This is a genomic window from Bordetella flabilis (genome assembly GCF_001676725.1).
In the GTDB taxonomy this organism is placed as follows: Bacteria; Pseudomonadota; Gammaproteobacteria; order Burkholderiales; family Burkholderiaceae_B; genus Bordetella_C; species Bordetella_C flabilis.
Genome location: NZ_CP016172.1, coordinates 1,085,131 through 1,142,801, shown reverse-complemented (window position 1 = coordinate 1,142,801; position 57,671 = coordinate 1,085,131). Strand labels below are relative to the sequence as shown.

The window sequence follows — 57,671 nt, the reverse complement described above, 5'->3', positions numbered from 1 at the left end:
ATCGAGCGCCCCGTCGTGGTCTTGCCGCAGCCCGACTCGCCCACGAGCGCCAGCGTCTCGCCCGGGTGCAGGTCGAAGCTGACCTTCTCCACGGCATGGACCCGGCGCTTGACGCGTGCCAGGATGCCGGCGCGCACGTCGAAACGGGTGACCAGGTCCCGCACCCGCAGGATAGGGTGTTTGCCGGGCGCCATGCCGGAAGGCGGGGCCGATGCTGCTGCTTCCGGTTCCGGTTCCGCTGTCGCTTGCGCTGCCGCTGCGGACGCGGGTCGAGCCACGTGCTCGGGTGCGGGCTCGGGCTCGGGCTCGGATGCGGACACGGGTGCCGATGCTGGTTCGGATGCCGGCTCCGCCTCCACCAGGTCGAAGCGCGCCGGCGCGTCCGTGCCGCGCATCGCGCCCAGCTTGGGCGCGGCGGCCATCAGCGCCCGGGTATAGGGTTCGCGCGGCCGCGCGAACAGCGCGACGGCGTCGTTGGTCTCGATGGCCCGTCCATGCCGCATCACCATGACGCGATCGGCCACCTCGGCCACCACGCCCATGTCGTGCGTAATGAAGATCACGCCCATGTCCATGTCCCGCTGCAGCGCGCGGATAAGCTCCAGGATCTGCGCCTGGATGGTGACGTCCAGCGCCGTGGTCGGCTCGTCGGCGATCAGCAGGGCGGGTTTGCAGGACAGCGCCATGGCGATCATCACGCGCTGCCGCATGCCCCCGGACAATTCATGCGGATAGCGGCGCAGCGCCGCCGCGGCGTCCGGTATCCGCACCCGGTCCAGGATGCGGCATGCCTCGGCCTGGGCCGAGCGCGCATCGCCCGGCTGGTGCAAACGGATGGCCTCGACGATCTGGGCGCCGATCGTCATCACGGGATTGAGCGAGGTCATCGGCTCCTGGAACACCATGCCCACGTCGGCGCCCCGCATGGCGCGCATCTGCTCCGGCCCTGCCCTGACCAGATCGACGCGCGCGCCGTCGGGCCGGTGGAACACCATGCTGCCCTGCGTGATGCGGCCGCCGCCGAACTCCACCAGCCGCATGATGGCCAGCGACGTCACCGACTTGCCCGAGCCCGACTCGCCCACGATGGCGAGCGTTTCGCCGCGGTCCACATGCAGGCTGATCTCCCGCACCGCCTGCACCGAGCGGGCGCCATGGCCGAAGGTCACGCTGAGGCCGGTCACATCGAGCACGCGTCGGCCGGCGGATGGGGCCTGCTGGTCCATGCGTCAGATCCTCCCCGCCATGCGCGGATCGATGGCATCGCGCAGGCCGTCGCCCAGCATATTGACGGCCAGTATCGTGATGGACAGGAAGACCGCCGGAAAGGCGATCAGGTAGGGCTTGATCTGCCAGAGGGCGCGGCCCTCCGCCATGATGTTGCCCCACGACGGAATCGCCGGCGGCACGCCGGCGCCGATAAAGGACAGGCCGGCCTCGGCAAGGATGGCCACGCCGCAGATATAGGTCGCCTGCACCGTCAGGGGCGCGATGGTGTTGGGCAGGATATGGCGCAGCACGATGCGCAGCTTGCCCGCGCCGGCCGCCACGGCGGATTCCACATAAGGCTGCTCGCGCAGCGACAGCACCAGGCCGCGCACCAGGCGCACCACGCGCGGCACCTCGGCCACGGTGATGGCGATGATGACTATGTGCAGGGACGCGCGCGTCAGCGAGATCAGCGCGATCGCCAGCAGGATGGTCGGTATCGACATGAAGCCGTCCATGATGCGCATGGCGACCGCGTCGACCCAGCGCAGGAAGCCGGCCGCCAGGCCGATCGCCACGCCGATCACCGTGGACAGGATGGCGACGGAGAAGCCCACGATCAGCGATACGCGCGCCCCGTAGATGACGCGCGAATACACGTCGCGGCCCAGCAGGTCCGTGCCGAACCAGAAGCGCGCGCTGGGCGGCCGCGTGCGGTTCACGGGCGACAGCGCGGTGGGATCCACGGTGCCGAGCCAGGGCGCCAGCAAGGCCACGAAGGCCAGCAACAATAGAAGCGCGCCGCCGATCGCGATGGTGGGATGCGCGCGCAGCGCCTTCAGCAAGGCCCGCATCAGTATTTGATCCTTGGGTCGAAGACGCGATAGAGCAGGTCCACCGCCAGGTTGATCAGCACGTACATGAAACTGAACAACAGGATGACGCCCTGGATGACGGGGTAATCGCGGCGCAGGATCGCGTCTACCGTAAGGCGGCCGAGTCCGGGGATGGAGAACACCGTTTCGGTGATGACGGTGCCGCTGATCAGCAGCGCCACCCCGCTGCCGACCACGGTGAGTATGGGCACGGCCGCGTTCTTAAGCGCATGCCGGAACAATAGCGCGCGGTCGTGCACGCCCTTGGCGCGCGCCGTCCGCACATAGTCCTGCGACAGCGTTTCCAGCAGCGTGGCGCGGGTAATGCGGGTGATCAGGGCGATATAGACGCTGCCCAGCGCCAGGGCCGGCAGCACCAGCGTGTGCAGGGACGCCCCCACGCCGCGCGCGAAGGGCACATAGCCCTGCACCGGGAACCAGCGCAGTTGCAGGCCCAGTACCCAGGCCAGCAGATAACCCACGACGAAGGACGGAACGGAAAATCCCAGCACGGCGCTGACCATGATGCCGCGGTCCTGCCAGGCATTGTGCCGCCACGCCGCCAGCGCGCCCAGGGGCACGGCCACCAGTACCGACAGGATCAGCGTCATCACCATCAGGCTGAAGGTCGGCGCGAGCCGCTGCCCGATCATGTAGCTGACGGGCTGGCTGGTGAAGAGCGAGGTCCCCAGGTCGCCATGCAGCACCGCCCATATCCAATGGCCGAAGCGCAGCAGGAAGGGCTGGTCCAGTCCGAGGGTGGCCCGGATGCGGGCGATGTCCTGGGCGGTGGCATCCTCGCCCGCCAGCAGCGCCGCGGGATCGCCAGGCGCCAGATCGAGCAGGCCGAACACGAACAGCGCGACGAACAGCATGACGGGCAAGGTCGCGAGCAGGCGGCGCAGGATGTACGAGAACATCGGACCTCGTCGATAAGCGTCACAACAGTGGACCCCGGGCGCGATGCCTCATGCTGACTGGCATGACGCGTACAGGCCCTGGCGCGGCGCACAAATTCTATGGGTCGGCCCGTGCGCGCAACAATTTCAATATTGTCGAGAAGCCGTTGCCCAAATTAGAACGCGCCGGAAGGCCAATGAACACGCGGCTTTCGGCGGACCCCGTAGTCGCCCTGATGGGGATATCCCCAGCATGATCGATACCGGCGCGCGGCGCCCGATGCGGCGCTTCGGCCTAGCCCGCGCGGACCAAGGCCGCGTCCGGCGGCGCGGTGACGAGGCCGCCACGGAAATCCAGTGGCGGCTGCGCGCGCAATCGCTGCAGGTCCGGCAAGGGCCGGCCCAGATCGGGAATCCGCGCCCAAGCCCATTCCAGCGATTTGCAGGCTTCGAGCAGCGCCAGGTCCTGGCGGAATCCGCCGATCACCTGCATGCCGAAAGGCATGCCCGCGTGGTCGCGCCCGCAAGGCATGGACAACGCCGGATTGGTCATCAGGGTAACGACATAGGTCAGAGCCAGCCAGCGGTAGTAGTTTTCCAGCGGCTTGCCGTTGATCCGGTCCAGCGCCAGTTGCGTCCACGCGAAGGGCGTCACGGGCGTGGTGGGCGAGAGGATGATGTCGTAGTCCTGGAACAGGGACTGGAACGACTTGAACATGCGGGTCTGGTCCAGGTGCGCGGCGGTATGGTCGGCCAGCGTCATCGAGGCGCCCATCTCGTAGTTGGCGCGCGGGTTGGGGCCGAGATTCGCCGGGTCCCGTTCGTAGGCATCGCGATAACGGGCCACATAGTTGGCGGCGCGGATCACGTCGAAGCAGCGGTCGGCGGCCGCCAGGTCCGGCTGCACGGGCGCGCAGCTTTTGAACAGATGCCGCATTGACTCGATGCGGGACAGGAATACCCGCCGGATATCGTCGTCGACATCGCAGACACCGAAGTCCACGGTGTAGCCGACACGCAGGCTGGCGAGATCGCGTTGCCGCAACCGGGCGAAGGCCGTGGCGTCCACGTCGTACGAAAGCGGGTCGTTGTCGGAACGCCCCGCGATCGCGGACAGATGCAGGCCCACATCGTCCATGCAGCGTCCCATGGGCCCGACGACGGAGATGGGCGTCCATCCCAGCGCTCGCCGCTCGACCGGCACCAGGCCGGGTGAAGGCCGGAAACCGACGACGCCGCACTTGGCCGCCGGGATGCGCAGCGATCCGCCGGTGTCCGAGCCGGTGCAGAGCGGCAGCATGTCGGTGGCCAGTGCCACCGCGGAACCGCCGGAGGAGCCCCCGCAATTCAGGCGCGGATCGAAGGGGTTGCCGGTGGCGCCCCACACGGGATTGCGCGTGTTGGCGCCCGCGCCCAGTTCGGGGACATTGGTCTTGCCGACCACGATGGCGCCCGCAGCCCGCATGCGCGCCACCATCAGGTTGTCGGCCGCCGGCACATGGTTGCGATACATGGGCGATCCATAGGTGGTGAGCAGGCCCTCGGTCTCTTCCAGGTCTTTTACGCCGAACGGCAGCCCATGAAGGACGCCAAGCGGGTCGCCGCGCAATACGGCGGCTTCGGCGGCGCGGGCTTCCTGCCTCGCGCGGTCGAAGCAGGTCGCGGTGACCGCGTTGAGATACGGGTTGATGGCCTCGATGCGCGCCAGGCAGGCCTGCAACAATTCGACGGGCGAGATCGCCTTGGCGCCGATGGCGTGGCGCAGTTCGAGGGCGGACCAGGAAGTCAGGGGTTGGGGCATGGATCGCACGGACGGTGGGCGACGACCGATTCTGGAAGTCGATGCGGAGACTGTCCATTAGAGTTTTTCGCAACAGGCCTTCTGTTAATTGGAAAGCCATGCCCGCCCACCGGGGCTTCCGATGCTCGCCGCCTGTTCCGTCCCCTCCCGATCGGCAGCACCATGCCGGCGGAGGCAAATACAGCATATAGGCAGTATGACGATCGCTGGGTCGCCTCAGCGCGAGGCCGCGCCCTGTCCTTGTCGCTTCCCTTTGCCCCTGGCAATCCTCCCCATCGTGGAAGTGCGGTGCGGGCCTACTTCGAAAACTTGTTGCCGGACAGCAAAGACATCCGTGAACGGGTGGCGCGCAGATACCGGGCCGATTCCACCGATGCCTTCGACTTGCTGGCTCAGGTGGGGCGCGATTGCGCGGGCGCGCTCCAGCTCCTGCCCGAGGGCATGGCACCGGAGGACGCCACATCGGTCCAGGCGACCCCCTGGGCGAGGCCGACGTGGCCGGATTGCTGCGCGCGGCGCTTGCACCCGGCCCTATGGCCGGCGCCGCGCATGCCGGGACGAAAGACTTGCGCATTTCCATCGCCGGCGCGCAGGAGAAAACGGCACTTTTGCGCTACGAAGGGCGGTGGTGCCGCCCACATGGCGTGACGCCGACCACCCACATTTTCAAGCTACCCATGGGGCGGGTAGGCAACATGCAGTTGGACCTCGCCGAGTCCGTGGAGAACGAGTGGCTCTGCGCAGAAATTCTGCGCGCCCACGGCCTGCCCGTGGCCGAGTGCGAACCGCTGCAGTTCGAAGACATGAAGGTGCTGTCGGTGACGCGCTTCGACCGCGCCTGGTTTACCAACGACAAAAAGCGCACGTGGCTGGTCCGGCTGCCACAGGAAGACATGTGCCAGGCCACAGGCACGCCACCGCACCTGAAGTACGAGGCCGACGGAGGGCCTGGCATGGGCCGCGTCATGGGTTTGCTCGATACCTCCATGCAAGCCGAGCGTGATAAGCGCCTCTTTTTCCAGGCGCAATTGCTCTTGTGGATGTTGTGGGCACCCGATGGCCATGCCAAGAACTTCAGCGTGTTCCTGCGGCCTGGCGGTGGCTATGGGCTCACACCCTTGTATGGCGTGTTGTCCGCGCTACCGTTCCTGGGCGAGGGACCCGGCAAGCTGTCTCCCTTCAGGGCGAAGATGGCCATGGCCGTGCGGTCGAAAAACGCGCATTGGCTCATGCGCGAGATCGGGCGGCGGCACTGGCTGATCGCCGGCGAGCGCCATGGCGTCGTCACGCCCGATGGACGCGGCGCCCGTTTCGTGGTCGACGATCTGGTGGCGCGCACGCCGGAAGTCGTACACGCGGTCCGCGCCAGGCTGCCGCAAGGGTTTCCCTAGCCGCTGGCCGAGCGCATCCTGGAAGGACTGCAGGCTTCGGCCGACAAGCTCGCCGACTGAGCGCAAAGGGTCATGGTGCGTCCTCCGGCCTCCGCGCGCATCCGTGACATTCCGCGGATCCTCGGACGGCATCAGCCAACTTCGGCCAGTTTCAGGCGGCGGCCTTCCCGTTGCGGCGCCACCCAGCGCGTCAAGCGGCCCAGGATGCCTCGGCCCACACCCGCGCCTCGGCCTTGCGGGCCGACAGCGAAAGGCCCAGGCGACGGCTTTCCGTCAGCGCCTGGCGCCAGCAGGCGACCGCGCGTGCGCCGTCGCCCTGCTTGTCCCAGGCATCGCCCAGCAGGCACAGGTATTCGCCGCGCAGGAACTCCGTACCGAACATTTCCATAATGGCGCCCGCGCGCTCCAACGCGCCCATGGCCGCGTCGGCATGGTCCCAGGCCAGGTGCGCCTGGGCCAGCAGCAATTCCATGGTGGAGCGCAACACCGGCATGCCCTCGGCACATGCCCGGACCGCGCTTTCGATATCGGCGACGGCCGTCGCGTCGCCGCCGCGCGCGCGGGCCCAGCCCGCCCAGCCCTGCGCGAGTTCGTTCCACAACAGGAAATCCGTCTTGCCGGCCACCGGCGCGAGGCGTTGCGCCACTTCCTGTGTCGCGTCCTCGTCCCCGCGCAACCAGTGCACCTTCGTCAGGATGCTCAGGCAAAGCACCCGGGTGGCGAGGTGATCCAGCCGCTCGGCGCTTTCGACACCCGCGCGCGCGCTCGCCAGTCCTTCCTGTTCGCGGCCCTGCAAGGTCAACGCAAGCCCCAGCATCGTCCTGGCAAGGCTCACCCCATCGGCCCCGCAGCAGGCATAGCGCAGGCTATGGTGCGGCTGCCCGCCCAGCGTCTGGATGCACAACCGCATCCAGCGCTCCGCGTTCACCGCGTCGCCCATCCACAGCCGCGTATAGCCGTAGGCGTATTGCGCCCAGCCCAGGTGCAGGCCTTCGGCCGCCTGTGCCGCATCGCGATGCATACGGTCGGCCAGTTGCAGGCTGTCCGCATGCGGACGCGTGCAGAACGCCACCATCCAGTCGCCCCACTGCTGCTGGAATTCCGTGTGCGGACCATCGCCGCTGTCGCGCAATTCCGCCGTGCGCGCGTAGGCGCGGGATGTCTCCGGCGCGCCGCCGCCCTTGAGCGCCGTGAACAGCGCACCGCGCAGCAACTGGCACTCCAGTTCGGCCTTGCGGCGGGCGTCCGGGTCCTCGATCAAGGCCAGCGCGCCCAGGGCGCGCTCGGACAGCGCCTGCGCCTCGCCGATCGCCGATTGCGCCAGGGCGTCGCGCATGGCCAGGCACCACCAGCGCGCCGCTTCCGGCCGGCCGGCCTGGTCCAGGTGCAAGGCGATATAGGCGGGTTCCGGTCCCTTCGCGCGCGGATCCATGTCCAGCAGGTACTGCGCAACCTGTTCATGCTGCCGGCGCCGTTCGCCGGGATTCAACGTCGTATAGATGGCCGCACGGATCAATTCATGGCGGAAACTCGCCGGCACGCCGTCATCGATCAGGCCGCGCCGGTGCAGTTCGCCGAGCAGGCGCGGAATATCGCGGCTGCTCAGGCCACCGGCTGCGGCGGCCCGTGCCAGCAGCGCGTCGTCCAGACGGCCGGCGACGGCGGCGAACTGCGCCAGCCGGCGCGCCGCCGGGTCCAGCGCCGACAGGCGCGAGGCGATCAGGTCGGCGACGACGGGCGTCACGCCGATGTCCCCGCCCAGCGCCACCTGGCGCACCATTTCTTCGGCGTACAAGGGGATGCCTTCGGCGCCGCTGACGATCTGGCTGCGCAGCCTGGGCGCCAGGCGCTGCCCGCGCGAGCGATGCACCACCAGTTCGGCCATGGCCTGTCGGTCCAGCGGCTTGAGCACCAGGTCGTGCGCCTGCCAGGTGCGCGAGAATTCCTCGCGCGCGGTCGTCAGCACCATCATGGGAGCCGCCTGCATCCGGCCCATCAGGGCCTGGATCAGCGCCAGGCTGGACTGGTCGGCCCAATGCAGGTCCTCCCAGATCAACAGCCGTGGCCGTCCCGGTTCGTCACGATGCGCCAGGATGGCGGCGAGCACCTCCACCAGCTGTCCGCGCGAGGCATCGCCCGGCACGGGCTCCCCGGGACCGCCCCGGCCGCTTTCCGGGAACAGCACCCGCCGCAGCCCGTCCCGCACGGAGGCATCGAGGCCGACGCGCTTGCAGAGAATGTCCACCGAACGTGAGCGCAGATCGCCCGCGGGGGCGTCGCTGATGTCGGTCGCGCCCCATTCCAGCGACAGGCGTCGCAACAGGTACTCGCGCACGGGATGGAACGGCGTGTCGCCATGTCCTTCGTGGCAGGCGAGCAGGCACACTTCGCCGCCGGTGCGGCGCACGTACTCCGCCATGACGCCGGCCAGCAGCGATTTGCCGATGCCCGGCTCGCCGCGCATCATCATCGCGGTGGGCGGATGGGCGGGCGGCAGCCGCGCCCACATGCGCACCAGGCTGTCGAATTCACGGACGCGCCCGAACATGCGGTGCACGCCCTGTCCTTCCAGCGGCGCTTCCAGGAGACACAGGTCGCGGCCATAGCGTTTCTCGCTGCGCACCCCGAACTGATCCGCCAGGCGATCGCGCACGGCGGCGCTCACCAGCACCTCGCCCGCCTCGGCGAGATAGCCCAGGCGCATGGCCTCCTGCGTGACCAGGGCTCCCGCGTCGGGCCGCTCGTCGGATTCGATCAGGGCGATGTCCGCGTGCAGGCCCATGCCCACCCGCACCCCCGGCGGCAGGGCCACATTACGGAAAGCGCAGGCCAGGCGCGCCCCGGCGTGGGTCGGCCGTTCGGTCAGCGAGGGATAGCCGAACACGATGGCCAGGTTGCTGGCCATGCCGCGCAGGACATGGCAGCCTTCCTTGCGCGCGAGATCCAGCAGATGCTTGCGCGCCATCTGCAGGCCGTGCAGGGTCTGCTCGGGATGCATGCCCGCGTCGTCCGGGGACAGGATCACCGCCAGCACCGCCAGCGGCCGGTATTGCCGCTCCCCGGGCAGCTCTGGAGGCGGCGGCTCGATCACGGCCATGCCGTCCTGCACCAGTTCGCGCGTTTCCTCGGAGGGCTCCGAGTCGTAGCGTTCCCGCATCACGGCAACGCAATCGTCGTAGGCCAGCAATGCAGCCTCGCGGTTGCCGCTGTCGCGCAGCAGGCGGATCAACTGGCGGTGCGCCCCCTCATCGTCGGGATGGGCCTGCACCCAGGATTTGGCGTGCTCCAGCGCGTCCGCATGGCGGCCCTGCTCGATCTGGCGGCTGAGCAGCGCCTTGCGGCATTCGGATATCTCGCGCTCGATGCGGGATTGCCAACTGGTACGCCAGCTGATGAAGGCGGGGCTTTCAGGCAATTCGGTGTATTCGAGCAGGCGACCGCGGTCGTAGGAGAGGCGCTCCTCCAGGCTCAAGGCTTCGTACCCCGGGCCACCGGTCAGGGCCAGCACATCCACCATGATGGCGCGCGGGTTGAGCGCCAGCGTGTTGTTGCTGGACAGCCACACGTCCGGCACGCGCTCGAAAAGCCGCCGCAGCACGAACAGGGCATGCCGCAGATTGGCGCGGCCGTCGCGCAGCTCGTCCGGCCACAGCATGTCCGCCAGTTCGGCGCGGGTGTACGGCTTGCCCTGGGCCAGCGCCAGCAGCGCCAGCAGCAGCCTCGGCTTGTTATAGGTGATGGCGCGCGTGCTCTGGACATCGCCCACGGCGACGTCGAATTCGCCCAGCAGACGGAGTTGCACGGGTCGCAGGAGGCTGGGATGCATGGCGGCCTGGGGCGGAACGAAGCGCCGCGCGGTCAGCGCGGGTCCCCGCCAAGCGTCGTGGACGTCAACATTGCAGTGCCCTTCCCCCTGATGAACTGTTTCCCGACCCGTTTCGAGGTGCTGCGATGCGATCCTCTTTGTACCTGTCGGCCGTTTAATCCGCGTTTAATCCATTTCACAGTGTAACGATTGTATGCCTGTTTGCTTCAACGGTGTGTTAACGCCGTCCGTCTAGGATGCGTTCCATCAACCGTTTGCCCGAGGCGGCAGCGGCGGCAGGCATCCCACCCAGGCCACACCGTGTATCAGACGGTATCGCAGGGGTGGATACAAAGGTGAAACACTGTGTCAACACCAAGCTTCGACCGTGATGTGGGGAATCGCCCCATCCGCGCCGACCACCCCGCCGGCGAGAGCCCGCGCGATGGCGACGCCTTCACGGCGTTGAAGGCGCAGATCGACCTGCTCACCGACATCCATGCCAGCGCCGCCGTCGACTGGAACGCGGTCGTCAACCTGTCGGTCCAGATCCTGGGCCACGAAGGCAAGGACCTCGCCGCCGGCACCTGGCTGGTGGCCGGCCTGCTCGAAACCGCGCGCCTGCCGGGACTGGCCGACGGCATTCATGTGCTGCGCGAGCTGGTCGACACCTATTGGGAAGATATGTCGCCGCCGGCCGCCCGGCTGCGGGGCCGGCGCAACCAGATGCAATGGCTGCTCGATCACCTGAGCGACCGCCTGCAAGCCAACCGCGACGGCTATCCCGCGCTGCCGGCCGCCACGCACGCGGCCATGCTGGAGGACTGGGAAGCCCTGGACAGCGCATGGCAGGGTCACGATGACGAGGCGCCCGCCTTCTATGGCCTGCGCTCGACGCTGCGCGCCCTGCCGGTGGAGGCTCCGCCGACTGCCGCGGCCGAGTCCGCCCAGGGAGATGCAGCCCCGCCTTCCGGCGCGGCGCCTTCCAGCGCGGCGCCCGCCGGCAATACCGCGCAGGCTGCCGCCGGTGGCGCCATGGTTGCCGCGGCTCCGCGCCCGGCCGTAACCGTGGCGCCGGCCGCGGGCGCCGATCCCGAAGCGGCGGCCGATGCCGCCCTGGCCGGCCTGCGCCCGTTGATCGACTGGTATCTGCAGACCCAGCCCACCTTGCCCCTGCTGTTCCGGCTGAACCGGGTGTGCGCCTGGGCCACGCTGGATCGCCTGCCCCCGGTGCAGGGCGGCACGACGCTGCTGATGCCCCCGCCCTTGCAGATTGCCGGCGGCTTCCAGCAGATCGCCCAGACCGGCGAGCCGCAGGCCGTGGTGCAGTTCGCCGAATCCCACCTCATCGCGCATCGCTACTGGCTGGACCTGAACCGCGCCAGCCACGCCGCGCTGACCCGCATGGGGGCCACCGAGGCCGCCGCCACCGTCGCGTTCGAAACCGGCCGCCTGGCCGCGCGCCTGCCGGGCATGGCCGAACTGAAATTCAGCGACGGCCAGCCTTTCGCCGACAACGAAACCCGCGCCTGGCTGGAAAGCCTGGCGGGCAGCGATTCCGGTCCGGTCGGCAACGCCAGGGAAGGCGACGACCTGGCGGCCCTGTCCTCCGCGGCGGAAGCCGACGCCGTGGCCGGCAAGCTGGACGAAGCGCTGGAGCGGCTGCAACAGGCATCGCGCCGCGCAGAGGGCCTGCGCGCGCGCTTCCGCCTGCGGCTGGCGCAGTGCGCGCTGCTGCACCGCTTCGACGGCCGCGCCGATATCCGGCCCTTGCTCACCCCCTTGATTGAAGAACTCGACGCCCACCGTCTGCCGCTATGGGAACCGGAACTCGCCCGGCAAACCCTGGCGCTGGCGGCGGCCGTCGAACTGCGATACGGCGCCGATGACGCCGGGCCCTCCAACACGCTGCTGGCCAGGCTGGCCAGCGTGGATTGCCGGGCCGCCTGGCAACTTTCGCAGTCAACCGCCGCTGCCTGACCCACCGGAACCTAGGAGAGAAACATGGCCAATGAAGGATCAGTAGCCCCCAAGGAACGCGTCAATATCGTCTACAAGCCGGCCACGGGCGATGCCCAGGAGCAGGTCGAGCTGCCGCTCAAGCAGCTCGTGCTGGGCGACTTCACGCTCCAGCAGTCGGACACCCCCCTGGACGAGCGCAAGCCCATCCAGGTCGACAAGGACAACTTCAACGACGTATTGAAGGCCCAGAACCTGAACCTGACGCTGTCGGTTCCCAACCGCCTGGCCGAAGGCGAGTCCGACGAAGCCATGGCCGTGTCGCTGAAGTTCGAGAACATCCGCGATTTCGAACCGGACGCCATCGTCGGCCAGGTGCCGGAACTGCGCCAGTTGATCGAATTGCGCGAGGCGCTCAAGGCCTTGAAGGGTCCCCTGGGCAACCTGCCCGAATTCCGCAAGAAATTGCAGATGCTGATCCAGGACGAAGGCGCCCGCGAACGGCTGCTGGGCGAACTGGGCGTACAGGCGGCCGACGATGCGTCGGACAAAAAGGAGTAAACGATGAGCCAGGAATCCCCGCAGCAACAGGGAGCCGCGCAGGGCGCGGCGCAGGAAGGCGGTTCGCTGATCGATCAACTGATCGAATCGACGCGGGTCAAGCCGGGCGATGAAGCCTATTCGATCACGCGGCAGGGCCTGGAAGCCTTCGTCGCCGAACTGCTGGAGCCGAGCCGCTCGCAACAGAAGGTCAGCCAGGGCCTGATCGACGAGATGATCGCCGGCCTGGACCGCAAGCTGTGCCGGCAGGTCGACGCGATCATGCACAACGAGCAGTTCCAGAAACTGGAATCGTCGTGGCGCTCGCTGAAGTTCCTGATCGACCGCACGGATTTCCGCGAAAACAACCGCATCGAGATCCTGAACGTCTCCAAGGAAGCGCTGCTGGAGGACTTCGAGGACGCCTCGGACATCACCCGCTCGGGCCTGTACAAGGCGGTCTACACCGCGGAATACGGCCAGTTCGGCGGCGAGCCGTTCGGCACCATCGTGGGCAATTATTCGTTCAACCCCGGCGGGCAGGACATCAAGCTGCTGCAATCGATCGCCAGCGTGGCCGCCATGGCGCACACGCCGTTCATCGCCGCCGCCGGCCCGCAGTTCTTCGGCATGGATTCGTTTTCCGACCTGCCGAACCTGAAGGACCTGTCCGCCGTCTTCGAAGGGCCGCAGTACACCAAGTGGAACGCTTTCCGCCAGACGGAAGACGCGCGCTTCGTGGGCCTGACGTTGCCGAACTTCCTGCTGCGCGTGCCCTACGGCGACGATACCGTGCCGAGCAAGAAGTTCCGCTACAACGAGGACGTGACGGGCGGGAACAAGGAATTCCTGTGGGGCAACGCCGCCTTCGCCTTCGCCAGCCGGCTGGCCGACAGCTTCGCGCAGTACCGCTGGTGCGCCAACATCATCGGCCCGCAGGGCGGCGGCACGGTGGGCGACCTGCCCATCTACAACTACGAGGCCATGGGCGAAACGCAGACGAAGATCCCCACCGAGGTGCTGATCTCCGAACGCCGCGAATTCGAACTGGCCGAGCAGGGTTTCATCGCCCTGACGATGCGCAAGAACACCGACAACGCCGCGTTCTTTTCGGCCAACTCGGTGCAGAAGCCCAAGTTCTTCGGCAACAACAAGGAAGGCAAGGACGCGGAGCTGAACTACAAGCTCGGCACCCAGCTGCCCTACATCTTCATCGTCAGCCGCCTGGCCCACTACATCAAGGTGATCCAGCGCGAAAACATCGGGACCTGGAAGGAACGCACCGACCTGGAATCCGAGCTGAACAACTGGATCCGCCAGTACGTGGCGGATATGGACAACCCGGCGCCGGGCGTGCGTAGCCGCCGTCCGCTGCGCCAGGCGGAAATTACCGTTTCGGATGTGGAAGGCGACCCGGGATGGTATCGCGTCGGCCTGAAAGTTCGCCCGCACTTCAAGTACATGGGCGCTTCTTTCACGCTTTCGTTGGTGGGCAAGCTCGAAAAGAGCTGACCCGATGACTCACCGGGACTGGCGTGCCGGCTGCCACCGGCACGCCGCCGGTTTCACGTGCAATTGCATCTAGCGTCAACAACTGCAAGGAGAAATTTACCATGGCCATGCCGTGCTACCTGACCCTCGAAGGTCAAAACCAAGGCAAGATCGAAGGTTCCTGCGAAATCACCGGCCACACCGGCAAGATCCTCATCCAGGCGGTCGATCACACGATCGAGATCCCCAAGAACCCGCAAAGCGGCCTGCCGTCCGGCAAGCGCCAGCACCTGGGCCTGACCCTGGTCAAGGAAATCGACAAGTCCTCGCCCAAGATCTACCAGGCGCTGTGCTCCGGCGAACAGATGAAGACCGTCACGCTGGAGTTCTACCGCATCAGCCCCAAGGGCACCGAGGAAAAGTACTACACGATCCAGCTGGAAAACGCCGTCATCGTAGGGACCCGCCTGTGGGTGCCCAACTGCCTGCAACCCGACAACCGTCAACTGGGCCACATGGAAGATGTCGCCATGACCTACGAGAAGATCGTCTGGACGTGGGTGCCGGATGGCATCGAAGCCGAGGATTCCTGGCTCGCGCCGAAGTCCTGATAGCCCCCGGGCCGCTCCAGGCCGCGGCGGCGGTCCCATGCCGGGACTGCCCCGCGGCCGCCGGAGCCCCCTTACATCCTGCGGGCGGGCGCACGCGCCCGCCTCATCGAAGCCATGCGAGAACACCGTCTGCTTGAACGCATCGCCAGTCTGGGATCGGACGTCGAGCGCTCGCATATCACGCGTGCCGAGATCCTGGTCGACTCGATACTGGAACACCTGCGGCGCATCCTGAACACGCGCCAGGGCAGCGTCCCGATCGATCCGTCGTTCGGCGTGCCGGATTTCACCAACCTGGCCGGGTCATTCAGCAGCGGCACCACCGGCCAGATGATCGAGGATATGAGCCGCATGATCCAGCGCTACGAGCCGCGCCTGCGGCAGCCGCAGATCACTTTTACGGCGGTGCAGGACGAAGTACTGTCGCTGGCGTTCGCGATCAGCGGTTTCATCGCGGTGGACGATCGCGAAATACCCGTGCGGCTGACGTCGCACGTGGCGTCCAACGGCAAGGTTTCGCTCCGGAGGCAATAAGGGCATGTTGAACCGCTATTACGAACAGGAACTGGGCTATCTGCGCACGCTCGCGGCCGAATTCGCCGCCAGCAACCCCGCGCTTGCGCCGCTCCTGGGCGCCGATAGCGCCAGCGATCCCGACGTCGAGCGCCTGCTGGAAGGCGTGGCCTTCATGACGGGGCTGATCCGCCACCGCCTGGACGACGATTTCCCCGAGTTCATCCAGAACCTGGCGCAACTGCTGTTTCCGCACATGCTGCGGCCGCTGCCCTGCATGACCATCATGCGCTACGAGCCGCGCTCGACGCTGGAGGACTCGGTCACCATACCGGCCGGCACCGAGTTCGCGTCCGTCCCGGTGGACGGCCAGCGCACGATCTTCCGCGCCTCCTTTCCGGTCACGCTGGAGCCGGTCGAACTGAAGTCCGTGCAGTGGGAAGGCGGCGGCACGAAGCCGCGTTCGCTGCGCCTGCAATTCAACATGGTCGGCCCCACGGCGGCCGATTGGAAAAGCGACCGGCTGCGCGTGTTCCTGGGCGATGCGCCCGCGGACGCCGCGCGCCTGTACCTGCTGCTGCAGCGCTATGTCAGCGAAGTGCGCATCAGCGCCGAGGGCGGCCCCATCACGGTGCTGCCGCCCGCCAGCATCGAGCCCGCGGGCCTGCGGCCCGACCTCGAGCTGCTGCCCTGGCCAGCCGGCGCGCATCCCGCCTGGCGCGTGCTGCACGAATACTTCGCCCTGCCGGAAAAACTGCTGTTCCTGGACCTGACCGGCCTGTCTTCCTGGACCGCGCGCGGCAAGGCCACCGGCTTTTCCATCCAGATCATGTTCGACCAGGTGCCCGGCTGGGCGCCGTCCGTGGGCGCGTCCAGCTTCATCCTGAACGCGACGCCGGCGGCCAACCTGTTCGCCCAGGATGCGCATCCGATCCGCGTGGATCACCTGCAGCCGGACTACCGCATCCATCCGGTGTCGCGCGGCAACAAGCCGATCGAACGCATTTTCTCGGTGGACGGCGTGCGCGCCCGTGCCGCCGACGGCACCGAACGCGACTACCATCCGTTCTCGGCTTTCCGCGGCGGCGACGATGCCTCGTACAACATCAGCATCCGCGCCTCGGCCCTGCATCGCGGCTACGACCACTACCTGAGCCTGCCCTACGCCGAGGGCGGCACGCCGCAGCCGCAGACGCTGTCCACGCGGCTGACCTGCACGCATGGCGACCTGCCGGAAGGCCTGCGCCTGGGCGACATCTGCGAGCCGACCGACAACTCGCCGCCGCGCGTGGGCTTTCGCAACATCCATGGCGTGACGCCGCACTGCCCGCCCATGGTGGACAGCGCCCTGCTGTGGCGCGTGCTGTCGCACCTGAACGCCAACCATCTTGCGCTGGCCTCCGAGGGGCAGTTGCGCGACCTGCTGTCGCTGTACATCCCGCCGCGCCAGGTGGACGCGCAGCGCAACGCCGCGGCGCGGCGCAGCATCGAATCCATTACGCGCGTCACGGTGGACCCGGCGCGGCGCATCGTGCGCGGCATGCCGGTGCAAGGCAGCGAAGTGCGCATCGAATGCCGGGGCGACCATTTCCCCGGGCCGGGCAGCCTGTTCCTGTTCGGCACCGTGCTGGACGAATTCCTGGCCGGCACCACCGCCCTCAACACCTTCAGTGCGCTGACGCTGGTGGATACCGTCAACGGAGAGACCTTGACATGGCCCGCGAAGATCGGCCGTTTCCGCCTCCTGTAGCGGATCCGTCCACGGATCCGCTGCTGGCCGAAGGCCACCGCTACGCCTTCTTCCAGGCGCTGCGGCTGCTGCGCCTGCGCAACGCGGACGAGGACGTCTTCCACCGCGAGGTGCGCGTGCGCCCGGCCGTGTCGCTGTCCTTCCCCGACCGCGACATCGAAACCATCGAGCGCGACGCCGCGGGCAAGTACCGCATCACCGCGAACTTCTTCGGGCTGTACGGTGTCACGTCGCCGCTGCCGACCTTCTATACCGAAGACCTGATCGACGAACAGTTACAGGGCAACTCGACGGCACGGGACTTCCTGGACATCCTGCATGCGGCGCTCTATCCGCTGCTGTTTCGCGCCTGGGAAAAGAACCGCCTGTGGCTGGCCGTCGCCGAGCGCCGCGACCAGACGCGGCTGGACCAGCTGTTTTCCCTGGTCGGGCTGGGCGGCAACCGCGGCACGCGCTGGCAGGCCGCGCGGGCCCTGCTGCCGCACGCCGGCAACTTCAACCAGTTCCCGCGCTCGGCCCTGGGCCTGCAGTCGCTGGTGTCCGGCCTGCTGGACAACCTGCCGGTGGAGGTCGAACCCTGCGTCACCGAAACCGTCTTCATTCCCCGGCCGGCACGCTGCGTACTGGGCGAGCAGGCCTGCCGCCTGGGCGAGGACGCCCTGCTGGGCAGCCTCATCGATGAACGCGCGGGCGGCCTGCTGGTGCATGTCGGTCCCATTCCGGCGGCGCGGCTGGCGGAGATGCTGCCCGGCACGGCCCGGCACGCGGAGCTGGTCGACGCCATCGCGCTGTACCTGAAGACGCCCCTGCGCTGCGCGCTGGCCTTGCATGTGCGTCCCGAGCAGCGGCCCGGCGCCCGCCTGGGCGAAGGGTGGCACCAGCTCGGCCTGAACACCTGGCTGCCGGAATCCACGCCAGGCGATACCGGCGCGCCGTGGCCGCGCTACGACGAAGTATTCCTGCCGATCGAAACCGATTCATCACGGATAACCGAAGGGGCTTTGCAATGATGCTGGTGGAACTCAAACCGTTGTTCGCGCGCCTGAACCCGGCGTGTTCGGCCGCGCTGGAAGGCGCCGCCGGCCTGACGCTGGCACGCAACCATTACGAGATCGCGGTGGAGCACATGCTGCGCCGGCTGGTCGAAGAGCCCGGCGGCGACGTGCAGCGCATCCTGGCCCACTTCGATGTCGATCCGCTGCGCCTGGGCGCCCAGCTGGACGAAAGCCTGGCCCAGCTGAAGAACGGCAATCCCGGCCGCCCGGTGTTCTCCAGCCTGCTCACCGAGTGGGTGCAGGAATCCTGGCTGACCGCGTCCATCACGCTGGGCGAAAGCCGCGTGCGCAGCGGCGCGATGCTGCTGGCCCTGGTATCGCGCCTGAGCTACTACGGCGCGGGCACTCGCTACGCCGAGACCCTGCGCGCCGTCTCGCGCGAAAAGCTCGGAGCCGAATTCGATGCCATCGTGGACGGCTCGAACGAGGCCAGCACGCAGATCGCCGACGGCGCCGGCGCGGGCGGCGCGGCGGGCAAGGCCTCCGCCGCGGGCGAAGCCGCCATCGGGCGCTTTTGCGAGGACTTCACCGCCAAGGCGGCGGCCGGCAAGGTGGACCCCGTATTCGGCCGCGACAGCGAGATCCGCCAGATGATCGACATCCTGGCGCGCCGGCGCAAGAACAACCCGATCTGCGTCGGCGAACCGGGCGTGGGCAAGACGGCCGTGGTCGAAGGCCTGGCGCTGCGCATCGTCAATGGCGATGTGCCGGACTTCCTGCGCGACACGCGCCTGCTGGGACTGGACATGGGCCTGCTGGAAGCGGGCGCCAGCGTCAAGGGCGAATTCGAGAACCGCCTGCGCGGCGTCATCGACGAGATCAAGGGCGCGGCGCGGCCGACTATCCTGTTCATCGACGAAGCCCACATGCTGATCGGCGCCGGCGGGCAGAGCGGCGGTTCCGACGCCGCCAACCTGCTCAAGCCCGCGCTGGCGCGCGGCGAGCTGCGCACCATCGCCGCCACCACGTGGAGCGAATACAAGAAGTACTTCGAAAAAGACCCCGCCCTGGCGCGCCGCTTCCAGGTGGTGAAGCTGGACGAGCCCGATGTGCCCACGGCGGTGCAGATCCTGCGCGGGCTGAAGGACCGCTACGAGGCCGCGCATGGGGTCACCGTGCGCGATGACGCCATCGTCGCCGCGGCCGAGCTGTCCGACCGCTACATCATCGGCCGCCTGCTGCCGGACAAGGCCGTGGACCTGCTGGACACGGCGGCCGCGCGCGTGCGCATCGGCCTGGGCATCAAGCCGGCCGAGCTGGAAAACCTGGAAAGCCGCCTGGCCGGGCTGGAGCGGGAACGCGAGGCCCTGGAGCGCGACGTGCGCTTCGAGCCAGGCAGCCATAGCGAGCGGCTGGACGCCATCGTGTCCGAGCGCGCGGAGCTGGAAGCGCAGCGCGACGCGCTGCACGCCCGCTGGACCGCCGAAAAGGAAGCCGCGCTGGCCGTACTGGACCTGCGCAAGCAGTTGGCGCAGGCCGGCGTAGCCGCCAGCGCCAACCCCGCCGCAGCGGGCGGCGATGCGCAAGCCGGCACGTCTTCGTCCGGCGATGCGCAGGACCAGGCGGCCGGGTCCGATGAAGGCCGCGGCGCGGGCGCCGCATCCGCGCCCGCATCGGCCGACACGCAAGGCGCCGGCTCCGGCAACGGCGCCGCGACCGCCGCCCCTGCCGACACCGCCGAGCTGAACGCGCGCCTGGACGAAGCCCGCGCCCATCTGAAAACGCTGCAGGGCCGCGAGCCGCTGGTCTTCATCGAAACCGATCCCGACGCGGTCGCGCGGGTGGTGTCCGACTGGACCGGCGTGCCGCTGGGCAAGATGCAGCGCGACGCGGTCAGCGGCGTGCTGACGCTGGCCGAACACATCAAGGAACGCATCCGCGGGCAGGACCATGCCGTGGACCAGATCGTTGCCACGGTGAAGGCGGCCCAGTCCGGCCTGCGCGATCCGCAGCAGCCGATGGGCGTGTTCCTGCTGGTCGGCCCTTCGGGCGTGGGCAAGACGGAAACCGCGCTGGCCATCGCCGACCAGTTGTTCGGCGGCGACCAGGCCCTGGTGTCCGTCAATATGAGCGAGTTCCAGGAGAAGCACACCGTCAGCCGCCTGGTCGGCTCGCCCCCCGGCTACGTCGGCTACGGCGAAGGCGGCGTGCTGACCGAAGCGGTGCGCAAGCGCCCCTATTCGGTCGTCCTGCTGGACGAAGTGGAAAAGGCCCACCTGGACGTGGTCAACCTGTTCTACCAGGTCTTCGACAAGGGCACCCTGGCCGACGGCGAAGGCCGCGTGATCGATTTCAGCAATACGGTGGTGTTCCTGACCAGCAACCTGGCCACCGAAGAAATCACGCGGCTGGCGCAGGATGGCCGTCCCGATCCCGACACGCTGGCCCAGGCCATCCACCCGGTGCTGGCCAAGCACTTCAAGCCCGCCCTGCTGGCGCGCATGACGGTGGTCCCGTACTACACCCTGCCGCCCTCGGAGCTGGCCGGCATCGTCAACCTGAAGCTGGGCAAGCTGCAGCAGCGCCTGGCGGCCGCCAACCGCATCCAGCTGACCTTCGCGCCGACGGTGGCCGACACGATCGCAGCGCGCTGCACGGAAGTCGATAGCGGAGCGCGCAACATCGACTTCATCCTGCGCAAGAGCCTGACGCCGGTGCTGTCGGACGCGGTGCTGTCCGCCATGGCCGAAGGCCGCACGCTCAGCGCCCTGCATGTCGACACCGCCGCCGATGGCGGCTGGACGATCACGCCGACGGAGGCGGCCAACTGATGGCTAATCCCTACGACTACACCTTCGACTGCGCGTCGCTGGACGCGCTGCTGCCGGTTTCGACCGCGCCCGCCGCCCGTGTCATCGTGACGCACTGGCAGGGCACCGAGGGCGTGTCGAGGCTATACCAGTTCGCCATCACCTTCGCGGTAACGCAGGGCGATCTCGCGCTGGAGAAGCTGCTGGACCAGCCGGCCACGCTGACGGCGCGCGCGCCCGACGGCACGCTGCGGCAGTGGCACGGCATCGTGACGCAGGGCGCCGACCAGGGCCGCGACGACACGCATCACTACTACCAGGTGCTGCTGGAGCCGCGCATGGCGCGCCTGCGCGATATGCACTGGTCCGACATCTACCTGAATCGCGACCTGGCCGACCTGATCAAGCAGTTGCTGGCCTACGCCGGCATGACGGAACCGTACAGCAGCGACAGCGCGCCCTACGACTACCGCATCGCCGCCACGCAGCTGACGCAAACCCAGGCCGACTTCACCTGCCAGTTCGAGGAAAGCTGCCTGGATTTCCTGCTGCGGAAGCTGGAACACTACGGCGTCTACTTCTGGTTCGAACAGGGCGCGTCGCAGGAATCCGTGGTCTTCGCCAACGGCGTGGCGCAGCAACCCGCGCAAGCCGACACGGCGGTGTACTACCCCAAGGGCATGATCGATCCGGACGCCAGCCAGATCGCCATCATGCGGCTGAACCGCCGCGTCGGCCTGCCGCCCAAGCGCGTCGTGCTGCACGACACGCCGGAGCACTCGAACACGACCGTGGCCTTGTCCGGCCAGGCCAACCTGCCGCTGCCGCCGTCGACGCGCGCTGTCGGCGAATACCACAGCGCCGCGGACCACTTCGTGAAGGTCCAGGACAACAGCAGCGTGTCCGGCGACACGCTGGCCGCATGGCGGGCGCAGGAACTGGCGTGCAGGCGCCTGCGCGTGGAAGGCGAAGCACGCACGCCGGGTATCCGCCCGGCGCGCTTCCTGACCGTTTCCGAATACCTGAGCGGCGTGAACCCGCGCCAGTTCTACGTCATCGAAGTCACGCACGAAGGCACCCAGGCCGTCGAGACCGCGCCGCAGACCGATATCGACGCGTATCGCGCGGACTTCGTCGCCCTGCCGCGCTACCTGGATCCCGACGACACGACATCGGATCCCTTGCAGTTTCGTCCGCCGCGCGTCACGCCGGTGCCGCAGGTGGACCGGCTGGTCAACGGCTTCATCGACGTGGGCACGCCCGGAACGCCGCAGCTCTTCGCCCAGCCGGACGCCAACGGCGCCTACAAGGTGCGCTTCATGTTCGCCCGGCAACGATACGACGGCGACCAGAACTCGGCCTTCGTGCGCATGGCCACGCCCTACGCCGGCGGCGCGCCCATGGACCAGGTGTCCAATGCCGGCATGCATTTCCCCTTGCGTGAGGGCACCGAGGTACTGATCGCCTTCCTGAACGGCGATCCCGACCGCCCGGTGATCGTGTCCGCGCTGCCCAACACCGAGGCGCCCAGCGTCGTCAATGCCGGGAATTCCGCGCAGCATGTGATAGGCACGCCCGGCGGCAACACCATGGTGCTGGCCGATGCCCCGCCCGGAGGCAGCAAGGCCGCGCAGGCCATACGGCTCTACAGCCCGACGGAAAAATCATCGCTGAACCTGGGCAAGTCCGATGAGCCCGGCGTGGACGACGGCTTCCACATGAAGACCGACCTGCACGGCGAGCTGTATGCCGGCAGCAGCATGCTGATCGAAGTGCCCGGCCACTACCGCGTGGCCGCGGGCTCGGATAGCGACGACAAACTGGCGAACTTCCTCGGATCGGAAGCGCAGGACCTGCCCTCGGGCATCACCGCGGGCCAGAGCGGCGGCATCGTCATCGAGAACTTCCTGGGCATGAAGATCGAAAGCGTCGAGGCGATAACCGTGGGCCACTTCTTCGGCGCCAAGGCGGAGATGTGCGAAGCCGCGGTATTCGAATCGACGCTGGGCTTCAAGCTGGCGGTGGAAGGGGTGGCGGCCAAGGAAATCAACCTGCTGGAAAAGAGCATCGTCCGCGATGCGGCCAACTACACCAACGCGAACACCTCGTGGATCGCCCTCAAATGGAACGGCGTCGCCGCCGAGAAGTCCGACGAAGCCGGCCAGATGACCGCCACGGCGCTGGAAAGCTACAAGGTGTTCTCGCCCAGCGTCTGGATGGGCTCGGTACCGGCCTCCCTGCAGCTCCAACCCGCCGGCGTGATCCTGTCCGGCGCCACGACCACCATCGACGGCTCCGGCGAATGCACCGTAAGCAGCTCCATATCGACTTCGCTGTCGGGCAGCACCGCCGCCATCAGCCTGACGGCCGCGGGCGCCGAGATCGAGGGCAGCACGGTGACGGTGGAGGGCTCGGGCTCGGTGGCGGTGACCAGCCTGGGCGACATCACCGTCAGCGGAACCGTCGTCATGCTGGGATAAGGACATGGCTGATACCTACATGACCACGATTTACGACTACACCTTCAGCTGCGCCGCGCTGGATGCGCTGCTGCCGCCGTCCCTCGGGCCGGCCTCCCCGGTCATCGTCACGCGCTGGCAGGGCACGGAAGGCGTGTCGCGGCTGTACCGCTACACCATCACCATCGCGGTGACGCAGGGCGACCTGGCCCTGGAGAAATTGCTGAATCAACCGGCCACGCTCGCGGCATGGGCGCCCGACGGCGCGCGCCGCCAGTGGCATGGCATCGTGACCCAAGGCGCCGAGCAAGGCCGCGACGACACGCATCACTATTATCAACTGGTGCTCGAGCCGCGCATGGCGCGCCTGCGCAACCTGCGCTGGTCGGATATCTACCTGAAGCGCGACCTGGCGGACCTGATCAAGCAACTGCTGGGCCATGCCGGCCTGACCGAACCCTATAGCAGCGACAACGCGCCCTACGACTACCGCATCGCCGCCACGCAGTTGTCGCAGACGCAGACCGACTTCACCTGCCAGTTCGAGGAAACCTGCCTGGATTTCCTGATGCGCAAGCTGGAGCACTACGGCGTCTACTTCTGGTTCGAACAGGGCGCGTCGCAGGAATCCGTGGTCTTCGCCAATGGCGTGGAGCAACAGCCCACGCAGGCCGACACGGCGGTGTATTACCCCAAGGGCACCATCGATCCGGACGCCGGCCAGATCGCCATCATGCAGCTGAACCGCAGCGTCGGCCTGCCGGCCAGCCTGGTGATGCTGCATGACACGCCGGAGCATCCCAACACCACCCTGACATTGTCCGCGCAGGCCAACGTGCCCACGCCAGGCGACATGCCGGCCCTGGGCGAGTTCCACAGCGCCGCGGACCACTTCGAGCAACTGGATGGCAGCGCCAGCGTTTCCGGCAGCGCCCTGGCCACCTGGCGCGCGCAGGAGATCGCCTGCGCCAGCCAGCGCGTGCAAGGCCAGGCGCGCACGCCGGGCCTGCGTGCCGGCCGCTTCCTGGACGTGTCCGAATACCTGCGCGGCGTCAGCCCGCGCCAGTACTACGTCATCGAAGTCACCCACGAAGGCACGCAGGCGGTGGAGACCGCGCCGCAGACCGACCTGGACAGCTACCGCGCCACGTTCGTGGCCTTGCCGCGCTGGCTGGATGGCGACAGCAATTCGGCGCCCTTGCAGTTCCGCGCGGCGCGCACCACGCCGATACCGCGCATCAGCCAGTTGATCAACGGCTTCGTGGACATAGGCACGCCCGGCTCGCCCAAGCGCTTCGCGCAGCCGGACGCCAACGGCTGCTACAAGGTGCGCTTCCTGTTTGCGCGCCAGCGCTACGACGGCGAGCAGAACTCCGCCTTCCTGCGGCTGGCCACGCCCTACGCCGGCGGGACGTCTTCGGCGGGGCTGTCGGACGCGGGCATGCACTTCCCGTTGCGCGAAGGCACCGAGGTCCTGATCGCCTTCCTCAACGGCAACCCGGACCGGCCGGTGATCGTATCGGCCCTGCCCAACACCGAAGCGCCCAGCGTGGTCAACGCGGAGAATTCCGCGCAGCACGTGCTGGGCACGCCGGGCGGCAACACCATGGTGCTGGCCGACGCCCAGCCCGGTGGAGACGGCGCCCCCGCCATCCGGCTTTACAGTCCCACCGAAAATACCTCGCTCAACCTCGGCAAGTCCGACGAGTCCGGCGTGGACGACGGCTTCCACATCAAGACGGACCTGCACGGCGAGCTGTATGCCGGCAGCAGCATGCTGATCGAGGTGCCCGGCCACTATCGCGTGGCCGCGGGCACGGACAGCAACGAAAGCCAGGCGAATTTCCTCGGCTCGGAAGTGGAGGGCCTGCCCTCGGGCGTCACCATCGGCCAGAGCGGCGGCATCGTCATCGAGAATTTCCTGGGGGTGAAGATCGAAAGCGTCGAGGCGGTGTGCGTCGAGCACTTCTTTGGCGCGAAGGCGGAGATGTCCGAAGCCGCCGTATTCGAATCGACGCTGGGCTTCAAGCTGGGGATTGAATGCGTGGGCGCCAAGGAGATCAACCTGCTGGAAAAAAACATCGTGCGGGATGCGGCCAGCTATAGCAATGCGCTGACCTCGTGGGTCGTCGGCAAGTGGAACGGCATCGCCGCCGAGAAAACCGAGGAGGTCGGCGAGATGACGGTGACGGTGCTGGAGAACTATGACCTCCTCACCCCCAGCGCCTTCCTGGGCGGCCCGACCGCCTGCATGCGACTGGGCCCCGCCGGCGTCAGCGTGATCGGCGAGTCCCTGTACATGGAGGCAGTTACCACCGCCAATATGATTTCCACCGCTTCGACGACCATCACCGTCAGCGACACCTTCCTGAACATGACGCCCGCCACCGCCATGCTGGAAAGCGACGCGATCTCGCTGAACGCGACGGGCGACGTCGACATCCTGGCTGTGGGCGACATCATCGTCAGCGCCCCCCTCATCACCCTGGGCTGAGACGATGCGCATCCACAAACCCGCCGACGCGATGCTGCTGCTGGGACGCCAGTCCCGCGGCGGCCAGCCGTCCCTGACCGTAACGGTGGCGTACTGCTGCAATGCCGACGGCACGCGGTTGTCCGAACAGGACGCCTGGGCCTGGCTGGCCGCGCAGTTCGCCGACGACCCCTTCGACCTGGCGCAGAAGAAATCGCGCGGCGGCTACGGCGTGGCCGGCGATGCCTGCGCGCCCGCCGGCAGCCAGGTGACGGGCCTGACCGTGCGCGCCGGCGTCGGGACGCTGCAGAAATCCATCCTGGTGCTGGGCGATCGCTACTGGACGCGCGGCCTGACCGGCTGGCAGGCCAGCGCGCCGCAGCCTTACGCGCGCATGCCCATCGGGCCGGCACGCGCCTACGGCGGCAAGGGCTACGCCCGCAACCCGCTGGGCAAGGGCTATTGCGCCGACCCCGATCGCGCCGATGGGGTGGCGCTGCCCAACGTGGAACGGCCCGAGGCGCCGGTGCTGCGGCCCTCCGATACGCCCGCGCCCGCCCTGCTCGGCCCCCTGCCCCAGGGCAGCCCGGACCAGGCGCGCTGGCTCGGCACGCTGGACAAGCGCTGGCAGCGCGATCGCCTGCCCTGGCTGCCGGACGACACCGACCCGCGCTGGTTCGACCGCTTCGAACAGGACCAGTGCCGGGAAGGCTATTGGCGCGGCGATGAAGCCTGGTTCGCCGAGAACATGCATCCGCAGCAGCCGGTGCTGCGCGGCACGCTGCCCGGCCTGCGGCCGCGCGTGCTGGTGCGCGGCGAGGCCGCGCCGGAACGGCGCGCCGAACTGCCGCTGGACCTGGATACGGTGTGGCTGTTCCCGAACCAGGGGCGCGTGCTCGTTATGTACCGCGGAGAGGCGGCCGTGCGGCGCGAGGATGCCGAAGACATGCTGGGCGTGGCCGTGTTCACGGAGACCCTGGTCGAGCCGGCGCAGTCCACCGAACACTGGGCCGCCGTGTGGCGGCAAGCCGACGAGGCGCGCGAACAGCAGGCGCAGCCGGCACAGCCCGTGACGCCGGTGCCGGACGCCGCGGCGCAATCGGCCAGGATCGAGGCCGCCATGGCGGCGGCCGCCCAGGCCGGCGCCGCGCACAAGGCCGCCGTCGCCAAGACCATCGCCGACACGCGCGCGGCGGCCATTGCGGAGGCCGACCAGGCCATGCAGGCCTACGGCTTCACCCCCTTGTCCACCCGCCTGGCGCAGGCCGGCGGCGCGCCGGCCGGCAGCGCCGTTCCCCTCCCTGTGTGGCCGAAGGACCCCGTCGCCTTCAAGGCCGCCGTCCAACAGTACGTCGCCGATGCCCTGGCCAAGGCCGAAGCCGAAGTGCGGGCCGAATGGAAGAAATACGGGTCCGACTACGATGCGGCGGTCGCCCGTGCGAAGGCGCAGCCGCCCATGTCGCAGAACCCGGCGGACCTGATCGCCAACCTGAAACTGCCTCCCGAAAAGAAAGCCGAGCTGATGAAGCGCTACCAGGCCTTCGAGGCCAAGATGGCCGGCGTGCAGGCCAAGGCGGAAGAGATTTCCAGGCAGGCCGAGCAATTGCGCGCGCAGGGACAGGAACCGGCGCCGCGTCCGCTGCCCGATGGCACCCTGCCGCCGGGCCCGCGCACGCCGCTCGATCGCGACGCCTTGCTGGCCCGCCATGCGGCCGGCACCCCGGGCGGATGGTGCGAACTGCAGGGACTGGACCTGTCCGGCGCCGACTTGAGCGGCCTGGACCTGTCCCGGTCCGTGCTGCGCGCCTGCGTGCTGCGCGGGGCGAACCTGGACGGCGCGAACTTCACCGAATGCCAGGTCGAAGACTGCGACTTCAGCGACGCCCGCCTGGGCAAGGCCCGCTTCGTGCGCGCCCGGCTGGCCGGCTGCCAGGCCGCCAAGGCCGCCATGCCCGCCGCGGATTTCTCCGAGGCGCGCCTGGAAAAGACGGTGTTCGCCCAGGCCGATCTGACCGGCAGCCGCTGGACCACCGCGCAGTTGAAGGCCTGCGATTTCGAGCACGCCGTGCTGCGCGAGGCGCAGGCCTGCGACGCGCGCTTCAAGGACTGCCGCTTCGCGGCGGCGGATGCCGCGCAGGCCCGGTTCGACAAGGCCATGTTCGATAAATGCACGCTGCAGGACGCCAGCCTGGACGGCGCCGTCCTGCAGGGCGCCACCCTGATGACCTGCCAGGCCGCCGGGGCGCGCTTCGAAGGCGCGCGCATGGCGCGGCTGCGCACGCTCAAGGGCACCGACCTGCGCCAGGCGATCCTGAACCGCGCGGATCTGGACAAGGCCGTCCTGCAGGATACCGACCTGGGCCGCGCCAAGCTGCGCGAAACGCATATGGACCGCGGTTTCATCAAGAATTGCGACCTGTCGGGCACCGACGCCTGGCACCTGGTGGCGCGCGACTGCCAGTTCAGCGGCGGCCGCATCGAGCAGGCCAGCTGGCGCGGCGCGAACCTGATGAAGGCGCGCATGAACGAGGTGGTGCTGCACGATGTCGACCTGACGGGCGCCAACCTGCACGCCGCCGACACCCGCACAGCCACGGTGCAGGGGCTGCAACTGGAGCAGGCGCTGCTGACCCGCTGCCGGCTGCTGGAGGACTACGCTCGTGAGTGACGCCGCGCAGAACGTCCACCCGCTGGTGCAAGCGCTGCGCGCCGGCGATTCCGTGCCGGCGGACGCGCTGGCCGGCGCCGACCTGCGCCATGCCGACCTGTCGGGCCTGCGGCTGGCCAACCTGGACGCCCGCGGGGCGCAACTGGAAGGCGCCGACCTGAGCCGGACCATCTGGGCGCGCTGCCGCCTGGACGACGTCAGCATGAAGGGCGCCGTGCTGGAAGGCGCGTCCTTCACCGCCTGCCACGGCAACGCCGTGTCGATGCGCGAGGCCAACCTGACCAAGGTCTGGATGAAGGACTGCGTCTGGCAGGATGGCGATTTCCACCTGGCCCGGCTGACCCGGCTGGCCGCGACGAACACCGCCTTCCCGGGCGCCCGGCTGAAGACCGCCAAGCTGGACAAGACCTGGCTGTCGCAATGCGATCTATCGGGCCTGGACCTGTCCGGCGCGGCCTGGCAGCAATCCCATCTGCCCGACACCAGGCTGGCCGGCACCTCGCTGGCCGGCGCCGTCCTGGCGCAGTGCTCCTTCAACCGGGCCCACGCGCCGGAGGCCGACTTCAGCGGCGTGACCGCGCCCAGCGTTTCGTTCTACAGCGCGGTGCTGCAGAACGCCCGCTTCGACGGCGCGGTGCTCGATGGCGCCATCTTCGACGAGGCCCGGCTGGACCGCGCCAGCTTCGCCCGCGCCTCGCTGCAGGGCGCGCGCTTCTACGCCGCCAGTTCGGTTGGGATATCCTTCGGCGCCACCAAGCTGGTCGACGCCGACCTTTCCCACCTGCGCGCCGCGCACGCCGACTTCGCGCGTGCCGACATGACCGGCGCACGCCTGCACGCCGTCGAACTGCCGGATGCCTCGTGGCGGGAAACCGTGCTGGAAAACGTGCGCTACGACGACCCCGAACTCCGTGCCGCCGAACTGTGGCGGCCTCCTGTCTAACCCTGTGATCGGACTTGCCATGAACCGTCCCACCTCTGCGCTTCGATCCGACCCCGGCCCCGATACGGGACCGGCCGCCGCCGTTCCGGGCGCCCGCCTCTACCACGCCAGGCTCGTCATGCGCGACGGCCAGCGCTACGCCGCCCTGACCGACGAAGGCGCATCCTGGGTCAGCCCGGCCGCCGGCTGCCTGCTGCAGCCGGAAGTCGGCGACCTGGCCCTGCTCAGCCTGGCAGGCGGGCAAGGCTACATCCTGACCGTGCTCGAACGCGGCACGCCCGAAGCGGTCGCCCACATCGAGCTGCCCGGCAGCCTGCGGCTGAGCCTGCCCCAAGGCACGCTGGAATTGCAGGCGGCGCAGGGCGTGGCGCTGGACGCCGGCGCGGCGCTGTCGCTGTCGGCGCAGCAGGCCAGCGCCACCTTCACGCAGGCCGAGGTCTCCTGCGACCACCTGCGCGTGGCGGGACAAGCCCTGCACAGCCGCTGGGACACCCGCACCGACGTCAGCGGAACGCGCATGGACATCGCCACGCACAGCGAAACCCATGCCGCCGAAAGCATACGGCGCATCGCGGGACACGAGGACGTGAGCGCGGGGTCGTTGCGCCAGAGCGTGGCGGACGACTGGTCCGTGCAGGCCGGCAGCGCCGACCTCAAGGCGCGCGACCGCGTGGCGGTCGACGCCGGCACCGTGCAGATCGGATGAAAGGGAGCCCACCATGTTCCTGCTGAATACCGGCGGCGCGATGGCCGTCGCCACTGTCCCCGACGTGTGCCTGACACCGGCCGCGCCTTCGCCCATTCCGGTGCCCTATCCGAATATCGCCACCAGCGACATGGCGAACCCCGGCACCATCGCCGAAACCGTGCTGATCTGCGGCATGCCGGCCCTGAACCAGGCGTCCATCATCCAGCTCAGCAACGGCGACCAGGGCGGCACCGCCGGCGGCGGCGTGGCCTGCGGCGAGATCATGGGCGAAGCGGCCTTCGTCACCGGCAGCGTCACCGTCATGGTGGCCGGCCCGCCGGCGGTCGGGCTGACGTCCATGACCACGCAGAACACCAACAACACCATCGGCCTGTCCGCTTCGCCCAGCCAGGTCGTCGTGATGTTTCTCAGTTGAGGATGGTCCCCATGCATTTCTTCCGCACCCTGATCCCGCGCCTGCTGCCCGCCATGCTGTGCGGCGTCGCGCTGTCTTCGTGCAGTTCCCTGAACAGCATGATGGGCGGCAATTCCGAAACCGATGCGCTGAAGGCCATGAAATGGACCTATGCCGCCGACGGCGTGCAGGTCGCCATCACCGCCGATCCGCAGTTGAACCAGTCGACGGGACAGCCGCACACGCTGGCCCTGACCGTGGTGCAGATGGAAGACCCCAGCGTGTTCGCGCCGTACGCCGCCAACTCCGCCCGGATGTCGGCCCTGCTGCTGGCCGACAGCCCCCCGCAGGGTCTGCTGTCGCTGGACCGCATCTTCGTATCGCCCGGCGAAAACCGCACCGTCACGCTGCCCCGTGTCGAAAAGGCCAAGTACGTGGGCCTGGTCACGGGCTACTACCACCTGGATCCCATCCGCAGCGCGCGCCTCTACCAGATCGGCGTGGAAGTCGATTCCAGCGGCATCGTGGTCAAGACCCGCAACGCCTCGCCGGAACCGCTGAAGATCGACCTGCGCCTGGGCGCGGACGGTATCCAGGAAGCGCCCGGCACCCGTACCCCGCCCGTCGAGCCGGTCCGTCCCAAGGGCGGCCTGGTCTCGACGCCGCTGCCGCAGTCGAGCCCGGCGGCGCCCGCCAAACAATGAACCGGTTTCCCCAAGCATGAGCACTTACCTGAAACAACCGCTGTTCTGGCACCAGGGCCTGTTCCTGCAGCCGCATCATTTCCAATACCAGGACGCCTGGACGGAACGCCTGCTGGCGCGCCACGTCGAACTGACCACGCCATGGTGCTGGGGTTTCGGCGCGCTGCAGATCAACGAAACCGCCCTGGCCGCGCGCCAGGTCGTGGTGGACCACCTGGCGCTGCGCTGGCCCGACGGCACCCTGGCCGAAGTGCCGGGCAACGCCCGCATCGAGTCGCGCCGCTTCGAACTGGCCGATTTCTCGCAAGGCGCCCGCACGCTGTATGTGGGCCTGCGCCGCCACGTCGAGGACCAGGTCAATGTGCAGAAGTACGAGAACCTGGACGACGCCGCGCAGGCCGATGCGCGCCTGGTGGTCCCGGCCGATCCGCAGCAGGTGGCCGACCGCTACGCCAGCGGACCGCCGGGCCGCGTCACGCTGATGAGCTATGTGCTACGGCTGTTCTGGGAAGAGGAACTGGCCAGCCTGGGCGACTACGACGTCATGCCGGTGGCGCGCCTGGAGCAGGACGGCGAGGTCGTGCGCCTGGTGCCGCGCTTCGTGCCGCCCTGCCTGAACCTGGCGGCCTCGACGCCCCTGCAGCACATGCTGATGGAACTGCGCGACGAAGTCATCGGCCGCGCGCGCCAGCTGGAAGTCTTCAAGCAGCCGGTGGCCAACCGCTCCGGCGAGGACGGGCAGTTCGGCCCCGTGCTGGCGCTGTCGGTGCTGAACCGCTACGGGCCGCAGATCACGCATCTGGTCGAGGCCGTGCAGACCCACCCATGGACCGTCTATGGCGTGTTGCGCCAGCTGGCCGGCGAGCTCAGCACCTTCTCCGAATACTGCGACCTGCTGGGCGAAACCCGCGACAACCAGCAACTGGTCGCGCCGTACAAGCACACCGATATCGGCCCCGTCTTCGGCGGCGTGATCGACCTGATCCGCCGGCTGTTGAACGAGATCACCATCGGCCCCGAAATGCTGGTGCATTTCGAGCAGGACGGCGCCTCGGGCAACCTGTATCGGGCGGACATGCCGGCGGCCTTCTTCGGGCCTCGCCACCGCTACTACCTGATGGCGCGCAGCGGCCTGGACCCGAAGGCGCTGTCCGAAAACATGACGCTGGAAGCGAAGCTGGGCACGCCCGACCAGATCGAAACCCTGGTGACGCGCTCGCTGCCCGGCATCGAAGTCATTCCCCTGCAGACCCTGCCACTGGGCATGCCGCGTCGCGCGGGCAGCGCCTATTTCCGTATCGAGAGCCTGTCGGACCACTGGGACGCCGTGGTGCGCGACGGGCGGCTGTCGCTGTTCCTGCCGGATGCGCCGGGCGACCTGCGGCTGGAACTGATCGTGATCAAAGGATAGAACCGTGCGGCTTAGCAATATCTGGATTTCCTCCATGGAGCTGGCCCGCGCCAACATCGGCGGCACGGGCGCGGTGGCCAACCCCGACGCGGCCGCCGTGGCGGCGCAGCTCAAGGCATCCCTGGACGCGGCGGTCGGGCGCGCGCAGGCGCAGGGCTATACCAGCGCCGAGACGCAGGCCAGCCTGTTCGCCGTGGTGGCCTGGATAGACGAACTGGCCATGTCGCGCGAATGGCCGGGCGGCCCGGCCTGGCGGCTGTCGCCCTTGCAGCGCCATTACTTCTCCACCACACGCGCCGGCGCGGAGTTCTTCGAGAAGCTGGAAGCGCTGCCCGAGGACGCCATCGAGGTGCGCGAGGTCTACGGGCTGGCCCTGCTGGCCGGCTTCGCCGGCCGCTATACGCACCGGCCGCCCGCCGAACTGGCGCAATACCGCGCGGCCGTGCTCGAGCGCATCGCCGAGGAGCGCCGCATGGCGCCGCTGGACCCCAGCCTGCCGCTGTTTCCGCAGGCCGGCGGGCGCGGCCCCCGGACGGCGCGCTACCGGCGCGGCATGGCGCCTTCGCTGGCCACCTTCATCCTGGTCGTGCTGCCGCTGTGCCTGCTGCTGGGCCTGTACCTGTTCCTGGACTATCGCGTTGCAACGGAGGCGGCGCAGGTCACCGCCCCCGCCGCCGCACGATCCTGATTGAAATGCTTACGCTGCTGCTTGCGCGATGATCAAAAAACTTCTTTACCTGATTGTGTGGTTGCTGGGCCTGCTGCTGCTGGCCCTCGGCTGCTGGATATTCGGGCTGTACCTGGACTGGCCCTTGTGGCGTTCCGCGCTGCTGTTCGTCGGCATCCTGGTGGGCGCGTGGCTGCTGTGGTGGCTGCGCGGCCAGTGGCTGGCCTGGCGGCTGCGGCGCCGGCTGGCGCGTCCCGTCGGCAGCACCGCGGTCAGCACGGAGCGACTGGACAAGGACTGGCGCGCGGGCCTGGCGGCGATCCGGCAGTCGCGCCTGTCGCGCTTCGGTTCGCCTTTGTATGTGCTGCCCTGGTACATGATCCTCGGCCCCCGCGACGCCGGCAGGGCCGAACTGCTGCGCCGCGTGGCGGGCACCGCCCCGGTACAGGGCCGCAGCGACGAGCCGCCCGTGCTGCAATGGTGGCTGCTGCGCAATGGCATCGTGCTGGATCCCACCGACGCCATGGGCGAAGAGCACCAGGCGCCCGATTCCGCCAACTGGCGGCGCCTGCTGCATTGGCTGATGCGCACGCGCCGGCGCGAGCCGCTGAACGGCCTCATCCTGGCCTTCGATGCCGGGTGGCTGGCCAACACCCCCGACGTCGAACTGAACGAAACCGGCCAGGGCCTGCGCAAGCGCCTGGACGAACTCACCCGCATCTATGACGCGCGCGTGCCGGTCTATGTGGTCCTGACGGGCTGCCAGGCCGTGCCGGGCTTCGCCGACTGGGCGTCCGCGCTGGGGCCGGACATCAACCGCCATGCGATGGGCTATGTGAATCCGACGCCCAACGCGGGCGTCGGCCAGTTCATCAGCGATGCGTTCAACAGCATCGTGCACCGCATGTTCGACCTGCGAGTGCTGCAAGGCGTGCGCATGCCTCCCGCGCCGGAGGCCTTCGCCCTGCCCGAACGGCTGGCGCCGCTGGCCAAGCAACTCGCCAAGGTGCTGCGGCAAGCCTTCCAGACCACGCCCTACGCCGAAACACCGCTGATGCGCGGCCTGTTCCTGACCGGGCAGCCGCCGAGCAGCGACCGCACGCAGGCCGCCTGGTTCAGTCCCGGCCTGTTCCACCAGGCGCTGCCCGGGCAGCGGCACGCCTGGCAACCGATGGAACGCTGGCGCCACTGGCGCCGCCTGTTGCGCCATGCCGCGGTGGTGGCGTGGCTGGGCGCCTGCGTGGGCGTGGGCGCCTTCCTGGTGCATTCCAGCCGCATCGCCAGCGAGCAACTGCGCGTCGCGGCGCTGTCGGGCTATGGCGCGCAGGATTTCTCCGGGCCGATGTCTTCGGACCTGCATGCGTTGCAAGGCGAACGCAGCGCCATCCATGCACTGATGGCGCGGCCCTCCTGGCAACAGCGCTGGATGCCCTTCCAGCGCCGCGTCAATCAGGTCCAGCAGAAGCTGATGTACCGCTTCGTGCACCAGTTCCACCATGAAGTCATCGCGGCCGACCTGGACCCGCTGCTGCTGACCAGCCTGCCCCAGTTGGCGCGCGGGAACAACGACACGCTGCTGGCCGCCTGGGCGCAGACCCTGGTACGGCGGATCAACCTGATCGACGGCGAACTGGCGGGCCAGGACATCTACGCCATGCCGGCGCCCGGAACGGAGCTGCCGCTGCTGCTGTCCAGCGCACACCAGACCCTGCAGGACCCGATGGACGCCCTTCTGCTGGGCAATATGTACCGCGACTACCTCAGTTGGCAGGACAACCACGGCCTGCTGCGCGACGAGGTGACCGGGTTGCGCCAGGTCCTGGCCGGCCTGAAGCTGACGGACCGCTCCATCCGCTGGATCTACGCCTGGGTGGACCTGCAGGGCAATCTGAAGCCCGTGCGGCTCACCGACTTCTGGAATATCCCCGATCGCCCGGACTTTCCGATGATCCCGGCCGCGCTGACGCCGGACGGCGCGCGCAGCGCCACCGGTTTCCTGGACGAGCTCGGGCGCGCCAGCGGCAATACCGCCGAATGGACGAAGCGGCGCAGGGAGTTCCAGCAGCACTTCCAGAGCGCCGGCCTGGAGGCCTGGTACGAGTTCACCGATGTCTTCGCACGCGTCCCGGACCTGCTGCCCGACGGCACGACCCGGCGCGCCGTGATGACCTCGCTGCTGACGCCGAACGACCCGTACCGGCGGCTGATGCATCTGCTGAAGGCCGTGGGCGAGCGGCTGCCGCTGGCGTCCCGTCCGGAATGGCTGGTCGAGGCGGGCCGCCTGCACGGGCTGGACGAGCTGGCCGGCGAGACGCAGGAGAACGGCGCCAGCACGGCGATGCAGAAGATCGGCCTGGTGCAGCGCTTCGGCGGCGACGTGATCAAGCAGCTGCCGCAGGGCGGCTCGCTGGACAAGGGCCTGGCCAGCCTGCGCAGCGATAACGCGGGGCTGCAACTGCTGCAGACCTACCAGCAGGGCGTGCGCGACACCATCGTGCCGCTGCAGCAAGGCGACGGCACGGCGATGAAAGCCGCGATCGAGATCTGGTCCTTCGGCCACGATCCGAGCGTGAAGAACGTGCCGCTGGTCAATGCGCGCGACGCGCTGGACGCGCTGCGCAAGCAGCAAGGCACGCCGGGCAACCGCACGCAGGTGGTCTGGGATATCGCGGCTGGCCCGATGAACTTCGTGCTGGACTACGCGGCGCGCAACGCGGGCTGCCGGCTGCAGCAGACCTGGGAGAACACGGTGCTGAGCGCGATCCAGGGCGTGACGGACGCGGAGCTGTCCAACCAGCTGCTGTATGGCGACCGCGGGCAGGTCAAGGCGTTCCTGGACGGCGATATCAAGTACTTCGTGGACCGCGACAGCGTGCGCTACGAGCCGCGCGCGGCGATGGACCAGAAGGTGCCGCTGAACGGCCAGTTCTATGCCTTCGCCAGCATGACGCAGTTGCGCCAGGTGACGCTGGCGTCGCAGCAGCTGCAATCGAAACGGGCCTCCGACGAGGCGCAGGCGCTGACGCAGCAGCAGGCCGAGCTGGAGAAGCAGATCACCAAGCTGGAGACGACGACCGGCACGGTGACCCTGACCACCGTGCCGCCGCAGACGAACCCGGACGCTCACATGTTGCCGGAAAGCGTGACGCTGAGCCTGCAATGCGCGAGTGGCGCGATCACGCTGGAGAACCTGAATTTCCCGAACAGCGCGGTGTTCCCGTGGTCGATGGCGACGTGCGGCGATACCACGCTACGCATCCGGTACTCGGGCTTCGAGCTGTCGAAGCAATGGAGCGGCGCGCAGGGCTTCGTGGATTTCCTGCGCGACTATGCGAGCGGGACGCGCCGCTACACACCGGCGGATTTCCCCGACCAGAAGACGCTGATGACGCAGGCCAATGTGCAGTGGCTGGTGGTCACCTACCGTCAACAGGGGCAGGCGCCGCTGCAGGCGGCGTTCTCGGAAGCGGCGCGCCTGGGCGCGCAGGTGACGGAGATCAAGGGCAAGCTGGCCGCGCTGCAGCCGGGCACGGCGCCCGGTTCGACGATGCCGGCACCGGCGCCCGCGCCAGCGGTGCCGCAACGCATCGTGTCCTATTGCATGGGGCCGGTGAACGATGTGCTGCCGGCGGTCGCGCCGCCGCCAGTACCGGTGCCCGCCGCACCGCCGGTGCGCACGCCGACGCCGGCGCTGAGCATGAAGGTCTCCCCGCCCAAGCCGCGCGCCGCGACGGGGGCCTATGCAGTGCAGGTGGGGATCTTCTCCCATCCGGAGGAGGTGCGGGAGGCGCTGAAGAAGAACGGCTATCCGGTGCAGGAGTCGGCGATCACGCTGAAGGGCGTGGAGTATCGGCAGATACGGGTGGACGGCTACACCAACCGCGAGGCCGCCGAAGAGGCGTCTGGCAAGATCGGACGGCTTTTGAAGCTGCAGCCGGAGGTGATACGGCTGGAGGGTTCGAAGTAGGAGGGCGCAGTCGGTCGGTCGTGTTCGTTGGGCGTTCGTGTTCGTTGGGCCGTCCGGCGGGGCAGTCGCCTGCCGGTGCCGTCCCGGTCGGGCGCTGCGGCGCCCGGGCGCCGCAGACCGCATCGCTGGCCTCGTCCGGCGGCCGCTCGCTGGTGGTGTGCTTGCGGATGGGTTGCCGGCACGCCTCCCTACGGCGTCCACTCGCTCGCCCTCTACGGGCCGTCCCCGGCAGGCGACTGCCCCGCCGGACTCCGGCATCTTCCATCCACGGCCGCTGCGACCGTCTGGGTTCTTGCCGCTGCGTTGCGCAGCCGGGTGTGGTGGAAGAGATTGGCGCGCCCGGCGAAGTGCGGCCCGCGGGGGCCGCACTTCGGCATACACGCTGTGCCATGCGGCGGATGCTGGTCATGCGACGCGTGTGGTGAACACGCGGCCGGTGGTGTAATGCGGCGGATGCTGGTCATGCGACGCGTGTGGTGAACACGCGGCCGGTGGTGTAATGCGGCGGGTGCTTGATGCAGCCGGTGCTTGTCGGCGGCAGGCGCCTGTGATGCAGCAGAAGCTGGTCATGCGGCAATTCAAGCTCGGGCCATCGGGCAATTCAAGCCAGGGCCATGCGACGATCCAAGCGTGGGAGGCCACATGCGATCTGCGCCATTACCGTCGCAGGCCCAAACGCGTAAGCAAATCCGCGGACCCCGCGGGCCGCGGTTTGCGGGCACGCCGAGATCTTCCATCAGCCCCCACTTTCCATCGAAGCGGCAGCCCCATCCATCCGACGCGCCCGCACCTACGAGGTCATAACCCGTCGCAAGCCCACACCGCGTACGCAACCGCGCGGCCCGCTGGGGGCCGTGCGGGGGCGGGCACTGCAAACTCTTCCACCCCCACCGCTGGCGATCGCAGCGGCAAGAACCCAGATCTCGGCGGCGGCCGTCGATGGAAGATGCCGGAGTCCGGCGGGGCAGTCGCCTGCCGGGGACGGCCCGTAGAGGGCGAGCGAGTGGACGCCGTAGGGAGGCGTGCCGGCAACCCATCCGCAAGCACACCACCAGCGAGCGGCCGCCGGACGAGGCCAGCGATGCGGTCTGCGGCGCCCACGCGCCGCAGCGCCCGACCGGGACGGCACCGGCAGGCGGCTGCCCCGCCGGACGGGATAAGAACCCCGATGCATGCCCGGCAACCACCGCCATCCCACCACCCGGAACGTTTCAAGAACCGGACCCGTCAAACGACACAATCACCTTCCCGAATACCCCAACGTCCCCGCCAGCGGCATCTCATACTTCGCGTCGGTAAGCTTGCGCTTCAGTTCGGCGGCCTGATCGTCCGTCAGTTCGACCAGCGGCGGCCGCACCGTACGCCAGGCGGCGTCTCCGGATTGCCATGCGGCGGCTTCCTTCATGGCGGAAATCATCGGCAAAGCCTGGAAGATCGCGCGGATCTCGCAAATGCGGTCATGCAGCGCGTCCGCCTTCGGCGTCTGCCATTCGCGATACACCAGCATGATCTCGCCCGCGTTGACGTTGGCCGTCGCGGTGATGCAGCCGACTGCGCCCGCCCGCAAGCCCGGCAGCAGGAACACCTCGCTGCCCGGGAACACGTCGAAGCCCGCCGCGGCGAACTCGCGCACCATCGCGGCCGTGTTGTCCCACTCGCCCGAACTATCCTTGGCGCCCGCCACCTGCCCGGGATAGGCCTTCAGCAGCCGTTCGATCAGCTTCAGGCTGATCGGCACGCCGCTCACTTGCGGGATGTGGTACAGGTACACGCGCAACCGCTCGTCCGCCACGCCATCGATCAGGCTGGCAAAAGCGCGGAACAGCCCTTCGTCGCTCACGCCCTTGTAATAGAACGGCGGCAGCACCAGCACGCCCGCGCATCCCGCCGTCACCGCGTGGCGGGTCAGTTCGATGGCGTCCGGCATCGCGCAGGCGCCGGTGCCGGGCATCATCCGCTCGGGCGGGATTCCCGCGGCCAGCAGCGCATCGAGCAGGCCGCGCTTCTCCGCCACCGTCAGCGAAGCCGCTTCCGAATTCGTGCCGAACACCGCCAGGCTCACGCCCTGTTCGACCAGCGCGCGGCAATGCCGCACCAGGCCATCCGCGCTCGGGCTGAGGTCGGTATTGAAGGGCGTCAGGACGGGCGACAGGACGCCGCGCAAGCGGTCACGCTGGGGATCAGGCTGGGACATGGGGACTTCCTCCGGGTGGATCCGGTCGCGTACATGGGCACGACCTTGGGTGGGCATGGCGGGGCAGCGTACAGTCTGGACCGCGGCGGAACAAAGAAAAAGCGGGTTCCATTAATATCACACCGCAATATTTTTCAGGATCGAGCCGCCTCGTAGGGCGGCGCTTTTCCGTCTGAGCACGGCCCTAAACCCAGCGGCGCCCCATGGACACCCGATATCTGCAGAGTTTCGTCACCGTAGCCGAAAGCGGCTCGTTCGCCCAGGCCGCGCGACGGCTGGACCTGACGCCCACGGCCGTGGCCGCGCGCATCAAGGCGCTCGAGGAAGCACTGGGACTGTCGCTGATCAAACGCGCCGGGCGGTCGGTCCGCCCGACCGAGGCCGGCATGCGCATCCTGGAACGTGCCCGGGCGCTGCTGCGCGATGCGCGCGACCTGGCGGCGCTGGCCGATGACGAGGCCTCCTTCGGCGAACTGCGGCTGGGCGTCTTCATGTCGGCCATGACCAGCGTGCTGCCGCCTGTCCTGAAGCGGGTCTACGACCGCTACCCCAGCCTGTCGGTCTTCGTCATGCCGGGTTCGTCGGTAGACCTGTGCCGCCGCGTGGCCGGCGGCGAACTGGACGCCGCCATCGTCGTCGAGCCGCAATTCGCGATCGGCAAGACGGCGCGCTGGCACGCCATCATGGAAGAACCCCTGGTCGTCGTCGCGCCGGCCGCGATGGAAGGACGCGACGCCCACGAACTGCTGCGCACGCGGCCCTTCATCCGCTACGACCGCGCCGTGCTGGGCGGCCAGTTGGCCGACCGCTACCTGCGCGACCACAACATCGTGCCGCACCAGCGGCTCGAAATCGACAGCCTGCTGGGCGTGGCCGCCCTGGTGGACCAGGGCCTGGGGGTGGCGCTGCTGCCCGACTGGTCCTCCATGTGGTCGGCGCGCTACGCCCTGACCCGCATCCCGCTGCCGGGGCGCGCGCCGGTGCGGCGCGTCGGCCTGGTCTGGCAGGCACAGGGCGCGCGCAGCGCGCTGGCCGAAACCTTCCTGGAGGAAGCCCAGGCCGTCTTTCCGCCGCACCCGGCACCGCGCCCGCACGGCGACTGAAGGGTTGGCCGCGCGCGGGCGCGACCGCTGCGGTACGTGCGGTTGTTGCCCGATACCCGGCGCGTGGCCGTGGCGCCGCGTTTCATCGGCGCCCCACCGCCGTCGTGGCCGCCGCCCCGTCCAGGTTACGGCTTGCCGACCGGCGTGCTGCCGTTATCGCGCGGACTGCGCAGGAAGTCGAAATCGCAGCCCTTGTCGGCCTGGGTAACCGTGGTCAGGAACAGCTTGCGGTAACCACGCTCGTCCTCTTCGCGCTGGGGCCGGGGCCGCCACTCGGCCAGGCGCCCGGCGAGTTCAGCCTCGTCGACCAGCAGCGTGAGCTCGCGCCGGCTGACGCTCAGCCTGATGCGGTCGCCCGTGCGGACCACCGCCAGCGGCCCGCCGATGGCGGACTCCGGCGTGACGTGCAGCACGATGCTGCCCGACGCCGTGCCGCTCATGCGGCCATCCGAGATGCGGACCATATCCTTGACGCCGCTGCGCGCCAGCTTGCGCGGGATGGGCATGTAGCCGGCCTCCGGCATGCCGGGCGCGCCGACGGGACCGATATTCTTCAGCACCATGATGTCGTCCGCATGGATGTCCAGCGCATCGTCGTCGACACGGTTGGCCAGGTCTTCCAGGTCCTCGAACACCACGGCGCGGCCTTCGTGTTCCATCAGCGCGGCGGTGGCCGCCGACTGCTTGATGATGGCGCCGCCCGGCGCCAGGTTGCCGCGCAGCACCGCGATGCCGCCCTGCGCGTAGATCGGCCGCGCGAACGGCCGCACCACGTCCTGCTCGAAAGGCGCCGGCGCGGCGTCCAGTTCCTCGCCCAGGGTGCGGCCGGTCACGGTCAGCGCGTCCAGGTGCAGCAACGGACGCAGTTCGCGCAACAGGGTGCGCAGGCCGCCTGCCTTGTGGAAGTCTTCCATGTAGTGCTGGCCGGAAGGCTTCAGGTCCACCAGCACCGGCGTTTCCTTGCCGATGCGGTCGAAGGCTTCCATATCCATGCGGATGCCGAGCCGGCCGGCGACGGCGGTCAGGTGCACGATACCGTTGGTCGAGCCGCCGATGGCCAGCAGCACGCGCAAGGCATTCTCGAAGGCCTGGGGGGTCAGGATGCGATCCGGTGTCAGGGACTTCCCGATCATCGCCACGGCCTCGGTGCCGGTGCGCTCGGCCACCCGGATACGGTCGGCCGTGACCGCCGGCGGCGAGGCGCTGCCGGGCACCGCCATGCCCAGGGCCTCGGCGATGCACGCCATGGTGCTGGCCGTGCCCATCACCGAACACGTTCCGACGCTGGCCACCAACTGGTTATTGACATCGGCGATCTCCGCGTCGTCGATTTCCTCGGCGCGGTATTTGCCCCAGAAGCGGCGGCAGTCGGTGCACGCGCCGACCCGCTCGCCGCGGTGCGAGCCGGTCAGCATCGAGCCGGTCACCAACTGGATGGCCGGCACCTTGCCGCTGGCCGCGGCCATCAGCTGCGCCGGCACGGTCTTGTCGCAACCGCCGATCAGCACCACCGCGTCCATGGGCTGGGCGCGGATCATCTCCTCCGTATCCATGGACATCAGGTTGCGCAGGAACATGCTGGTGGGCGAGGCGAAGCTTTCGTGGATGGAGATGGTGGGGAACTCCACCGGCAGGCCGCCGGCCAGCATCACGCCGCGTTTGACCGCCTCCACCAGCTGCGGCATGTTCCCGTGACAGGGATTGAAGCCGCTGCCCGTATTGGCGATGCCGACGATGGGCCGCCCCAGCGCGTCGTCCGTCAGGCCCGCGCCCTTGATGAAGGCCTTGCGCAGGAACAGCGAGAAACCGGCATCTCCGTAGCTGGTCAAACCCTTGCGCATGCCGCTGGCGGCCGGGGTATCGGACGAGGAGGAAGACTTCGATGACATAAATTTCCTTCAGCTATTGAGACAGACAGATCGGCGCACCAGGGGCCCTTGCGGGGCGGACTAGTCCACCGTGATATTCGCGTCGCGGATCACCTGCGCCCATTGGTCGACCTCGGCCTGCAGGCGCTTGCGCGCCTCGTCCGCGGAGGCCGGCGCGACGGCGTAAGCACCCTGCTGGAGCAGTTTTTCCTTGGTGTCCGGCATGACGAGGATGCGCGACAAGGCGGCATTCAGCGTATCGACGATGGGCTTGGGCGTCTTGGCCGGGACCAGCACGCCGAACATCGAGGCCACATTGAAATTCGGCAGGCCGGCTTCGGCGGCCGTCGGCGTATCGGGCAGCATGGAAATGCGTTCCGGCATCGTAACCGCAAGCGCGCGCAACTGCCCGCTCTTGATGAACGGCAGCGCGGCCGGCACGGTTTCGACCATGGTCTGCACCTGTCCGCCCACCAGGTCCGTCATGGCCGGGCCGCTGCCGCGATACGGCACGTGCAGCATATCGACGCCTGCCTGCCGCTTGAAGAGTTCGGCGCCCATGCGCTGGGGCGCGCCGGCCCCGGACGAGGCATAGGTCAGCTTGCCCGGATTGGCCTTGGCGTAGGCCACCAGTTCTTTCAGGTTATGGACAGGGAGCTTGGGATTGACGACGAAAACCAGCGGCACGGCGGCGATGGTGGCCACCGGCGTCAGGTCGCGCATCAGGTCGTAGGAGATGCTCTTCTTTTCGAGCGTCGACATGATGGAGTGCGAGGTGATGGCCCCCATCAGCAGGGTATAGCCGTCGGGATCCGAGCGCGCCACCGCATCGGCCCCCAGGTTGCCGCCAGCCCCGCCGCGGTTTTCCACGACCACCTGCTGCTTCAACTCCTCGGCGAGCTTCATGGCGATGACGCGACCCACCACGTCGGTCGCGCCTCCCGGCGGGTAAGGGACCACCAGCTTCAAGGGATGGTCCGGATAGGCGGCTTGCGCGCTGGGGGCAAGACCCGGTAGCGCGGCCAGCGCCAGGGCTGCCGCCGCAACGGTCAGCAAGCGCCGGCGCGGCGCGAAAGCGGTGATAGGCATAAGTCGTCTCCGTATAGGTTTTCTGGCGGACGCGCCGCGGATGGCGGCGCCCGGGTCCATTATTGATGCACAAACCTGCGCGAAACCCATGTTTTGCATGGTTCAGAACAGAATTTTGTTGAGGTTTGCGGGCGTGGCGGTCCGGACATCGTGCGTGCGGCCACCGCGCTGTCCGGGCACCCGGCACAGTGTTTGCGCCCCGCGCGCATTCACAGCCGCGGAGCCCGCCATGCACATCAAACGATTCTTCGGCCTGGTCAAGCAGGCGGTCAGCGCCTGGCTGGACGACTACGCGCCCAGCATGGGCGCCGCCATCGCCTTCTACACCGTCTTCTCCCTGGCGCCGCTGGTCATCATCGTCATCGCCGTGGCGGGCTTTTTCTGGAGCCGCGAAGCGGTACAAGGGCAGTTGTTCGAGCAGATCAACGCCCTGGTCGGTCCCGACGGCGCCAAGGCCGTGGAGAGCGTGGTGCAGGGCGCCCAGGAACCGACCCAGGGAATGGTGGCGACCATCATCAGCGTCATCGTTCTGGTGGTTGGGGCGACGACCGTGTTCGCGGAACTGCAAAGCGCCCTGGACCGGATCTGGCGGGTGGAAGCGAAAAAGCAGTCCGGCATCTGGAGCATGCTGCGCGCGCGCCTGCTGTCCTTCGGCCTGGTCCTCGCGCTGGCCTTCCTGCTGATGGTCTCCCTGGTGATCAGCACCGTCCTGGGGGCGCTGGGCAGTTGGGCCGCCGGCCTGCTGCCTGTTTGGGAAATCATGCTGCAGGCCCTGAACATCGTGATCACGCTGGGCATCCTGACGCTGCTGTTCGCGATGATCTACCGCTTCATGCCACAGGCATCGGTCGCATGGCGCGATGTCTGGACGGGCGCCTTCGTCACGGCGGTGCTCTTCGAGATCGGCAAGTTCCTGATCGGCCTGTATGTGGGCAAGGCCTCGGTCGCCTCATCCTATGCGGCGGCCGGCTCCCTGGTGGTCGTGCTGATCTGGGTCTACTACGCCGCCCAGGTCTTCCTGCTGGGCGCGGAATTCACGTGGGTGTATGCGAACGAGCATGGGTCGCGCCGCGCCATGTCGCAGGCAGGCGCACAGCCGGCGAACGCCCTGACTGCCGAAGGCCCTCCGCTGCCGGGGCGATAATAGGCAGGTCTCCCTGCCGCGCCCACCGGGCGCGGCCCATCGAAGCTCCCCCATGAAGCGCACCCGAATCGACCTGCGAGGACACGTTTTCAAGAATGTCCTCGGTTTCACCTTTCACCATTGGCGGCAGCAGCCCGGCCGCATCTTCCTGATCGGCAGCCTGGTGCTGTTGTCGGCCCTGGCCGATGTAGTCACGCCCATGTACGCCGGCCGGCTCATCGACGCGGTCACCTCGGGCACCGCCGACAATCCGGCCACCTGGCATGCGGCGGTCTGGGCCTTCGGCCTGCTGGTCGGCCTGGGGCTGGCCAGCATGCTGCTGCGCCAATACGCCTTTGCGGTCATATCCTTCATGACGCTCAGGATGATGAGCGGCATCTGCGGCGACGCCTTCCACCGCGTCCAGCGGTTTTCCAGCGACTGGCATGCCAACACCTTCGCCGGCTCGACCGTGCGCAAGATCACGCGCGGCATCTGGGCCCTGGACCTGCTGAACGATACGCTGCTGGTGGCGCTGCTCCCGTCGCTGATCATGCTGGTGGGCGCAACGGCGCTGCTGGGCACGCACTGGCCGGTGATGGGCGCCATCGTGGGGGGCGGCGCGCTTATCTACCTGGCTGTCACCGTGACGCTGTCCCTGGCTTATGTCGCGCCGTCGGCGCGGCTGGCCAATAGCTGGGACACGCGGCTCGGGGGCGCGCTGGCCGACGCCATCAGCTGCAACGCCGTGGTCAAGGCCTTCGGGGCGGAAGCGCGCGAGGAAGCGCGACTCGGCCGCATCGTGAACAAGTGGAAGCGCCGCACCTTGCGGACCTGGCTGCGCGGCACGCTGAACGGCGGCGTGCAGGGCATCATGCTGGTCGTCATGCGCACCGCCATGGTGGGCGCCGCCCTGCTCCTGTGGGCCGGCGACCGCGCCAACGCGGGCGATATCGCGTTCGCGCTGACGATGTTCTTCATCCTGCAGGGGTATATGCGCGACGTCGGCATGCACGTGCGCAACCTGCAGCGTTCGGTCAACGACATGGAGGAACTGGTCGGCATGGCGCGGCAGCCGCTCGGCATCGCGGACCGGCCCGGCGCGCGGCCCATCTCCATCACGCGGGGCGATATCCGCTTCGACCACGTCACCTTCCAGTACGGCGGCCACGCCACGCCGCTGTACAAGGACTTCACCCTGCACATCGCGCCCGGCGAGCGCGTGGGCCTGGTCGGACATTCCGGCTCCGGCAAGACCACCCTGGTGAAGCTCATCCAGCGCATGTACGACCTGAACGCCGGCGCGATCACCATCGACGGACAGGACATCGCGCAAGTCCAGCAGTCGTCGCTGCGCGAACAGATCGCCATCGTGCAGCAGGAACCCATCCTGTTCCACCGCACCCTGGCCGAGAACATCGCCTACGCGCGTCCGGGCGCTTCGCGCGCCGATATCGAAGCCGCGGCGCGCCTGGCCAGCGCGCATGACTTCATCACGACGCTGCCGCGCGGCTACGAAACCCTGGTGGGCGAGCGAGGCGTCAAGCTTTCCGGCGGCGAGCGCCAGCGCGTGGCCATTGCGCGCGCCTTCCTGGCCAACGCCCGTGTCCTCATCCTGGACGAGGCCACCTCCAGCCTGGACAGCGAAAGCGAAATGCTGATCCAGCAAGCCATGGAACGGCTCATGGTGGGCCGCACCACGCTGGTGGTTGCGCACCGCCTGTCGACGGTGCGGTCGCTGGATCGGCTGATCGTGCTGGAAAAAGGCCGCATCGTCGAACAAGGCACCCACGACGCCCTGGTCCAGCTGCCCGATGGCGTATACCGCCGCCTGTACGAGCGGCAAGCCTTGTCGCTGACCAGCGGGCCGCAGGCGCAGGACCTGCCCCACGCGCTGCGCAGCGCATGAGACGCGTGCCGCCATGGCGACCGTCCTGCGTCTGCTGATCGTGATCGCCCTGGCCGCCGGCGCCTGGTGGCTATGGCCGCGCCTGCCGGATGCGTGGCGCGCGCCCTGGCACATGGCGCGGCTGTCCCTGCAGGAGGCGCCAAACTCGCTGCCCGTACCGGTATCCGGGGTCACGCCACGCCAGCTCGTCGACACCTGGAACGCCGCACGATCGGAAGGCCGGAAGCATCAGGGAATCGACATCTTCGCGCGCCGCGGCACGCCGGTGCTCAGCGCGACCGAAGGCGTGGTCACGCGCGTCGGCACCAATAGCCTGGGCGGCAAGGTGGTCTGGGTCTACGGCCCCGGACGGCAGATGCACTACTATGCCCACCTGGATGACTACGCGGACGTCCAGCCCGGCGACCATGTCGTCGCGGGAACGCCGCTGGGCTATGTCGGCAACACCGGCAACGCCCGCACGACGCCGCCCCACCTGCACTACGGCGTCTACGCGCCAGGCGGGGCCATCAATCCGTATCCGCTGCTTACCGCGCCGCCTCGGACAGCCGGCACCCCTTCGCCCGCGCCGCCATGACCTCCGCCTTGCTGATCATCGATGTCCAGCACGGACTGTTCGCGCCGCAGCCGCGCCCCGGCCGTGCCGAGGAAACGCTGGGGCAGATCAACGCCGCCATCCGGGCGGCCCGCGCCGCCGGCGCGCCGGTGATCTTCGTCCAGCACGAGGATCGCCATCTGGTGCCGGGCACGCCGGCCTGGGAACTGGACGCCGCCCTGCAGGCCGCGGCCGACGACCCGCGGATCCGCAAGTCCGCGTCCGACGCCTTCCTGCGCACCGGCCTTGCGCGGATCCTGGAAGCGCAGGGTACGCGCCATCTGGTCGTGTGCGGCTACGCCAGCGAGTTCTGCGTGGACAGCACGGTCCGGCACGCGGCGGCACTGGGCTATGACGTGACGCTGGTGGCCGATGCGCACACCACGCACGACAAGCCGCATGCGGACGCGGACCGCATACGCCTGCACCACAACGCCACGCTGGCCGCCATCGGCAGTTATGGCGTGATGATCGAAGCCCTGCCCGTGGCGCAGCTGGCCTTCCGGACGGCGGCCATGCGGGCGTAGGCGCTGCTACGGTTTGGCGCCAGTGCCGGCGGCAGCCGGCCGGGCAATCAACCCAAAGACGCTCGACGCCCTGCCCGCCGTGACGAACACTTCGCGCCGTACCACGCGCGGGGCGCTTTTATACTTCCGGCTTGATGTACGGAAGGAGGCAACATGCCAATGAAACTGCGGTCGACGATGAATCCGCGGGTCTTCTGGGGCGCAACGGGCATCGTTGCGCTGTTCCTGGCGGTGGGCGTCCTGTTTCCCCACCGGGCCGAAAGCTTCTTCAGCCATTTGCAAAGCGGGATCATCAACGGCTTCGGCTGGTTCTACATCCTGGCGGTGGCCATTTTCCTGGGCGCGGCGGTTTTCCTGGCCGTCAGCCGGTACGGCAACCTGAAGCTGGGCCCGGACGACGCCACGCCTGAATACAGCTATCCCACCTGGCTGGCGATGCTGTTCGCGGCGGGCATGGGCATCGGCCTAATGTTCTTTGCCGTGGCCGAACCCATCCAGCATTTCTCCGCGCCGCCGGAAGGCCAGGGCGGCACCATCGCCGCCGCCCGCCAGGCCATGGTCATCACGTTTTTCCATTGGGGCGTGCACGCCTGGGCGATCTACGGCATCGTCGGCCTGTCGCTGGCGTACTTCAGCTTTCGCTACAACCTGCCGCTGACCGTACGCTCCGGGCTGTATCCCTTGCTGCGCGAGCGCATCAACGGCTGGATGGGCGACACCGTCGATATCTTCGCCGTATGCGGCACCCTGTTCGGCATCGCCACATCCATGGGCTTCGGCGTGCTGCAGATCAACGCCGGCCTGGCGCACCTGGTGGGCCTGCCGCAGAACGACTGGGTGCACGTCGTGCTGATCGCCGGGGTCACGGCCCTGGCGACGCTGTCCGTGGTCAGCGGCCTGGATGTCGGCATCCGCCGGCTTTCGGAACTGAACCTGCTCCTGGCCATTACGCTGATGCTGTTCGTGCTTGCCGCCGGGCCCACCGTCTTTCTGCTGAAAGCTTTCGTGCAGAACATCGGCGCCTACCTGGACAACTTCTTCCTGCGCACCTTCAACATCTACGCCTACCGCCCGCGCGACTGGATGAGCAGCTGGACCCTGTTCTATTGGGCGTGGTGGATCGCGTGGTCGCCCTTCGTCGGCATGTTCATCGCGCGGATTTCGCGCGGCCGCACGGTGCGCCAGTTCGTCCTCAGCGTCCTGCTGGCGCCGGCGCTGTTCACCTTCCTGTGGATGACGGTCTTCGGCAACACCGCCATATTCCTCGACATGGGTACGGCGGCCGGCCAGATCTCCGCCGAGGTCGCCAAGGATGTCCCGATCGCGCTATTCCAGTTCCTGCAGCGGTTGCCATGGTCGGGCGTGACGTCGACACTGGCCGTGCTGCTGGTGGCGGTATTTTTCGTCACGTCGGCCGATTCCGGGTCGCTGGTCATCGACACCCTGGCCGCCGGCGGTGTGGAAGACGCACCGGTATGGCAACGCATTTACTGGTGCAGCCTGGAGGGGCTGGCCGCCGCCTTGCTCATGCTGGCGGGCGGCTTGTCCGCCTTGCAGACCGTCACGCTGGCCAGCGCCCTGCCCTTCGCCATCATCATGCTGCTGCTGGTCGTCGGCCTGGTGCGCGGCATGCGCGCCGACATGGCGCGCACGCAGACCCTGGTCGCCAGCCCGTCCCGGGCTCCCGGCGCCGAGCCGAACTGGCGCGCGCGGGTGCATGCCATCCTGCACACCCCGACACGCGAAGAAGTGCTGCGCTTCATCGACGAGGTCGCCGCGCCCGCGCTACGCGACGTGGCCGCGGAGATCAGCCGGCGCGGCCGGCCGGCGCACGTCGCACGCCAGGAAGACGGCATGCTCACCCTGACCGTGCCGGCGGAAGGCGCGCGCGACTTCAGCTATGGAATACAGGCGCAGCGGCACCTGCTCCCCGTTTTCTCGGCCGCGGGCACCACCGGATCGGATGCACGGCGGCCGCACGAATGGCATGCCCGCACGGTCTTTCCCGGCGGCCGCGCCGGCTACGATGTCATGGGCTGTACGGCCGGGCAACTGATCAACGATGTGCTGACCCAGTTCGAACGCTACCAGGCGATCGTCTCGTCCCGTGAAACCGCCCTGTACGTCGGCTCCCCGGACCGCAATCGCTGATGGCGCAAGGCCGCAGGCACGGCGCGCCGCGGCCGCATGCAGCCTTCGGTCCGCCGGCGGATACGCGCCCTGGGGCACACCGGTACGCGGCGGGCCCGGCGCGTCAGCGCGCGGGCCTGGCCGAAGCTGACAGCGTCAGTTGATCGGCGCGTCCTTCATACGCGATATCCGAGCGGAACGCCCAGGTGCTGCTCTCGAAATGCAGCGGAATGCTGGGCAGCAGCGCCAGCGTGCGCTGCACCGACTCCTGCAGCAGCTTTTCCCGTTGCGCCGGATCCACCGTCGTAATGGCCTGCCGGAACACCTTGTCCAGCTCCGCGTCGGAAAACCCGCCGTAATTGCTGGTCCCCAGACCCCGCTCCGTATCCGTCGACGTCACCCAATACGTCAGGAAGGATGAAGCCTCGCCGGTATCCGAGCCCCAGCCGCCCATGGCGAAACTGAACTCGCGCTTGGCCCGCCGCGGAAAAAACACGGAGCGCGTCATTGCGTCCACTTCCGTCTTGATCCCCACGCGCGACAGATACTGCGCCACGGCCTGCGCGACCCCGGCATCGTTGATGTAGCGGTCGTTGGTCGCCGCCAGCGTCATCGAAAAGCCATTAGGATACCCGGCCTGCGCCAGCAGCTTCCTGGCCTCGGCCGGGTCGTACTTCAGCACGGGCGCGTGCGGCAAGGTGCCGAACATGCCGTCGGGCAGGAACTGGTTGGCCGGCGTCGCCGCGCCGTCCATGATGCGGTCGGTGATCGCCTTGCGGTCGATCGCCATCGAGATCGCCTGCCGGACCCGCAGGTCCTGCAAGGGATTCTTCCCGTCCGGCGCGCTGACCTGCGGGCTGGGACTGCGCGCCACATCCATTTGCAGGAAGAGCACCCGCACAGAAGGCGTGACCACGTACTTGAATTTGGGATCGCCCTGCAGCCGCTTCAGGTCGCGCGCCGCGGGGTTTTCGATCAGGTCGAAGTCGCCCGCCAACAGGCCGGTCAGGCGCGGGCCGGCGCTGGGCACCGGCACCATGCGGACCTCGGTCCACGCCGGCTTGCCGCCCCAGTAGGCCTCGTTGCGGGCCAGCGTGATCCCGGTGCCCCGCACGAAGGACTTCACGGTGAATGGGCCGGTCCCGATCGCATTCTTGCCGGAATTGAAGTCTTCCATCTTCGGCCACGGCCCCGTCACCCCGCAATTGCGGTCCGGGTCGAAGCTGATCGCGCCGTGTTCGGCGATGCCGTTCCACAGTATCCACATCCGCGACAAGTCGTTGGCCAACAGCGGATACGGCGCCTTCGTGGTGACCAGCAGGGTCGAACCGTCCTTGACCTGCACCTTGTCGATCTTGCGGGCGATATTCGCGTACGAACCGGCAATGGCCTGGGGATTGTTCAGCACCCGGCAAAACGTGAAGATGACGTCCTCCGGCGTGAAGGGCGCGCCGTTCGAGAACTTCACGCCCTGCCGCAGGGTGAACGCCCATGTCGTGTCGTCCACCGGCTTCCAGGACGTCGCCAGGCCCGGCACCAGCTTCATGCCGGCATCCTGCGCGACCAGCGTCTCGAACACATGCGCCGCAAGGGCATCGTTGGGGGTGGCCTGGTGATAGTGCGGGTCCATCGACGTCGGCTCGGAGGCCAGGCCGATGCGCAAGGTCTGGCCCTGCGCCAGCGCGGACCACATCGCCAGGGCGGCGATCAACGTACGTACGATCATGGTTACCCCTCGCGTCGCCCGGGCCGCGAGCCGCTGGGCGCGTCTCGGTACCGGCCTGCCCCGGGCATCTTCGGCCCGTCATGGCAGGCCATTCTAGCAACGCGATACCCATCGCATGCCATCCGGCCTGCGGGGTTTACCCGGGGTGCCTGCGTGTCAGGACTTGGCGCCCTGCAGCTCCGGCACATTGCCGGGCTCGTCGTACACCGCCATCTGGTCGGACACGCGCTCCACGCCATCCATGCCCGCGATGGACGAGACGAGCCTGTCGCGTTCGCCGGCCAGCACATGCCCGGTCAGCAGCACATTGCCGCCGGCCACGCCCACATTGATCGAGCCCGGCGTACTGACCAGGCGTCCCAGCGCGCTGCGGATGCGCTCGCGCAACTGCCCATCGGTGGCCGGCCCCCCCGTCATGCCCATGGCGGAACGCGCCCCATACGCGGCGCCCTGCAATTCCCCGGCCGCGCGCCGCGCATTGCGGGCCAGGTAGCGGCTGGCTTCGTTGCGCCGCGCGACCATCTGGTCGCGCAGCATGGCGCGCCGGCGGCGGCCCAGTTCCGGGTCCAGGTAGTACATGGCGGCGGCGCCCAGCGCGACAGCCACGATCGAATCGCTCAGTTTCATAGGTCCTCCCGAACCAAAGGTAAACGGTGCCCCCAGCCTTGGCGCGCCCGCATTCGACATGCCCGTCCATGTGCGATGGCCCGCATCGATGCAGCTCCGCGTCGTGTGGCGGCGCGCGGATCACGGCCCCGCCGCTGGCGGTTGCGTCCCGCCCGAACGCAATGCGGGCCCAACGTTGGGCAGGAATTACGCGCCGCCGTAAGCCGGGCGAGGCCATCGCAATAACGGTGGCGCCGCCGGGCCGGCCTGGCGCCGCTACGGGACAGGCGCGGCGTCGGGCAGGTACGCTTCCTCGAGCAGCGCCAGCGCGCTGTCCAGCACGGCAGGGACCTCCGGCATGGCAGAGCCCCCGACCACGCGGTGCGGGCCGCCGGCCGGCGGACCCCAGCGCAAAGGGTCCGTGGCCAGGAACACGACCACGCTGGGCACGTGCAAGGCGGCGGACAGCTGGGCTACCTCGGTATCGTTGGACACCAGCAGCCGCGCGCGCGACAGCAGCGCCGCATGACCGCCGAGCGACATATCGCAGGCCGCGATGCAGGCGGGATGCCGCATCTGCGCGGCGACCTTCTGTGCCAGCAACCGCTCCCCCTGCGAGCCCGTCAATATCACCCGCAGGCCACGCGCGGCCAGCACGTCGCCGACTTGCGCGAAGTACCTGGGCGGCCAGCACGTGGCGCTGTCCCGTCCGCCCGGCTGCAGGCAAACATAGGGCTGATGCGTGCACGATTCCAGGTCGGGATACCGATGCAGCTCGGCACGGTCCGCCGGAAGCAAAGGAAATTCGAGCCGCTCGTCGGAGACATCGGCATCCAGGTACTGTTCCAGCAGATAGAGAGTGCGCCGCACCTCATGGCGATCCGATGGATAAGGCCATACCCGTACCGACGCGGCATCGTCCGCGTTGCCCAGGCCGACCGCCTCCCGGCCGCCGAACTGCGCCACAACCCGATTGCTGGTGGGCCCGGCGCCATGCAATTGCAGGCAGCGATCGAAGCGCTGCGCGTGCATACAGGCGAAGAAGGCATCCAGGTCGTCAGGCCGTGCGGTGGCCTCCGGCAGGCCGGGATAGCCCGGGAATTCGAAGAAGCGATCCAGGTAGTGCGCATAGCGGGTCTGGAATGCGCGGGCCCATGGCAGCCCGACCAGCGCGATGTCGGCGCCGGGCAGCCGCTTGCGCAAAGCCCTGAACGCCGGCACGGCGCACAGCATATCGGCCAGGTTCAAGGCCCGGAACACCGCCACCCGCGGGGCCGTGATGCCGGCCCTGCCGGGCGGGTCCATGACACCGGACATCCCGCCTGCGCCCGGGGTGGACAGGTTATGCCCGGACCGCCCGATGGCGCCGGCGTCGGTATCGCGCGCCCCGCGGCTCACGCGCGCGCCAGTCGATCGCCATTCCGCGCGGGCCTGCCGCCGTGCTCGCGCGCATTCCCACGGAGGGTGTCGAAACTGGCGGTGGCGCACGTCGTGACTTCGTGGGTGGTGGCTCGGGCCATATTGCTCTCCTGTCAAAACCCGAGCCAGGCGCAACCGATATGCCCGGACCTCAGCCCACCGCCGGCACCGCCTTCATGCCGCGCGCGCTCCGGTAGTCCATGCTGTAGCGGCCCGCACCGTGCAGGGCGACCATGAACATGCCGCCCGCGATGGCCAGGTTCTTCAGGAAGTTCGTCATTTGGACGGGATCGCCGATCGCACGATGGAACACCAGCGCCGACACGATGCTGAAGACGCCCAGCACTATGGCCGCCAGACGGGTACGGTAGCCCAGCAGCAGCAGCGTCCCGCCGCCCAGCTCGATGAGCAAAGCCGCGGCGTAGCTAAGCAGCGGCATGGGCAGTCCGGCCGCCGTGATGTAGGCGATGGTGCCGGCCGGCGCGATGGCCTTGCCGACACCGGCCACGAGGAAAAGCGCGGCAAGCAGCATGCGGCTGACGAACTGGGGCAACGCGGGACTGGCGGGCCCCGCAGCAGCGGGCCTTGCGGAAGAAGTGGAGGTGGACGTCTTCATGGCGACCCTTGGGAAAGAAGAATGGCGGCCAGCATAGGCATTGCCCTCTACTCTAGGAAGCCTATATATTTCGATCCATTCCATCCAATTTCTGGATATCTATGCTGGACGCCATCTCGCTGGACCAGTTGCGTACCTTCGTGGCGGCCGCGGAAACAGGCAGCTTCTCGGCCGCGGGCCGCAAGCTGCGCCGCGCGCAATCGGTAGTGAGCCACACGCTGGCGAACCTGGAAGCGCAGACCGGCGTGCGGCTGTTCGACCGCACCGGCCGCTACCCCGTACTGACCGAGGCGGGCACCGCCCTGCTGCACGAGGCGCGCGTGGTCCTGAACGGGGTGAATGGGTTCAAGGCCAAGGCCCGGTCCATGGCGGAGGGGCTCGAAGCCGAACTGTCCGTGGTCATCGATGTCATGTATCCCATGCAGGCCCTGACACAGGCGGTCGGCGAGTTCAAGGTCGCCTTCCCGCATACGCCGCTGCGCCTGTATGTGGAAGCGCTGGGCGGCGTATTGAAACCGGTGCTCGACGGCACCTGCAGGCTGGGCGTGATCGGCAGCCTGCCGATCATTCCAGACACGGTGCAGGCCGAACCGCTGCTCGACGTGCCCATGGTCAAGGTAGTCGCGCCTACGCATCCCCTGGCCTCGTTCGACGGCGAGATCACGCCAGCCGTCCTGTCGCGCCACGTGCAACTGGTATTGACCGACCGCACCGAGCTGACCGATGGCAATAACTACGGGGTGTTCTCGCAACAGACCTGGCGCCTGGCCGACATGGGCGCCAAGCACGCCTTCCTTTGCGCCGGATTCGGCTGGGGCCATATGCCGCTGGGCATGGTGCATTCCCAGCTGCAAAGCGGCGAACTGGTCGCGCTGACGCGGGAAAGCGCGACTTGCCGCGTCCAGCCCATCGCGGTGCTGGCGGTGTATCGGCAGGACCATCCGCCCGGACCGGCGGGTCGCCGGTTCCTGGATTTGCTCAAGGACGGAAGCCGCGCGTGCCCGACGCTGGCGCCGCCGTCCGGCCCCGTCGCGGGCGGCCAGGCCTGAGGGCAGGAGCGCGGGTGGCCGGCCCCACCGCCACCTTCCAGGGCCCTCCCGCCCCTTCCGGGTCTGACCGCCTTGGCGGCTAGGGGCAGCCTTTGCGGCATTGCCGCCCTCGCCGCCAACCGCCGGCGCCAGCCCGCCACGGCCGGCCTACGCGAGCCGCCCCCAAGGACGGCCGGTTACCCGAGCAGGAATCAAGGCTTGGCGACGGTGTCCAGGCCGGTCGCCTTCACGACCGGGGCGGCCTGTGGCGACGACAGGTATTTCAGCAGCGCGGCGGCCTCCTGCGGATGCGCCGCGCCAACCGGCACACCGCCGGCGAAGCGCGTAATGGACTGCACGGATGCGGGGATCTTCCCAACGAACGTTATGCCCGGGACCGGCAACAGTTCGCTGACCTGCTGGAAGCCCAGTTGGTACTTGCCATCGGCCACCTGCGAGGCCACCGGGATCTTCGGCACCATGGTGGCCTTGGACTTGACCTGCGTCTCGATACCCAGCTTCTTGAACAGCTCTTTCTCGATGTACACGCCGCTGGCGCTGTCCGAATACGCGATGGACTTGGCGCCCAGCAGCGTCTTTTTCAGCGCGGCCTCGGTGGAGATATCCGGCTTCGGCTGTCCCTTGCGGACCACCATCCCGATCGCCGAATCGGCCAGCTCCACGCGCGAGGCCGGGTCCACCATCCCCTGCTTGATCAGGTCATCCAGCGCATAGCCCACCATGATCACCACATCCGCCGGTTCGTGCCGCGCCAGGCGGTTCGGGATGGCTTCCGGCGTCTTGCCCATCGAAGGCCCGTGCTCGGTGACCAGCTTATTGCCCGTGGCCTGGGTGTACTGCGGACCGAGCTTGTTGTACGCCGCGGAAAAACCGCCCGAGATCAGGACATGCAGTTCCGCCGCGTGGACCGGCGCGAACACCAGCGACGAAGCCAGCAGGGATCCGGCGAAAAGGGTGCGTAGGGTAGGTTTCATGGTCTCCTCGGTATGACAGTGGGAAGAAAATCTTCGCGCCGGGCCGCTTCGCGCGACACCTATTGCGCCTGCGTGGCGACGCGCGCGGCGGCGCCCGTGCGTGCGTAAAGCACCAGCGTCGCGCCAAAGGCGCAGACCGCCGCGAACGTCATCCAGTAGGCGGGCGCCGCGCGGTCGCCGGTGATGTGGATAAGCTCTGTCGATATCGCCGGCGTGAAACCGCCGAACAGGGCCGTGGCCAGGCTGTAGGCCACCGAAAAGCCGGCCACGCGCACCGCCTTGGGCATTACCTCCGTCAGGGCCGCCACCATGGCGCCGTTGTAGATGCCATAGAGAAACGACAGCCACAACAGCACGGCAAGCATCTTGAAGAAGGTGGGCTCATGCGCCAGGAAGGTCAGCGCGGGATAGGCGGTGAGGATGGTCAGCGCGGTCATGGTCAACAGCACGGACTTGCGGCCGATACGGTCGGAGATCGCGCCGCCGACAGGCAGCCAGATGAAGTTGGTGACGCCCACGCATAGCGTCACCAGCAGGCTGTCCGAGGTACTGAGATGCAGCACGGTTTTGCCGAAGGTCGGCGCATATACCGTGATGAGATAGAAGGCTGTGGTCGTCATGGCCACCAGCAGCGCGCCGCCCAGCATCAGCTTCCAGTTGGCGGCCAGCGCCGTGGCCGCTTCGCGCAGGGTGGGCCGATGCGTCTGCGCCTTGAACTCCTGGGTTTCCTCCAGCCGGCGGCGCAGCACGAAGATGAAAGGGATAATCATGCAGCCGACGAAAAACGGCACCCGCCATCCCCACGCCGCGATCGTCGCCGCGTCCATCCAGCGGTTCAGGCCGAAGCCCAGCGCGGCGGCCACCACGATGGACACCTGCTGGCTGCCGGACTGCCAACTGGTGTAGAAACCCTTGTGGCCGGGCGTGGCCATCTCGGACAGGTACACCGACACACCGCCCAGCTCGGCTCCGGCCGAGAACCCTTGCAGCAGCCGCCCCAGCAGCACCAGCGCAGGCGCCAACAGGCCGATGGACGCGTGTCCCGGCACGAAAGCGATCAGCACCGTACCGGTCGCCATCAGCGAAAGCGTCAGGATCAGGCCCTTGCGGCGCCCCACCCTGTCGATATAGGCGCCCAGGACCACCGCGCCCAGGGGCCGCATCAGGAAGCCGGCGCCGAAGACCGCGAAGGTCTGCATCAGCGACGCGAAATCGCTGCTCGCGGGGAAAAACACCGCGGCGATCTGCGTGGCATAGAAGCCGAACAGGAAAAAGTCGAACTGCTCGAGGAAATTGCCCGCGGTGACGCGCACGACCATACGGGCGACCGATGTAGCTGAAGGGTGGGTACTGGCGCTGGTTTGCGGCATGCTCGCGGGTTCCTGGTTGGGTGTGCCACACATCCCAACACGGCCACAAGCATTGCTGAAGGGAGTGAAACGAAACAAATTGCTTCGAACGCAGATCGTTACAGCGATTCCGGCGCGCTTGGCAAATACTTCATATCGCCGGCCGCACGCGGCGCTGGGCAGGCGGCCCGGCGCTTCCGTCGGCCGCGAGGCCACACGTTAGACCGTCCACCTGACGGCCGCATTAAAGGACAGGGGCACGAACGCCTGCCCACCACAATGGAGCAGACCCATCATGGCCATTCAACCTATCCCCGAGGGCTTCCACACCGTCACGCCCTTCCTCAACA

The 57,671-nt window shown here is 68.3% G+C and carries 43 protein-coding genes (2 of these 43 only partly in view); 28 read left to right on the top strand and 15 right to left on the bottom strand.

Annotated features, from left to right (window positions below):
* The 4 genes from BAU07_RS04985 to BAU07_RS04970 form a co-directional block, all read right to left on the bottom strand.
* Positions 1-1,226, bottom strand: the 5' portion of a protein-coding gene (locus BAU07_RS04985) for a dipeptide ABC transporter ATP-binding protein (RefSeq protein ID WP_066654647.1). 751 nt of this gene lie to the left of the window's left edge; 1,226 of the gene's 1,977 nt are visible here — the first part of the coding sequence; its start codon is at positions 1,224-1,226; the stop codon falls past the left edge of the window.
* Between the two features lie 3 nt (positions 1,227-1,229).
* A complete protein-coding gene (locus BAU07_RS04980; protein WP_066654645.1) occupies positions 1,230-2,063 on the bottom strand; it encodes an ABC transporter permease in 834 nt (277 codons plus the stop codon).
* Positions 2,063-3,004, bottom strand: a complete 942-nt coding sequence (locus tag BAU07_RS04975; protein ID WP_066654643.1) for an ABC transporter permease — start codon at positions 3,002-3,004, stop codon at positions 2,063-2,065. Before BAU07_RS04975 ends, BAU07_RS04980 begins: the two co-directional genes overlap by 1 nt.
* A 274-nt stretch (positions 3,005-3,278) precedes the next feature.
* Positions 3,279-4,784: an amidase gene (locus BAU07_RS04970; protein ID WP_066654641.1), complete on the bottom strand. Its 1,506-nt coding sequence runs from the start codon at positions 4,782-4,784 to the stop codon at positions 3,279-3,281.
* 162 nt (positions 4,785-4,946) lie between these two features.
* On the opposite strand from BAU07_RS04970, the gene BAU07_RS27780 reads away from it, so the two are divergent.
* Positions 4,947-5,432, top strand: coding sequence for a HipA N-terminal domain-containing protein (locus BAU07_RS27780; RefSeq protein WP_415830482.1), 486 nt, complete (start codon positions 4,947-4,949; stop codon positions 5,430-5,432).
* Positions 5,351-6,175 (top strand): HipA domain-containing protein, encoded by an 825-nt coding sequence (locus tag BAU07_RS04965; RefSeq protein WP_415830481.1) that lies wholly within the window; start codon positions 5,351-5,353, stop codon positions 6,173-6,175. Before BAU07_RS27780 ends, BAU07_RS04965 begins: the two co-directional genes overlap by 82 nt.
* 190 nt (positions 6,176-6,365) lie before the next feature.
* Here BAU07_RS04965 and BAU07_RS04960 read toward each other — a convergent pair whose 3' ends face one another.
* Positions 6,366-10,001 carry an AAA family ATPase gene (locus BAU07_RS04960; protein ID WP_066654639.1) on the bottom strand — a complete coding sequence of 1,212 codons (3,636 nt, stop codon included), beginning with the start codon at positions 9,999-10,001 and terminating at the stop codon, positions 6,366-6,368.
* 345 nt (positions 10,002-10,346) lie between these two features.
* On the opposite strand from BAU07_RS04960, the gene tssA reads away from it, so the two are divergent.
* The 18 genes from tssA to BAU07_RS04870 all read left to right on the top strand — a co-directional run bounded on the left by tssA (position 10,347) and on the right by BAU07_RS04870 (position 37,044).
* Positions 10,347-11,960: a type VI secretion system protein TssA gene (gene tssA, locus BAU07_RS04955; RefSeq protein WP_066654636.1), complete on the top strand. Its 1,614-nt coding sequence runs from the start codon at positions 10,347-10,349 to the stop codon at positions 11,958-11,960.
* Positions 11,961-11,984: 24 nt separating this feature from the next.
* Positions 11,985-12,500 (top strand): type VI secretion system contractile sheath small subunit, encoded by a 516-nt coding sequence (gene tssB / locus BAU07_RS04950; RefSeq protein ID WP_066654634.1) that lies wholly within the window; start codon positions 11,985-11,987, stop codon positions 12,498-12,500.
* A 3-nt stretch (positions 12,501-12,503) separates the two neighbouring features.
* Positions 12,504-13,991: a type VI secretion system contractile sheath large subunit gene (tssC, locus tag BAU07_RS04945; RefSeq protein WP_066654632.1), complete on the top strand. Its 1,488-nt coding sequence runs from the start codon at positions 12,504-12,506 to the stop codon at positions 13,989-13,991.
* Between the two features lie 101 nt (positions 13,992-14,092).
* Positions 14,093-14,581, top strand: coding sequence for an Hcp family type VI secretion system effector (locus BAU07_RS04940; RefSeq protein WP_066654630.1), 489 nt, complete (start codon positions 14,093-14,095; stop codon positions 14,579-14,581).
* A gap of 114 nt (positions 14,582-14,695) precedes the next feature.
* Positions 14,696-15,115 (top strand): type VI secretion system baseplate subunit TssE, encoded by a 420-nt coding sequence (gene tssE / locus BAU07_RS04935; RefSeq protein WP_066654627.1) that lies wholly within the window; start codon positions 14,696-14,698, stop codon positions 15,113-15,115.
* A gap of 4 nt (positions 15,116-15,119) precedes the next feature.
* A complete protein-coding gene (gene tssF / locus BAU07_RS04930; protein WP_066654624.1) occupies positions 15,120-16,844 on the top strand; it encodes a type VI secretion system baseplate subunit TssF in 1,725 nt (574 codons plus the stop codon).
* Entirely contained in the window at positions 16,808-17,854 is a 1,047-nt protein-coding gene (gene tssG / locus BAU07_RS04925; protein WP_066654623.1) for a type VI secretion system baseplate subunit TssG, read from the top strand. Before tssF ends, tssG begins: the two co-directional genes overlap by 37 nt.
* Complete coding sequence (gene tssH, locus BAU07_RS04920; protein ID WP_066654622.1) at positions 17,851-20,670, top strand: type VI secretion system ATPase TssH; 2,820 nt, start codon at positions 17,851-17,853, stop codon at positions 20,668-20,670. The genes tssG and tssH overlap by 4 nt, the downstream gene beginning before the upstream one ends.
* On the top strand, positions 20,670-23,129 hold the full coding sequence (locus tag BAU07_RS04915) for a type VI secretion system Vgr family protein (protein WP_066654621.1): 2,460 nt from the start codon (positions 20,670-20,672) through the stop codon (positions 23,127-23,129). The genes tssH and BAU07_RS04915 overlap by 1 nt, the downstream gene beginning before the upstream one ends.
* A 4-nt stretch (positions 23,130-23,133) precedes the next feature.
* Positions 23,134-25,602, top strand: coding sequence for a type VI secretion system Vgr family protein (locus BAU07_RS04910; RefSeq protein WP_066654620.1), 2,469 nt, complete (start codon positions 23,134-23,136; stop codon positions 25,600-25,602).
* 4 nt (positions 25,603-25,606) lie between these two features.
* Positions 25,607-28,249 (top strand): DUF2169 family type VI secretion system accessory protein, encoded by a 2,643-nt coding sequence (locus BAU07_RS04905; protein ID WP_066654618.1) that lies wholly within the window; start codon positions 25,607-25,609, stop codon positions 28,247-28,249.
* Entirely contained in the window at positions 28,242-29,192 is a 951-nt protein-coding gene (locus BAU07_RS04900; RefSeq protein ID WP_066654615.1) for a pentapeptide repeat-containing protein, read from the top strand. The genes BAU07_RS04905 and BAU07_RS04900 overlap by 8 nt, the downstream gene beginning before the upstream one ends.
* 19 nt (positions 29,193-29,211) lie before the next feature.
* Positions 29,212-29,898, top strand: coding sequence for a DUF3540 domain-containing protein (locus tag BAU07_RS04895; protein WP_198168871.1), 687 nt, complete (start codon positions 29,212-29,214; stop codon positions 29,896-29,898).
* 13 nt (positions 29,899-29,911) lie between these two features.
* Entirely contained in the window at positions 29,912-30,316 is a 405-nt protein-coding gene (locus BAU07_RS04890; RefSeq protein ID WP_066654611.1) for a DUF4150 domain-containing protein, read from the top strand.
* Between the two features lie 11 nt (positions 30,317-30,327).
* Positions 30,328-30,999, top strand: a complete 672-nt coding sequence (gene tssJ / locus BAU07_RS04885) for a type VI secretion system lipoprotein TssJ (protein WP_066654609.1) — start codon at positions 30,328-30,330, stop codon at positions 30,997-30,999.
* Between the two features lie 16 nt (positions 31,000-31,015).
* A complete protein-coding gene (gene tssK, locus BAU07_RS04880; RefSeq protein WP_066654607.1) occupies positions 31,016-32,410 on the top strand; it encodes a type VI secretion system baseplate subunit TssK in 1,395 nt (464 codons plus the stop codon).
* Positions 32,411-32,414: 4 nt separating this feature from the next.
* A complete protein-coding gene (locus BAU07_RS04875; protein WP_084025351.1) occupies positions 32,415-33,098 on the top strand; it encodes a DotU family type IV/VI secretion system protein in 684 nt (227 codons plus the stop codon).
* A 28-nt stretch (positions 33,099-33,126) separates the two neighbouring features.
* Entirely contained in the window at positions 33,127-37,044 is a 3,918-nt protein-coding gene (locus BAU07_RS04870) for a type VI secretion protein IcmF/TssM N-terminal domain-containing protein (RefSeq protein ID WP_066654603.1), read from the top strand.
* Between the two features lie 1,240 nt (positions 37,045-38,284).
* On the opposite strand, the gene BAU07_RS04865 is transcribed toward BAU07_RS04870, so the two are convergent.
* Entirely contained in the window at positions 38,285-39,238 is a 954-nt protein-coding gene (locus tag BAU07_RS04865; protein WP_066654602.1) for a dihydrodipicolinate synthase family protein, read from the bottom strand.
* 203 nt (positions 39,239-39,441) lie between these two features.
* Here BAU07_RS04865 and BAU07_RS04860 point away from each other — a divergent pair, with 203 nt between their 5' ends.
* Positions 39,442-40,341 carry a LysR family transcriptional regulator gene (locus BAU07_RS04860; protein WP_066654600.1) on the top strand — a complete coding sequence of 300 codons (900 nt, stop codon included), beginning with the start codon at positions 39,442-39,444 and terminating at the stop codon, positions 40,339-40,341.
* A gap of 125 nt (positions 40,342-40,466) precedes the next feature.
* Here the strand turns inward: BAU07_RS04860 and BAU07_RS04855 are convergent, their stop codons facing one another.
* Entirely contained in the window at positions 40,467-42,230 is a 1,764-nt protein-coding gene (locus tag BAU07_RS04855) for an IlvD/Edd family dehydratase (RefSeq protein ID WP_066654598.1), read from the bottom strand.
* Between the two features lie 60 nt (positions 42,231-42,290).
* The gene (locus BAU07_RS04850) at positions 42,291-43,298 is read right to left on the bottom strand and encodes a Bug family tripartite tricarboxylate transporter substrate binding protein (RefSeq protein ID WP_066654596.1); all 1,008 of its coding nucleotides are present in this window, start codon (positions 43,296-43,298) and stop codon (positions 42,291-42,293) included.
* A gap of 229 nt (positions 43,299-43,527) precedes the next feature.
* Here BAU07_RS04850 and BAU07_RS04845 point away from each other — a divergent pair, with 229 nt between their 5' ends.
* The 5 genes from BAU07_RS04845 to BAU07_RS04825 all read left to right on the top strand — a co-directional run bounded on the left by BAU07_RS04845 (position 43,528) and on the right by BAU07_RS04825 (position 49,603).
* A complete protein-coding gene (locus tag BAU07_RS04845; RefSeq protein ID WP_066654594.1) occupies positions 43,528-44,442 on the top strand; it encodes a YihY/virulence factor BrkB family protein in 915 nt (304 codons plus the stop codon).
* 52 nt (positions 44,443-44,494) lie between these two features.
* The gene (locus tag BAU07_RS04840) at positions 44,495-46,330 is read left to right on the top strand and encodes an ABC transporter ATP-binding protein (protein ID WP_066654592.1); all 1,836 of its coding nucleotides are present in this window, start codon (positions 44,495-44,497) and stop codon (positions 46,328-46,330) included.
* A 13-nt stretch (positions 46,331-46,343) separates the two neighbouring features.
* Complete coding sequence (locus tag BAU07_RS04835) at positions 46,344-46,907, top strand: M23 family metallopeptidase (protein WP_066654589.1); 564 nt, start codon at positions 46,344-46,346, stop codon at positions 46,905-46,907.
* A complete protein-coding gene (locus BAU07_RS04830) occupies positions 46,904-47,452 on the top strand; it encodes an isochorismatase family protein (RefSeq protein ID WP_066654587.1) in 549 nt (182 codons plus the stop codon). Before BAU07_RS04835 ends, BAU07_RS04830 begins: the two co-directional genes overlap by 4 nt.
* 153 nt (positions 47,453-47,605) lie before the next feature.
* Positions 47,606-49,603 carry a BCCT family transporter gene (locus BAU07_RS04825; RefSeq protein ID WP_066654585.1) on the top strand — a complete coding sequence of 666 codons (1,998 nt, stop codon included), beginning with the start codon at positions 47,606-47,608 and terminating at the stop codon, positions 49,601-49,603.
* 103 nt (positions 49,604-49,706) lie between these two features.
* On the opposite strand, the gene BAU07_RS04820 is transcribed toward BAU07_RS04825, so the two are convergent.
* The 5 genes from BAU07_RS04820 to BAU07_RS04805 all read right to left on the bottom strand — a co-directional run bounded on the left by BAU07_RS04820 (position 49,707) and on the right by BAU07_RS04805 (position 53,949).
* A complete protein-coding gene (locus tag BAU07_RS04820) occupies positions 49,707-51,308 on the bottom strand; it encodes an ABC transporter substrate-binding protein (protein ID WP_066654583.1) in 1,602 nt (533 codons plus the stop codon).
* Between the two features lie 156 nt (positions 51,309-51,464).
* Positions 51,465-51,935, bottom strand: coding sequence for a BON domain-containing protein (locus BAU07_RS04815; RefSeq protein ID WP_066654581.1), 471 nt, complete (start codon positions 51,933-51,935; stop codon positions 51,465-51,467).
* Between the two features lie 255 nt (positions 51,936-52,190).
* The gene (locus tag BAU07_RS04810) at positions 52,191-53,312 is read right to left on the bottom strand and encodes a glycosyltransferase family 9 protein (protein ID WP_084025349.1); all 1,122 of its coding nucleotides are present in this window, start codon (positions 53,310-53,312) and stop codon (positions 52,191-52,193) included.
* The gene (locus BAU07_RS27665; protein ID WP_257739332.1) at positions 53,309-53,434 is read right to left on the bottom strand and encodes a hypothetical protein; all 126 of its coding nucleotides are present in this window, start codon (positions 53,432-53,434) and stop codon (positions 53,309-53,311) included. Before BAU07_RS27665 ends, BAU07_RS04810 begins: the two co-directional genes overlap by 4 nt.
* Positions 53,435-53,484: 50 nt before the next feature.
* Positions 53,485-53,949 (bottom strand): DoxX family protein, encoded by a 465-nt coding sequence (locus BAU07_RS04805; RefSeq protein ID WP_084025347.1) that lies wholly within the window; start codon positions 53,947-53,949, stop codon positions 53,485-53,487.
* 101 nt (positions 53,950-54,050) lie between these two features.
* Here BAU07_RS04805 and BAU07_RS04800 point away from each other — a divergent pair, with 101 nt between their 5' ends.
* Positions 54,051-54,998, top strand: a complete 948-nt coding sequence (locus BAU07_RS04800; RefSeq protein ID WP_066654579.1) for a LysR family transcriptional regulator — start codon at positions 54,051-54,053, stop codon at positions 54,996-54,998.
* 191 nt (positions 54,999-55,189) lie between these two features.
* On the opposite strand, the gene BAU07_RS04795 is transcribed toward BAU07_RS04800, so the two are convergent.
* Both BAU07_RS04795 and tcuC read right to left on the bottom strand, forming a co-directional pair.
* Complete coding sequence (locus BAU07_RS04795) at positions 55,190-55,972, bottom strand: substrate-binding domain-containing protein (RefSeq protein WP_066654577.1); 783 nt, start codon at positions 55,970-55,972, stop codon at positions 55,190-55,192.
* A 59-nt stretch (positions 55,973-56,031) separates the two neighbouring features.
* A complete protein-coding gene (gene tcuC / locus BAU07_RS04790; protein WP_066654575.1) occupies positions 56,032-57,342 on the bottom strand; it encodes an MFS transporter in 1,311 nt (436 codons plus the stop codon).
* A gap of 274 nt (positions 57,343-57,616) precedes the next feature.
* On the opposite strand from tcuC, the gene BAU07_RS04785 reads away from it, so the two are divergent.
* On the top strand, positions 57,617-57,671 hold the start of the coding sequence (locus BAU07_RS04785) for a VOC family protein (protein WP_066654573.1). It continues 389 nt past the right edge of the window; only the first 55 of its 444 coding nucleotides appear in the window; the start codon lies at positions 57,617-57,619; the stop codon falls past the right edge of the window.

What these genes read in the sequence shown, in the direction of transcription:
- BAU07_RS04980 (WP_066654645.1), bottom strand. Translation starts at nt 2,063, where the DNA reads ATGCGGGCCTTGCTGAAGGCGCTGCGCGCGCATCCCACCATCGCGATC.
- BAU07_RS04975 (WP_066654643.1), bottom strand. Translation starts at nt 3,004, where the DNA reads ATGTTCTCGTACATCCTGCGCCGCCTGCTCGCGACCTTGCCCGTCATG.
- BAU07_RS04970 (WP_066654641.1), bottom strand. Translation starts at nt 4,784, where the DNA reads ATGCCCCAACCCCTGACTTCCTGGTCCGCCCTCGAACTGCGCCACGCC.
- BAU07_RS27780 (WP_415830482.1), top strand. Translation starts at nt 4,947, where the DNA reads ATGCCGGCGGAGGCAAATACAGCATATAGGCAGTATGACGATCGCTGG.
- BAU07_RS04960 (WP_066654639.1), bottom strand. Translation starts at nt 10,001, where the DNA reads ATGCATCCCAGCCTCCTGCGACCCGTGCAACTCCGTCTGCTGGGCGAA.
- tssB (WP_066654634.1), top strand. Translation starts at nt 11,985, where the DNA reads ATGGCCAATGAAGGATCAGTAGCCCCCAAGGAACGCGTCAATATCGTC.
- tssC (WP_066654632.1), top strand. Translation starts at nt 12,504, where the DNA reads ATGAGCCAGGAATCCCCGCAGCAACAGGGAGCCGCGCAGGGCGCGGCG.
- BAU07_RS04940 (WP_066654630.1), top strand. Translation starts at nt 14,093, where the DNA reads ATGGCCATGCCGTGCTACCTGACCCTCGAAGGTCAAAACCAAGGCAAG.
- tssE (WP_066654627.1), top strand. Translation starts at nt 14,696, where the DNA reads ATGCGAGAACACCGTCTGCTTGAACGCATCGCCAGTCTGGGATCGGAC.
- tssF (WP_066654624.1), top strand. Translation starts at nt 15,120, where the DNA reads ATGTTGAACCGCTATTACGAACAGGAACTGGGCTATCTGCGCACGCTC.
- tssG (WP_066654623.1), top strand. Translation starts at nt 16,808, where the DNA reads ATGGCCCGCGAAGATCGGCCGTTTCCGCCTCCTGTAGCGGATCCGTCC.
- tssH (WP_066654622.1), top strand. Translation starts at nt 17,851, where the DNA reads ATGATGCTGGTGGAACTCAAACCGTTGTTCGCGCGCCTGAACCCGGCG.
- BAU07_RS04915 (WP_066654621.1), top strand. Translation starts at nt 20,670, where the DNA reads ATGGCTAATCCCTACGACTACACCTTCGACTGCGCGTCGCTGGACGCG.
- BAU07_RS04910 (WP_066654620.1), top strand. Translation starts at nt 23,134, where the DNA reads ATGGCTGATACCTACATGACCACGATTTACGACTACACCTTCAGCTGC.
- BAU07_RS04905 (WP_066654618.1), top strand. Translation starts at nt 25,607, where the DNA reads ATGCGCATCCACAAACCCGCCGACGCGATGCTGCTGCTGGGACGCCAG.
- BAU07_RS04895 (WP_198168871.1), top strand. Translation starts at nt 29,212, where the DNA reads ATGAACCGTCCCACCTCTGCGCTTCGATCCGACCCCGGCCCCGATACG.
- BAU07_RS04890 (WP_066654611.1), top strand. Translation starts at nt 29,912, where the DNA reads ATGTTCCTGCTGAATACCGGCGGCGCGATGGCCGTCGCCACTGTCCCC.
- tssJ (WP_066654609.1), top strand. Translation starts at nt 30,328, where the DNA reads ATGCATTTCTTCCGCACCCTGATCCCGCGCCTGCTGCCCGCCATGCTG.
- tssK (WP_066654607.1), top strand. Translation starts at nt 31,016, where the DNA reads ATGAGCACTTACCTGAAACAACCGCTGTTCTGGCACCAGGGCCTGTTC.
- BAU07_RS04870 (WP_066654603.1), top strand. Translation starts at nt 33,127, where the DNA reads ATGATCAAAAAACTTCTTTACCTGATTGTGTGGTTGCTGGGCCTGCTG.
- BAU07_RS04865 (WP_066654602.1), bottom strand. Translation starts at nt 39,238, where the DNA reads ATGTCCCAGCCTGATCCCCAGCGTGACCGCTTGCGCGGCGTCCTGTCG.
- BAU07_RS04860 (WP_066654600.1), top strand. Translation starts at nt 39,442, where the DNA reads ATGGACACCCGATATCTGCAGAGTTTCGTCACCGTAGCCGAAAGCGGC.
- BAU07_RS04855 (WP_066654598.1), bottom strand. Translation starts at nt 42,230, where the DNA reads ATGTCATCGAAGTCTTCCTCCTCGTCCGATACCCCGGCCGCCAGCGGC.
- BAU07_RS04850 (WP_066654596.1), bottom strand. Translation starts at nt 43,298, where the DNA reads ATGCCTATCACCGCTTTCGCGCCGCGCCGGCGCTTGCTGACCGTTGCG.
- BAU07_RS04845 (WP_066654594.1), top strand. Translation starts at nt 43,528, where the DNA reads ATGCACATCAAACGATTCTTCGGCCTGGTCAAGCAGGCGGTCAGCGCC.
- BAU07_RS04840 (WP_066654592.1), top strand. Translation starts at nt 44,495, where the DNA reads ATGAAGCGCACCCGAATCGACCTGCGAGGACACGTTTTCAAGAATGTC.
- BAU07_RS04835 (WP_066654589.1), top strand. Translation starts at nt 46,344, where the DNA reads ATGGCGACCGTCCTGCGTCTGCTGATCGTGATCGCCCTGGCCGCCGGC.
- BAU07_RS04830 (WP_066654587.1), top strand. Translation starts at nt 46,904, where the DNA reads ATGACCTCCGCCTTGCTGATCATCGATGTCCAGCACGGACTGTTCGCG.
- BAU07_RS04825 (WP_066654585.1), top strand. Translation starts at nt 47,606, where the DNA reads ATGCCAATGAAACTGCGGTCGACGATGAATCCGCGGGTCTTCTGGGGC.
- BAU07_RS04820 (WP_066654583.1), bottom strand. Translation starts at nt 51,308, where the DNA reads ATGATCGTACGTACGTTGATCGCCGCCCTGGCGATGTGGTCCGCGCTG.
- BAU07_RS04815 (WP_066654581.1), bottom strand. Translation starts at nt 51,935, where the DNA reads ATGAAACTGAGCGATTCGATCGTGGCTGTCGCGCTGGGCGCCGCCGCC.
- BAU07_RS27665 (WP_257739332.1), bottom strand. Translation starts at nt 53,434, where the DNA reads ATGGCCCGAGCCACCACCCACGAAGTCACGACGTGCGCCACCGCCAGT.
- BAU07_RS04805 (WP_084025347.1), bottom strand. Translation starts at nt 53,949, where the DNA reads ATGAAGACGTCCACCTCCACTTCTTCCGCAAGGCCCGCTGCTGCGGGG.
- BAU07_RS04800 (WP_066654579.1), top strand. Translation starts at nt 54,051, where the DNA reads ATGCTGGACGCCATCTCGCTGGACCAGTTGCGTACCTTCGTGGCGGCC.
- BAU07_RS04795 (WP_066654577.1), bottom strand. Translation starts at nt 55,972, where the DNA reads ATGAAACCTACCCTACGCACCCTTTTCGCCGGATCCCTGCTGGCTTCG.
- tcuC (WP_066654575.1), bottom strand. Translation starts at nt 57,342, where the DNA reads ATGCCGCAAACCAGCGCCAGTACCCACCCTTCAGCTACATCGGTCGCC.